The organism is Veillonella sp. T11011-6, from assembly GCF_002959755.1.
GTDB lineage: Bacteria > Bacillota > Negativicutes > Veillonellales > Veillonellaceae > Veillonella.
This window is the reverse complement of sequence record NZ_PPCW01000004.1, coordinates 1-57,671: the sequence shown is the minus strand read 5'-3', so window position 1 is coordinate 57,671 and position 57,671 is coordinate 1. Positions and strand designations below refer to the sequence as shown.

At 39.2% G+C, this 57,671-nt stretch carries 41 protein-coding genes, 3 tRNA genes and 1 rRNA gene (1 of these 45 running past the window's edge); 41 read left to right on the top strand and 4 right to left on the bottom strand.

Translation table 11 applies throughout. The annotated features are described in order from the left end of the window. The 15 genes from VRHSUH10_RS04790 to VRHSUH10_RS04720 form a co-directional block, all read left to right on the top strand. Positions 1-6,295, top strand: partial view of a hemagglutinin repeat-containing protein gene (locus VRHSUH10_RS04790; RefSeq protein ID WP_233187079.1) — the 3' portion only. Its footprint begins 185 nt before the window's first position; only the last 6,295 of its 6,480 coding nucleotides appear in the window; the start codon falls outside the window, past its left edge; the stop codon is at positions 6,293-6,295. Between the two features lie 22 nt (positions 6,296-6,317). Continuing rightward, positions 6,318-7,082 carry a DUF3969 family protein gene (locus tag VRHSUH10_RS04785; protein WP_105089662.1) on the top strand — a complete coding sequence of 255 codons (765 nt, stop codon included), beginning with the start codon at positions 6,318-6,320 and terminating at the stop codon, positions 7,080-7,082. A 245-nt stretch (positions 7,083-7,327) separates the two neighbouring features. Continuing rightward, positions 7,328-8,095 (top strand): M48 family metallopeptidase, encoded by a 768-nt coding sequence (locus tag VRHSUH10_RS04780; RefSeq protein WP_105089661.1) that lies wholly within the window; start codon positions 7,328-7,330, stop codon positions 8,093-8,095. A 12-nt stretch (positions 8,096-8,107) separates the two neighbouring features. Continuing rightward, complete coding sequence (locus tag VRHSUH10_RS04775) at positions 8,108-11,515, top strand: DNA polymerase III subunit alpha (protein WP_105089660.1); 3,408 nt, start codon at positions 8,108-8,110, stop codon at positions 11,513-11,515. Between the two features lie 140 nt (positions 11,516-11,655). After that, positions 11,656-13,404, top strand: a complete 1,749-nt coding sequence (gene pyk, locus VRHSUH10_RS04770) for a pyruvate kinase (RefSeq protein ID WP_105089659.1) — start codon at positions 11,656-11,658, stop codon at positions 13,402-13,404. A 36-nt stretch (positions 13,405-13,440) separates the two neighbouring features. Continuing rightward, positions 13,441-14,184: a Bax inhibitor-1/YccA family protein gene (locus tag VRHSUH10_RS04765; protein ID WP_105089658.1), complete on the top strand. Its 744-nt coding sequence runs from the start codon at positions 13,441-13,443 to the stop codon at positions 14,182-14,184. Between the two features lie 11 nt (positions 14,185-14,195). Then, positions 14,196-15,107, top strand: coding sequence for a LysR family transcriptional regulator (locus VRHSUH10_RS04760; protein WP_105089657.1), 912 nt, complete (start codon positions 14,196-14,198; stop codon positions 15,105-15,107). A 368-nt stretch (positions 15,108-15,475) separates the two neighbouring features. Then, a complete protein-coding gene (locus VRHSUH10_RS04755; protein WP_105089656.1) occupies positions 15,476-16,897 on the top strand; it encodes a DASS family sodium-coupled anion symporter in 1,422 nt (473 codons plus the stop codon). 106 nt (positions 16,898-17,003) lie between these two features. Continuing rightward, positions 17,004-17,273, top strand: a complete 270-nt coding sequence (citD, locus tag VRHSUH10_RS04750) for a citrate lyase acyl carrier protein (protein ID WP_005385629.1) — start codon at positions 17,004-17,006, stop codon at positions 17,271-17,273. Continuing rightward, positions 17,273-18,238 (top strand): CoA ester lyase, encoded by a 966-nt coding sequence (locus tag VRHSUH10_RS04745; RefSeq protein ID WP_105089655.1) that lies wholly within the window; start codon positions 17,273-17,275, stop codon positions 18,236-18,238. The genes citD and VRHSUH10_RS04745 overlap by 1 nt, the downstream gene beginning before the upstream one ends. Further along, entirely contained in the window at positions 18,228-19,775 is a 1,548-nt protein-coding gene (gene citF, locus VRHSUH10_RS04740) for a citrate lyase subunit alpha (protein WP_105089654.1), read from the top strand. The genes VRHSUH10_RS04745 and citF overlap by 11 nt, the downstream gene beginning before the upstream one ends. A gap of 227 nt (positions 19,776-20,002) precedes the next feature. Then, complete coding sequence (locus tag VRHSUH10_RS04735) at positions 20,003-20,878, top strand: DUF4261 domain-containing protein (protein WP_105089653.1); 876 nt, start codon at positions 20,003-20,005, stop codon at positions 20,876-20,878. Positions 20,879-20,906: 28 nt separating this feature from the next. Further along, complete coding sequence (locus tag VRHSUH10_RS04730; RefSeq protein ID WP_105090031.1) at positions 20,907-21,263, top strand: cupin domain-containing protein; 357 nt, start codon at positions 20,907-20,909, stop codon at positions 21,261-21,263. Positions 21,264-21,504: 241 nt separating this feature from the next. Further along, positions 21,505-22,818: an MFS transporter gene (locus VRHSUH10_RS04725; RefSeq protein ID WP_105089652.1), complete on the top strand. Its 1,314-nt coding sequence runs from the start codon at positions 21,505-21,507 to the stop codon at positions 22,816-22,818. Positions 22,819-22,963: 145 nt separating this feature from the next. Further along, positions 22,964-23,581 (top strand): SAP domain-containing protein, encoded by a 618-nt coding sequence (locus VRHSUH10_RS04720; RefSeq protein ID WP_105089651.1) that lies wholly within the window; start codon positions 22,964-22,966, stop codon positions 23,579-23,581. A gap of 149 nt (positions 23,582-23,730) precedes the next feature. Here VRHSUH10_RS04720 and VRHSUH10_RS04715 read toward each other — a convergent pair whose 3' ends face one another. After that, a complete protein-coding gene (locus VRHSUH10_RS04715) occupies positions 23,731-24,159 on the bottom strand; it encodes a hypothetical protein (protein WP_105089650.1) in 429 nt (142 codons plus the stop codon). Further along, positions 24,159-25,082, bottom strand: coding sequence for a LysR family transcriptional regulator (locus VRHSUH10_RS04710; protein ID WP_105089649.1), 924 nt, complete (start codon positions 25,080-25,082; stop codon positions 24,159-24,161). Before VRHSUH10_RS04710 ends, VRHSUH10_RS04715 begins: the two co-directional genes overlap by 1 nt. Before the next feature lie 385 nt (positions 25,083-25,467). Here VRHSUH10_RS04710 and nifJ point away from each other — a divergent pair, with 385 nt between their 5' ends. From nifJ to VRHSUH10_RS04695, 3 genes are all read left to right on the top strand, one after another. Then, positions 25,468-29,004: a pyruvate:ferredoxin (flavodoxin) oxidoreductase gene (gene nifJ, locus VRHSUH10_RS04705; protein ID WP_105089648.1), complete on the top strand. Its 3,537-nt coding sequence runs from the start codon at positions 25,468-25,470 to the stop codon at positions 29,002-29,004. 272 nt (positions 29,005-29,276) lie between these two features. Beyond that, positions 29,277-30,893 (top strand): methyltransferase regulatory domain-containing protein, encoded by a 1,617-nt coding sequence (locus VRHSUH10_RS04700; protein ID WP_105089647.1) that lies wholly within the window; start codon positions 29,277-29,279, stop codon positions 30,891-30,893. Positions 30,894-31,242: 349 nt separating this feature from the next. Continuing rightward, positions 31,243-32,271 (top strand): YafY family protein, encoded by a 1,029-nt coding sequence (locus VRHSUH10_RS04695; RefSeq protein ID WP_060924517.1) that lies wholly within the window; start codon positions 31,243-31,245, stop codon positions 32,269-32,271. Positions 32,272-32,370: 99 nt separating this feature from the next. Here VRHSUH10_RS04695 and putP read toward each other — a convergent pair whose 3' ends face one another. Then, positions 32,371-33,858: a sodium/proline symporter PutP gene (putP, locus tag VRHSUH10_RS04690; RefSeq protein ID WP_105089646.1), complete on the bottom strand. Its 1,488-nt coding sequence runs from the start codon at positions 33,856-33,858 to the stop codon at positions 32,371-32,373. A gap of 358 nt (positions 33,859-34,216) precedes the next feature. Between putP and recQ the strand changes: the two genes are divergently transcribed. The 8 genes from recQ to VRHSUH10_RS04650 all read left to right on the top strand — a co-directional run bounded on the left by recQ (position 34,217) and on the right by VRHSUH10_RS04650 (position 44,238). Continuing rightward, positions 34,217-36,010: a DNA helicase RecQ gene (gene recQ / locus VRHSUH10_RS04685; protein ID WP_233187096.1), complete on the top strand. Its 1,794-nt coding sequence runs from the start codon at positions 34,217-34,219 to the stop codon at positions 36,008-36,010. Between the two features lie 114 nt (positions 36,011-36,124). After that, the gene (locus VRHSUH10_RS04680) at positions 36,125-36,916 is read left to right on the top strand and encodes a thymidylate synthase (protein ID WP_105089645.1); all 792 of its coding nucleotides are present in this window, start codon (positions 36,125-36,127) and stop codon (positions 36,914-36,916) included. A 131-nt stretch (positions 36,917-37,047) separates the two neighbouring features. Further along, positions 37,048-37,542 (top strand): dihydrofolate reductase, encoded by a 495-nt coding sequence (locus tag VRHSUH10_RS04675; RefSeq protein WP_105089644.1) that lies wholly within the window; start codon positions 37,048-37,050, stop codon positions 37,540-37,542. Further along, on the top strand, positions 37,539-39,818 hold the full coding sequence (locus tag VRHSUH10_RS04670; RefSeq protein ID WP_233187078.1) for a Tex family protein: 2,280 nt from the start codon (positions 37,539-37,541) through the stop codon (positions 39,816-39,818). The genes VRHSUH10_RS04675 and VRHSUH10_RS04670 overlap by 4 nt, the downstream gene beginning before the upstream one ends. A 238-nt stretch (positions 39,819-40,056) precedes the next feature. Continuing rightward, on the top strand, positions 40,057-41,541 hold the full coding sequence (locus VRHSUH10_RS04665) for an aldehyde dehydrogenase family protein (protein ID WP_105089642.1): 1,485 nt from the start codon (positions 40,057-40,059) through the stop codon (positions 41,539-41,541). A 158-nt stretch (positions 41,542-41,699) separates the two neighbouring features. Beyond that, entirely contained in the window at positions 41,700-42,092 is a 393-nt protein-coding gene (locus VRHSUH10_RS04660; RefSeq protein WP_105089641.1) for a hypothetical protein, read from the top strand. Positions 42,093-42,157: 65 nt separating this feature from the next. Further along, entirely contained in the window at positions 42,158-43,111 is a 954-nt protein-coding gene (locus tag VRHSUH10_RS04655) for a hypothetical protein (RefSeq protein WP_105089640.1), read from the top strand. Positions 43,112-43,167: 56 nt separating this feature from the next. Next, positions 43,168-44,238, top strand: coding sequence for a hypothetical protein (locus VRHSUH10_RS04650; protein WP_105089639.1), 1,071 nt, complete (start codon positions 43,168-43,170; stop codon positions 44,236-44,238). Positions 44,239-44,322: 84 nt separating this feature from the next. Here VRHSUH10_RS04650 and VRHSUH10_RS04645 read toward each other — a convergent pair whose 3' ends face one another. Then, positions 44,323-44,898 (bottom strand): hypothetical protein, encoded by a 576-nt coding sequence (locus tag VRHSUH10_RS04645; protein ID WP_105089638.1) that lies wholly within the window; start codon positions 44,896-44,898, stop codon positions 44,323-44,325. A gap of 288 nt (positions 44,899-45,186) precedes the next feature. On the opposite strand from VRHSUH10_RS04645, the gene VRHSUH10_RS04640 reads away from it, so the two are divergent. The 15 genes from VRHSUH10_RS04640 to VRHSUH10_RS04570 form a co-directional block, all read left to right on the top strand. Then, positions 45,187-45,582 (top strand): hypothetical protein, encoded by a 396-nt coding sequence (locus VRHSUH10_RS04640; RefSeq protein WP_105089637.1) that lies wholly within the window; start codon positions 45,187-45,189, stop codon positions 45,580-45,582. A gap of 108 nt (positions 45,583-45,690) precedes the next feature. Continuing rightward, on the top strand, positions 45,691-47,256 hold the full coding sequence (locus VRHSUH10_RS04635; RefSeq protein WP_105089636.1) for a DEAD/DEAH box helicase: 1,566 nt from the start codon (positions 45,691-45,693) through the stop codon (positions 47,254-47,256). Positions 47,257-47,432: 176 nt separating this feature from the next. Further along, complete coding sequence (locus tag VRHSUH10_RS04630; RefSeq protein WP_005385669.1) at positions 47,433-47,852, top strand: Fur family transcriptional regulator; 420 nt, start codon at positions 47,433-47,435, stop codon at positions 47,850-47,852. 143 nt (positions 47,853-47,995) lie between these two features. Further along, complete coding sequence (locus VRHSUH10_RS04625) at positions 47,996-48,832, top strand: deoxyribonuclease IV (protein ID WP_105089635.1); 837 nt, start codon at positions 47,996-47,998, stop codon at positions 48,830-48,832. A gap of 119 nt (positions 48,833-48,951) precedes the next feature. Further along, positions 48,952-50,322, top strand: a complete 1,371-nt coding sequence (locus VRHSUH10_RS04620; protein ID WP_105089634.1) for an exonuclease SbcCD subunit D — start codon at positions 48,952-48,954, stop codon at positions 50,320-50,322. Next, the gene (locus tag VRHSUH10_RS04615; protein WP_105089633.1) at positions 50,323-53,406 is read left to right on the top strand and encodes an AAA family ATPase; all 3,084 of its coding nucleotides are present in this window, start codon (positions 50,323-50,325) and stop codon (positions 53,404-53,406) included. It abuts the gene before it with no gap. A gap of 79 nt (positions 53,407-53,485) precedes the next feature. Next, positions 53,486-53,860 (top strand): VOC family protein, encoded by a 375-nt coding sequence (locus VRHSUH10_RS04610; protein WP_105089632.1) that lies wholly within the window; start codon positions 53,486-53,488, stop codon positions 53,858-53,860. Further along, positions 53,860-54,567 (top strand): ThiF family adenylyltransferase, encoded by a 708-nt coding sequence (locus tag VRHSUH10_RS04605; protein WP_105089631.1) that lies wholly within the window; start codon positions 53,860-53,862, stop codon positions 54,565-54,567. The genes VRHSUH10_RS04610 and VRHSUH10_RS04605 overlap by 1 nt, the downstream gene beginning before the upstream one ends. Then, positions 54,564-54,998 (top strand): peptidylprolyl isomerase, encoded by a 435-nt coding sequence (locus VRHSUH10_RS04600; RefSeq protein WP_005385683.1) that lies wholly within the window; start codon positions 54,564-54,566, stop codon positions 54,996-54,998. Before VRHSUH10_RS04605 ends, VRHSUH10_RS04600 begins: the two co-directional genes overlap by 4 nt. A gap of 4 nt (positions 54,999-55,002) precedes the next feature. Then, positions 55,003-55,632, top strand: coding sequence for a hypothetical protein (locus tag VRHSUH10_RS04595; protein WP_105089630.1), 630 nt, complete (start codon positions 55,003-55,005; stop codon positions 55,630-55,632). Between the two features lie 83 nt (positions 55,633-55,715). After that, a complete protein-coding gene (speE, locus tag VRHSUH10_RS04590; protein ID WP_024065843.1) occupies positions 55,716-56,555 on the top strand; it encodes a polyamine aminopropyltransferase in 840 nt (279 codons plus the stop codon). Between the two features lie 217 nt (positions 56,556-56,772). Beyond that, positions 56,773-56,848 (top strand) — tRNA-His (locus VRHSUH10_RS04585). A 24-nt stretch (positions 56,849-56,872) separates the two neighbouring features. Continuing rightward, positions 56,873-56,947: transfer RNA gene (locus tag VRHSUH10_RS04580), tRNA-Gln, on the top strand. Positions 56,948-56,951: 4 nt separating this feature from the next. Continuing rightward, positions 56,952-57,027: transfer RNA gene (locus tag VRHSUH10_RS04575), tRNA-Lys, on the top strand. A 333-nt stretch (positions 57,028-57,360) separates the two neighbouring features. Then, a 16S ribosomal RNA gene (locus tag VRHSUH10_RS04570) occupies positions 57,361-57,671 on the top strand; the annotation flags it as partial.

Genomic DNA, 57,671 nt, shown 5'->3' with positions numbered 1-57,671 from the left:
GTTATCACATAACCAATATAATGCTTTTAATGTAGACGAAAAGGGGCTTATTTTAAATAATGCGAATCGACCTGTAAATACAGAGCTTGCAGGCTATATTATGGGGAACCCTAATTTAGTAGGCCCAACGGCTAATACAATTTTAAATGAAGTAACTGGTACAGGCTCTACTTCTATGAATGGTGCTCTTGAAGTAGCCGGTAATAAGGCACATGTTATCGTTGCCAACCCTAATGGTATTTCTGTTAATAATGGCACATTTATTAATGCAAGTAGCGCTACACTCACAACAGGTAATCCAATAATTAATAATGGTAGTGTTACAGGCTATAATGTACAAAAAGGTGTTATTACAGTTGGTGAAAAAGGTCTTAATGCCTCTAAAACAGCACGTACAGATATGCTTGCTGAGGCTGTAAAGCTCAATGGTAAAGTTTGGGCTCAAGATGCTCAAGTTGTAACGGGTAAGAATGATATTTCCGTAGATGCTACTGGTAAAGTTACAAATACTCACAAAACTGGTGAATCGAGTCAAGTCGGCCTTGATGTAGCTGCTATTGGTGGTATGTATGCTAATAGTATGTACTTGGTGGGTACCAACGAAGGCTTTGGTGTTAATAACCAAGGTGTAGTGTCTGCACAAAATAAACTAACCATAGATAGCACTGGTAAGTTGCAAAATACAGGTACGATAGCTACTACAGATGCCAATATTACAACCAAAAGTCTAGAGCAGATGAATAAGGGTAAACTTTATGTAGATACAGCAAAGATTACTACTGACTCTGTAATACAAACTGGTAATGCTACGACTAAAGAAGCACCTGTTATGATAGCTCAAAAAGATTTGTCTATAGCAACAAAATCTATTGTTAATACAGATGGTAGTGTAATCAAAGCAGAAGGTAAATTACAGCTTGGTAAAACGATGGATGAGAAAGGTACAGTATCCGGTAAAATGGATAGTGTAGTGAATACTGCATCTACCATTGAGTTTGGTCAAGGTGGAGCTTTACTTGCGAAATCTGTAGATAATAAAAATGGTGGTATTACCCTTAAGCGTGTAGCTGTAGAGGGTAAAGAGCATGTCAAAAACGAAGTAGCTCCATCCGGCAGCATTAAGCGTTATCAATTGTCTGAAGAACGAATTTATGGACATGATGATGAAATTCCAAAAGATAAAGTAGTAGTACACTCTTCTGAGAATCTACAACTTTCTATAAATGGTAAACATCATGATAGTTGGACTAAATATGAATATGATCGTACTCGCGAAGTAGATGCAGTAGATACATCTAATCCTGGTCGAATTATTTCTGGCGGTAATTTACATGTGGATGTAGATCATATGGTGAATGAAGCTAGTCAAATTAGTGCTGCTGGCGATATTACTGGTACTGTAGGTCATTATGAGCAAAGTAATCCTAAAGGTAATGAATATATTACTGAAGAGGGCACAGCTACAAGTTATAGCCGTCATCATAAAAAAGGGTGGGATACTACCAATATTCGTGAAGCGAAGTATAAGAATACTAAGGTGAATCCTAAAGATGTACCTGTTGCCGTATATGGCGGTCATGTAGAAAATAGTAAAAGTGATACCACAGTAGATGCATCTCTATTAAATAGTATGAGTCAGTTATCGACGAACCCTAATACATCGTATGTGATTGAAACAGATCCTAACTTCACAAATCGTCGCAACTTCTTATCTTCTGATTACGTATTATCTCGCCTTAAATTAGACCCTATGAATATACAAAAACGATTGGGTGATGGGTATTACGAGCAGCAACTCGTTATGCAAGAGATTATGCGTCAAACTGGTAAAAGTAGACTTCAATCTGGTCTTTCCGCAGAAGAACAATATCGCCAATTGATGGATGCAGGGATTAGTGTAACTAAATCTCAATCTATTGTATTAGGTCGAGGTTTAACCGAGGCTGAGCAAAAAAATCTTAAAGAAGATGTAGTGCTCCTAGTGAGTAAGTCTGTTGTATTACCAGATGGCAAAACTGAAACTGTGCTAGTACCTACTCTATATTTAGCACCAAACACAAAACGAGTAGAAGGTGGCGCTAATTTGCAGGCCCAATCTATTAACCTTTCTGTTGACACTATGCATAATAGTGGTAGCATTGTAGCGGATAAGGATGTGACTCTTACTGGTAATTCCATTCACAATGATAATGGTCTTATTAAAGGTAACACGGCTACGGTTACAGCAAATGACGAAGTTCGTAATACACAAGGCACTATTATGGGCAACGATACAGTCTCTGTGTATGCTAAGAAAGACGTTGTTAATGAAGGTGGCACAATTACACAAACTAATACAGCAGGCTCCACAAAGGTTGTTGCGGGGCGCGATGTAATTAATAAAGGCTTACAGTATGAGGCCGGTAATAGCAAGGTTGAGTGGAACAGTAGCAACAATCGTCGTGAAACGATTACTGGTGTAGATCAAGGCCGTATTGGTGGTGCTGGTCAAACAATAGTAGTTGCAGGCCGAGATGTATCTATGGAGGCAGGTATTGTCTCCTCTGATGTGAATACAACTGTTACGGCAGGTCGCAATGTAACGATGAAAGCAATGAATGCTACACATGAGCTTGAAGAACATCGTTTTGATAAAGGTAAATCTGGTGGTGGACACTCTCAAACGACTCAGTCTCATGATCTGGTTAAAGCTCAATCATCTATTGGTAGTAGCGTTGAAGGTAAGAACGTTTCCATTGTAGCCTCTGATGCCGTACAACTGGAAGGTAGTCAAGTATTAGCGGCAGACAAAGTACACGTATCTGGTAATACGGTTGCATTAAATACAGCGAAGGCAAATAGTACTGTTAATCATGTATACCTAGATAAAAAGAAAAGTTTAGTCAAACGTGAAAGTACAAATGCTGTTGATGACGTAACAAGTACATCTGTAACAGGTTCTACATTAAGTGGTAAAACTGTAACGATTACTAGTGCTCAAGATGTAACTGGTCAATCTGCTCAAATTATGGGTGAGAATGCCGTATCTATTACCGCTGGTGGTAAAGTAGAATTGGGTGCAGATAAATCTATTACTGATGGCTCTAGTGTGTATCGTCATAAAAAATCTGGCTTGCTAGGTGGTGCAGGTATAGGTTTCTCTATTGGTAAAGAAAAACACAATATTGATGAAGCAAACCATGAAGAAGATACTGTACGAAGCACAATTGCTAGTACGAAAGGGACTGTAAATATTAAGGCTAATGATACTGTTCATCTTACAAGTGCAGATATTGTTGCTAAAGAAGGTGCAGTATTAGATGGCTCTGCTGTTACATTAGATGGTAACGTAGACCGTAACCACATGACACATGATGAACGTTACAAGAAAAGTGGCCTTACTGTATCTTTAGGTGGTGCAATAGCAAATACACTTACAAATACTACGCGCACTATAAAACAAGCTGGTGGCCGTGATGACAAACGGTTAGCCGCTCTTGAACTCAATGAAGCGCGTAAACAATTGCAAGATGGATATGAAGCAGTAGATGCAGCTTTACATGGAGAAAAAATACGCGATGCCGTAACAGGTAAAGTTGATAAAGTAGACGGTAAAGCTAAACGAGGCGCTAAAAATATTGATGATGCTATTAACTTATCTGTAAGCATTGGTAGCACTTCTAGAAAACAAGGGCAAGTAGTAGATACAAATACATATCAAGGTGGTACTCTTGTTAGTGATAGTGAAGTACAAATCAAGGCTCGAGATGCTCAGAAATCTGGTATTGGGTTAACTGGTGAAACAGTAGAGGCTACAAATTTAGTATTAGATAGCGCTAGTGATATTAATCTTGAGGCTGGTAAGAATACTGTAGATGTTAATAATACTTATAAAAGTTCTGGATGGAGTGTTGGGGCAGGTATTAGCTTAACTGGTGGAGGACTTCTCGACATTAATGCGAGTGGTCATATGGCTCGTCAAAATGGGGATACTCATCAAGAAAGTTATGTGCCTACTAAGATTAAAGCAGTTGAATTAGCACAACTTAAAGCAAAACGAGATACAAATATTATTGGTTCTACCGTATCTGGCAAGAAGGTAGAAGTAGACACAGGCCGTGATTTACATATTAAAAGCTTACAAGATGTAGATAACTTTAAAGAACATAGTAAATCTGCGGGGTTCTCCGTTTCTTCTAAACCTAACTTCAAAAATCCAACTGGTAGTATCAATGCTAGCGTAGGACGAATTGATAGCAAGTGGAAAAGCGTAACAGAACAAGCCGGTCTTTATGCTGGAGAAGAGGGCTACGATGTTAATGTAGGTAATAATACTACATTAGAGGGTGCTGTAATTAAAAGTGATGCTCCAAAAGCTAAGAATAAATTGACTACCAAATCTCTAGAGATGAAGGACATCAAAAACGAAGCTGAGTATACATATAGCAACAATGGTATCGGCTATAACTACTATGGCAGTAAAAAGAAACTAGAAGAGATGAAGACCAAGGATAAAAAAGGCTATGATAAGATCTATAATAATATCGGTCTAGTTCCAAACTTAGGTGTAGGATCTAAAGGTAAAGCAAGCTCTACTACTCAATCTGCTATCTCTGATGGTATACTTACAGTAGATGGTAAAGAAATTGATACTAAAACCATTAATACTAATACCGAGAATACATTATATCAATTAGATAAAATTTTTGATAAAAAGAAAATTGAAGAACGTCAGGAATTAGCACGTCTATTCTCTAAAAATGCATTTGAACAACTACATAACTGGCAACCAACAACCAAAGATGGCAAAATCGCTAAATCTATTGCACATGGCATTATAGGTGAAGTAGCAGCGCGCATGGCTGGTAATACACCGGGTAGCGGATTTAAAGCTACTATGACTAATGAGTTGCTAATTGACGAAATAAAGAAAGTAGCTAAATATGATCCAGCATTAGCACAATGGTTGAGTGCTACCGTTGGTGGTGTGGTTAATAAGGCTAGTGGGGAAAATGCAAATGCTGGCTCGGCAGTCGCATCTTATGCTACAAAGTGGAATGAAGACCTTGTTTGGAATTCAGGAGTCTCAAATACTATATCCTCTTTAGCTTCAGTTGGTAAAGGTGCTTATGGTCTAGCAAAGAATGCATCACCAGCTTTAATTGCTGGAAATTTAGTAAGTACTCCACTTGTAACTGGTGCGGGCGAGCCTACTACTTTTGATGAAAATATAATGGCTAATATTCCTGGCACTGCATTTTATAGAGGTAAAATAACTTCTGGTGTTGAAGCAGGCGGGACATTGATGGAGCGTGTTGACGATAGCTCCATTGAAACTGGAGAGGCTCCTGTATATAGTGGTCCATGGGCTATAACAGTATCTTATCCTGGTACCTCATTACGGGTTCAAGAAAATTATAATTTAGATAGTGGATTTCAGCCTATTAATGTATATCATGCAGCAGATGGAAATACATATAAAGATACCGGTGAATATGATAGTCTTGGTCGCCGATATTTTAGAGGCATAAGCACATCGGGGGCAACTATATTCACAGGACGTGTTATTGGTCCTGATGGTACAGATAATTGGGTAGATATTGGTTCTGATGGCAATTCTCCGTTTTCTAGATTGCAAAACATATCAACAGGCCAGGTTGTACATTCAACACATACTGAAGGTGATGCAATATTTGTAGATAATCCAAATGATAATTTGGTATTTAATACTCATACTAATTCTTTTCAATCAACGTTAACTGGGAAAACGATTTCTACAACAGTTGCACTACACTATGCAGACGAACGATTGAGTCCGGAATCGTCATTTACAATAGATGAAATTAGAGCTGGGAGTCCATTACCTGATGGGATTCATTTTGCAAATAAATATCAGGATAAGAGTAAGGCTAAATCTATATCGGAAGAAAATTCTAAGAAAAATTTAGATAATCTTAATAGAAACTCTAATAATAAAAATAAGAATGATAATAAGTCTAATACTAATTTATCTAGTGGATTATATTCTGTAAATGATCGAATTAAGAAGGTTTATAACTCTTTGAAGGAGTTAAAGTCATTACCTAAAGGTTTTAAGAGTTACCAAAAAGATAAATTAAATATAAAAAATGAGGATGGTCTCGGTAAACAATTAAAAGAAGATGTAGGGGGCGATTGGAAAAAAATATATGACCATGGGAAAGATATTAATGGAAATGATATAGAAATCCATTATTTCCAAAATAGAAATGGACAAATATTTAATCCAAAGATAAAAAGAATTAATGGTGAATCGGTAAATCGAAAGCTAGAATAAATTAGTGGACAGAGGTATAACTATGGTTTATTTTAAAAATAAAAAAAGTTTAGATACATTTTTAATGGTCTTTATATTGGGTGCTGTTAAGGCATATAGACGAAATTATATTGATTTGACCATTCTAGAATATTACATATTTAGTATGTTAATTCGATTAATGTGTAGAAAAGCACATCTGTCCGATAAATTGTTAAATATTATTGGAGATGGGATGAGTTTAGAGGATGTTGATGAGTGGATGGCTCGTAGGATTCCTATACCAGCATTAAATGATACGTTAGATGATATTGAATGCAGTAGTTGGATTGCTTTAATAGAACGGGAGTTAGAGGGTAATAGTTTATCTGAAGCGTTAAAGATTTCTACACATGATGAAGATAAGTTCGGTATCTATTTCTTTACCGATTATGTAGAGGAGATATTTTGGGCGTTGTTTTTGTTAGGATTGTATGAAGTCTTACAAAAACCTGAATTCATTTCTGAATCAATCTTAAGTTGTATTAAACAGATCTATTTGTCTGAAATATATACGTGTGAACGTATTCAGAATGAAGATCTTCAAGCATGTATTTCCAATTTACAGGAGATAGCTGATACTAATATATCGGGGCAATTAAGTAAAGATTTAATTACTATGAAAGCAAAATTAGCATCATTACAGGTATTATTACCATTTTATGATGTGAGTTCTGACAAGTTAGAAATAGGCATTGATTTAAAAGCCACTAAAGGGATGTTCTGGCAGATTAAAGTTTCAGGGAAGTTCATAGACTTGGGATTATAGATTCTAAAAGATTATTGAGTTGATTCTATACTTATGATTACTTTTAATTTTGGGATTAACCTTTATTAACTTCTATCCTTAAATAATATTTAGTGTTAAATGTTATAAGCTTATTTTAATGACATCTATACCTTTCATAAGGGACTGGTATAGATGTCATTTTTATATTGAAAACTAATAAAAATCAGTATTGATTAAAATCTAAGTAGTTCTATTAAAATCACTAGATTTTTACGATTTTATGAGTGTTTTATGATAAAATAAAAGGTATGAATACTTCAACAACTAGGTCTATTACCTATAATGGCGACACAATTGAATATGAGTTAACCATCAAGCGTGTGAAGAACATGAACATGCGCATTACAAAGGATGGTGTGATCCATGTGTCGGCAAATGCCTATGTGCCGGATTATAGGGTGGACAAGTTTGTCATCGAGAATATGCCCTTCATTGAGCGAGCTCGTTACAAGATTGATGCATTGAATGCCAAGCGTGTTGAGGCGTTGCAGTATGTGAATGGTGAAAGCTTATCAATCCTGGGAATTCCCGTTACGTTGCGCCTAGTTGAGCAGGACGGAAAGCCTCATATTGGCTTTGACGGAAAAGCCATTCTTACTATGGTGGTACCTCGTGGTACGACCTTTGAAGCGAAGCATAAATTAATGCAAAGTTATTGGCGTAATTTAGGGGAGAAGGTCTTTGTCCATTGGGCGAAGGTCGTGTATCAACGCTTTCACAAGCAAGGTATTGATGTACCTATGCCAACCATAAAACAGCAGCGTATGAAGAGCCGTTGGGGTTCTTGTACGCCAGCAAAGCAGCTCATCAAGATGAATACCCGACTATTAGAGGGGCCACAGGCGTATATTGAGTACGTTATGGTTCATGAGTTTGCTCATTTTAAATATTTAGACCATTCCAAGAACTTTCACAATCTAGTGGCACAGTTTTTACCAGACTGGAAGGTTCGTAAGAAGTCATTGAACGTGTATTTTGCTCATCGCCCTTAAAGGAGGTGTACCATGCAGCCATTTGTACATTTACATAGTCATACAGAGTTTAGTTTGCTAGACGGCATCAGTCGTTTGCCTGACATGGTACGTCGTGCGAAGGAGTTAAATCAGCCAGCCCTTGCCATTACAGACCACGGCAATATGTACGCAGCCATTTATTTCTATAAAGAGTGTATAGCACAAGGTGTTAAGCCTATCATAGGTTGTGAAGTATATGTAACGGAACATAGCCGCCTTGATAAGCCGGAAGGTCGTAGCCGTGAACGTTTGAAACATCTTATTCTGTTGGCTGAGACTATGGAAGGGTATCGAAATCTAGTTAAAATCGTGTCGAAAGCCTCTACTGAAGGGTTTAATTATAAGCCTCGTGCAGACCGCGATTTATTGCGCCAATACAGCAAGGGCATTATTGCCCTCAGTGCTTGTATTCAAGGGGAGATTCCTCAGTATATTTTGCAAGATAATATGGAAGGCGCTAAGCGTTCTATTGAATGGTATATCGAGACGTACGGCAAGGATAATTTCTTCTTAGAAATTCAAAATCATGGCTTGCCAGAGGAGGCGAAAGCCCAAGAGGAGCTCATTAAACTCAGTAAAGAATATGGTCTTGGCATCGTAGCATCTAATGACTTCCACTATGTTTTAAAAGAGGACGCAGACGCGCAAGATATTAAGGTATGTATTTCTACAGGCCGACGTCGTGCTGAGGTGGATCGCTTAAAATTCCCTAATGATGAGTTTTATCTCAAGTCTGGGGATGAGATGGCTGAGCTATTTGGACATATTCCAGGAGCCATCGAAAATACTTTAAAAATTGCAGAGCGCTGCAATGTAGAGTTTAATTTTGACGAACATCACTTGCCGCACTTTGATGTGCCAGAAGGGGAAACGTCTAAGACCTATTTACGTAAGGTTTGTGAACGAGAAATTCCTCGCCTCTATGGTGAAACATCTGAAGAATTACAAAAACGTTTAGACTACGAGTTAGATGTAATTGGAACCATGGGCTTTGAGGATTACTTCCTCATCGTATGGGACTATGTACGCTATGCCCGTGAGCATGACATTTTAGTAGGACCTGGTCGTGGTTCGGCGGCAGGTTCTGTAGTTGCCTATTTACTTGGCATTACAGGCCTTGATCCATTGAAATACGACTTACTCTTTGAACGGTTCTTAAATCCAGAGCGGGTAAGCATGCCTGATATCGATATTGACTTCTGCTACGAAAAGCGTGGTCAAGCCATCGAATATGTAACGCGGAAATACGGCCAAGCTCGTGTGTCTCAGATTATTACCTTCGGTACAGAGGCGGCTCGTGCCGTTATCCGAGACGTAGGTCGCGTGCTCGACTTACCTTTGGCAGAAGTAAACCGCATTGCTAAGATGATTCCTAACGAACTGGGGATTACCTTAGATAAGGCTCTACAAGGCAAAGAGTTAAAAGCTTTATACGAAGCCGATCCAAATGTTAAAGAGTTATTTGATTTTGGTAAAAAGCTAGAAGGGATTGCGCGTAATTCGTCCACTCATGCAGCGGGCGTCGTAATTTCTGCAGACCCTCTAGATGACCATGTACCAGTACAAAATGCCAACGAAGAAGGCTTTGTAACGCAGTACGATAAGGATAACATCGAGGAATTAGGCCTCTTAAAGATGGACTTCTTGGGTCTCCGTACCTTAACGGTTATGGGGGATGCCTTAAAGCTTATCAAGGCAAACCGTGGTATCGACCTCGATTTAGATGCTATTCCACTAGACGACAAGGCGGCTTGTGATATCCTCACTAAGGGCGATACCTCTGGTGTATTCCAGCTCGAATCGGAAGGTATTACAAAGCTCGTTATGGACCTTAAGCCTGAACATTTCGAAGACTTAATTCCATTGGTTGCCTTGTACCGTCCAGGCCCATTGGGCTCTGGCATGGTAGCGGACTTTATCGACCGCCGTCACGGTAAAAAAGAGGTTACCTATTTACATCCTATCTTGGAACCGATTTTAAAAGATACCTTTGGTGTAATCTTGTACCAAGAACAGGTTATGCAGATTGCATCCGCCATGGGCGGGTTCTCCCTTGGTCAGGCGGACTTAATGCGCCGTGCCATGGGTAAGAAAAAGGAATCCGTTCTAAAGGCTCAACGTGAATCCTTTATTCAAGGTTCCATTAACAATGGTATAGAAGAGTCCATTGCGAACGAAGTATTTGACTTGCTCGTATACTTTGCGGGCTATGGCTTTAATAAATCGCATAGTGCGGCTTATGCGTACATTGCGTACCAAACAGCGTACTTGAAAGCTCACTATTTCCCTGAATTCATGGCTGCTACCATGACTAGCTTTATGCAGAACATGCAAAAATTGACGTATTATATCAATGCCTGCAAGAAGCATAATGTTAAGGTGCTAGGCCCAGATATTAACTATTCTGAGCGCAGCTTTGCCGTGCAAGGCGATGCTATTCGCTTCGGCCTTGGGGGCATTAAGAACGTAGGGGACAATGCTATCGATCGCTTGATTACTGAGCGTAATGAGCACGGTCTTTACACGGATATTGTGGACTTCTGCAAACGTGTTGATAATAAGGTTGTTAATAAACGACTTCTTGAAAGTCTCATTCGCTGCGGTGCCATGGATGGTTTCAAGGAAAACCGAAACCAATTGTTGCATATGTATGAAAGCGCCCAAGCTGTTGGTGCTAAAGAGCAAAAGGATGCCGCTATGGGCACCGTGAGTCTCTTTGGCGATATAGAGGAATCTGTAGATTTCATCCCTGTACCTAATGTAGAGGATTTATCGGAAGACGATAAATTGAAGGATGAAAAGGAATATACCGGCTTTTACATCACAGGCCATCCATTGCAAGGCTATGCTAAGGAATTAGAGGGGCTCTTTGAACTGGGGGCTCTCGTAGAAAATCCAGAGCAGTATGACGGTCAAACCATTACCTTTGGCGGTTTGATTGAAAATAAGACGGACCGTATGACAAGACGAAACGAGGTTATGTCTATTCTTCGTATCGAAGATTACTCTGGTGCGGCCAATGTAGTGGCATTCCCGAAGGTCTTTAGTCAAAGCCAACAGTTCCTTGCGGTCGATATGATCGTTAAGGTAAAAGGCCGTGTTGATGCGGATGAAAAGGGTGTGCAAATTATTGCAGACCGCATTATGCCATTAAAGGTAAACTATAGTCAGGCTAAGCATGTGGCCATTCATATTTATAGCCAATATGATACGCCAGAAAATAGTGAAGCCTTAAAACGAGTGTTAATGAACACCGCAGGCTCTGTGCCAACATCGTTATACTTGCACCGCCAACGGAAACGCATTAACTTGCCACCGAATATGTGCTTTGACCCTAGCGATGAATCCATCAAGGCTATTGAAGCTATTCTAGGTGATGGCTCCGTAGAGGTGCAATAATATATGCATAAGTAGATATTATTGCACGAATAAATATATTTACTACTTAATAATATATGTTGCGTAGAGCACAGCTAGCTTTTACCAACATTGATATAATATATGAACATCCAGAAGGGATGGTTTTCATAGGAGGAACAATGAAACGTACAAAAATCGTATGTACTGTAGGTCCGGGAACGGATAAATTTGGTATCTTAGAAGATATGATGCGAGCTGGCATGAACGTGGCTCGTTTCAACTTCTCTCACGGATCTCATGAAGAGCAAGCAGAGCGCATGCAAATGGTGCGTGATGCGGCGATGATTGTAAATAAACCAATTGCTTTATTGCTCGATACAAAAGGCCCAGAGGTGCGCCTTGGTCTATTTAAAGAAGGGAAAGTATTCCTCGAAGCAGGTCAACAATTCACATTGACTACAGATGATGTGGAAGGCACAAAAGAGCTTAGCTCTGTTAACCACAAAGGTCTTGTAGGGGATGTGTCCGTAGGGGACAAAATTTTATTGGCCGATGGCCTTGTAACCCTTACTATCGATGCTATCGAAGGCAATAATATCATTACCACAGTTCAAAACAGCGGTGAAATCGGTAATCGTAAACGCGTGGCTGTGCCAGGCGTAGCGCTTAGCTTGCCACCTGTATCTGAACAGGATGAAGCGGACTTGCGCTTTGGCTGCCAACAAGGTGTAGACTTTGTAGCAGCATCCTTTATGCAACGCGGTAAAGATATCGTAGCCATCCGTCGTATTCTTGAATCCGAACAAAAAGATATCAAGATTATCGCAAAAATTGAAAACGCTGAAGGCGTTAAAAACATTGATGAAATCTTGGAAGTAGCGGACGGCCTCATGGTGGCTCGTGGTGACCTCGGTGTAGAAATCCCTGCCGAAGAGGTGCCAGTACTTCAAAAAATGATGATCGAAAAATGTAATGACTTGGGTAAACCAGTTATTACGGCAACCCAAATGCTAGAGTCCATGATTCAAAATCCACGTCCTACACGGGCGGAAGCAAGTGACGTAGCCAATGCCATCTTAGATGGTACTGATGCAATCATGTTGTCTGGTGAAACTGCAAACGGCGCATACCCAGTAGAGGCGGTTACGACTATGACACGCATTGCTGAGGTAACAGAACAAGCTGCTATTTACGATAGTAAGAGTCGTGCTCGTCAAGATGTGGATATGACGACTACCAGTGCTGTATGTTTAGCAAGCGTGCGCATCGCTCAAAACCTTGGGGCCGCTGCTATTTTGACATGTACTGAATCTGGTCATACGGCAATTAGCACTGCTCGACATCGTCCGGCTTGCAAAATTATTGCTGTAACACCGCATGAAGAAACAATTCGCCGCATGCAATTATGCTGGGGTGTAGAGGCTATTAAAGGTCATGAAATCGTTAACTCTGATGAAATGGTTAAACAAGCCATTACAGGTGCTCTTGGCACAGGTGCCATTGAGTCTGGTGACTTAGTTGTGGTAACGGCTGGCGTACCATCTGGTGCGACAGGTACTACAAATATGATTCGCGTTCATATTGCAGGCCAAGTACTATTGTCTGGTAATGGTATTTTGCGTAAATCCGTTACAGGTACTGTATTTATTGCTGCTAATCATAAGGGCAATTATGAAAGTTTCAAAGACGGCGACATCCTCGTTGTAGGTACAATGGAGCCTGAATTGATGGCAATTGCTAAACGTGCAGGTGGCATTATCGCTGTTGAAGACGGTTATACCTCTGACAGTGCTATTGCAGGCATTACCTATGGTATTCCTGTAATTTTAGGTGCTAAAAACGCTCATGACGTACTCCTTGAAGGCCAAGAAGTAACTATCGATGGCGAACGTGGTAAGGTGTTTGCAGGTATTGCAAATGCTCGATAATCTTTATTGAGTGATAATTAAATAAGGAGGGATAGTATGAATCCATATAATGTAACAGGTCCTACTGCAACTGAGGTTGCACAGGTTGAAAGTATCGTATCACAACGATTAAAAGGCTCTTTCTTGTGGATGGTTGTAGGTTTACTTACTACTATCGGTGTTGGAGTCGCTGCGTTGGCAAATCCAAACTGGCTACGCTTTGCGTACCAAAACTTTAATATTATTCTATTAGTTGAATTAGGCGTAGTATTCCTATTTAGTGCTCGTGCGTATACTGCCAATGTTATGACTTTAAAAGGCATGTTCTTCCTCTACAGTGCATTGAATGGTCTTACATTGACACTTATATCCTTGAGATATAATGTATTTGAAGTAGTTATTCCAGCGTTAATCGGCACGTTAGCGTTCTTCATCGGCTTTGCCGTGGTAGGGGCTACTACGAAACGTAATTTGTCATCCCTAACACCATATGTAATGGCTGCCTTACTTGGTATGATCATCGTATCTTTTGTGATGATAGGGGCTCGCTACTTTAACTGGGCTGTACTTAGTGGCTTTAGCGATACTGTTAGCTTAGTTCTAGGTTATGTAGGGGTTGTAGTATTCTCCATTTTTACAGCTATCGATGTAAACCGCATTAAAAATAATGTGACACAAGTAGCGCTCTTGGAGGATGAAACCATTTTAGACCGCATTGAAATCACAGGTGCTTTGAGCCTATACTTAGATTTCATTAACTTATTCTTATCCTTATTGCGCATCTTTGGGAATAAGCGATAAAAGGAGATTGTATGGACGATAGAGAATGGCAAACCTTTGTGACTGTTGTGGATGAAGGCAACATTTCAAGGGCTGCAGAAAAATTATTTTTATCACAACCGGCATTGAGCTATCGGTTGCGTCATATGGAAAAAGCTTTGGGCCATTCTCTGTTGTTACGGACTGCTGAAGGAATTGCCCTCACGGCACAAGGCGAAATTTTCTATGATTACTGTAAAAGAATGATGCAAGACCAAGAGGCGTTGGAGCATGCTATGAACTCAGCGTCTGGCAAGATTCAAGGGACCTTAAAAATAGCATCATCTATCAACTTTGCAGATTATGAATTGCCTTCCTTATTACAATCTTTTCGGGAACAGTATCCGGACGTGCATATTCAAGTTAAGACTGCTTTCAGCCATCAAGTAGTAAAAATGTTTAATACTGGTGACTGTATGGTTGCCTTTGCTCGTGGTGGTTATGATGTGTCTGGTAAGTCTGAACTACTATTGGAGGAACCATATTGCTTGGTTTATAAAGAATTAGTACCCCCTGAATCCCTTGAGAAGGTACCATTTATCAAGTATCAGACGGATGCATCTGTGGCTAATATTATCGAAACTTGGTGTGCTGAACATTTTGAAGAACCACCTAGTGTTGCGATGGATGTAAACTCTATGAGTACATGCCGTCACTTTGTGCGCGCAGGACTCGGTTGGTCTATCTTGACATATATGGGACTTGGATCTTGCAAGGATAGAGATATTTACGTAAGTCCATTGCGTAGCAAAGATGGTACGTATATTTCCCGTGATACTAATATGGTGTATACAAAGGATGCAGAAAACCTTGTAGTAGTTAAGACCTTTATCGAGTATGTTCGGGATTACTATAAAAAACATACCGTAGTAGATAATAGTATTTTTAGAGAATATAAAGCATAGGTCGTTACTTATCCATGCTATTTCAGTATTAGACTTTTTCGATATAATAGGTCATAATAAAGATGTCTCGAAAGAGCAAGGCAGTACCATGTAAGTGCATGTATACCCCCTTTGGGGACGTATACATGCATTTTTTTCATTTGGGGCTGTAAATCTATGCTCAAAATGCATAAAAAGTATGAATGATAGATATAAAAGTTTTTATAACCCCTATAAAGGTAATCTATTATTCATAATTCTTTTAAGCATATATAATGAGTGTAGACAAAAACTCCTAGAGTTCAATAGTTGATAGTCGCGTATCACGAATTTCTGGGGTAGTGTTAGGATGAACAGTATATGCCTATGTTTATAAGAAAGGAAAAAACATGGAAAGACTAGTAAAATTAGCCGTTATTGTGCTAATTCCAATTATCCTCTGGTTTACAACTCCACCAGCAGGGCTCTCTGCGGAAGCGTGGCGCCTCTTAGGCTTCTACATTGCAGGTATCGTAGGTTTGATTTTAAAACCATACCCAATTCAAATTATTTTATTAGCTGTATTATCTGCTTCTGCATTATTCTTAGACAATGCAAAAGATATCTTGGTAGGTTATGGCTCCACGGCATTGTGGATGATCATCGCTGCGTTCTCTTTGAGCGTTGCGTTTGGTAAAACTGGCCTTGGTCATCGCGTTGCATACCATTTGATTAATGCATTCGGTTCTACTGTATTACGTCTTGGTTATGTAACAGCACTTCTTGATTTAGTATTATCTCCAGCTACACCTTCTAACACAGCACGTGCGGCTGGTATCGTATATCCAATCAACTTATCCATTGCTGAATCCATCGGTTCTTATCCTGGTGACACTGCTAAACGCGGTGGTTCCTTCATCTTGATGAATGGTTATTTCGTAACAAAAATTACATCCTTCATGTTCTTAACAGCAATGGCTCCTAACGTGTTGGCGTTGGACTTTGTTACTAAAATTACTGGTCTTACTATGAACTGGGTTGAATGGGCATTAGCATTGGCCTTACCTGGTCTTATTATGTTGATTTTTGTACCACTTGTAGGTTACTGGATTGATCGCCCTGAAGCAGTAAAAATTGACAATAAGAAATTAGCTGCTGATGGCCTTGCCAAATTAGGACCTATGAAAATGTCTGAAAAAATCTTGGCTGTTGTATTCATTCTTGCTCTTCTTGGTTGGGCATGGCCTTCTATTGGATATTTTTTCCCAGCTATTGCTTTTGATTTGAGTCCTACAGCAGTAGCATTAGTTGCTATGACTATTGTGTTCTTTTCTGGTATCATCACTTGGGATGACATGGTTCAAACTAAAGCTGTTTGGAATACATTCATCTGGTTCGGTGCTATCCTTGGTTTATCCACTGCTTTAACAAAAGCTAAATTCTTTGCTTGGCTTGCAGCATTTATGCAAGCAAACTTGGCACTCGATGTATCTCCACTCGTAGTTGTATTGATTCTTTCTGCTATTAGCGTAGTCATTCGTTACTTATTTGCTTCCAGTACTGCATATATTGCATCTATGCTTCCAGTATTCTTAACTGTAGGTATGGCGGCAGGTGCAAATCCTGTTATGTTCGGCCTTGTGTTGCTTGCAACAAATGCGTTTGGTGGTCTCGTAACTCACTACGGTGCATCTCCTGGTCCAATCATCTACTCTGCAGGTTACAATAACTTGAAAGATTGGTGGACTGCTGGTGCAATCTTAGCAGTATTGAGTTGGATTCTACTCTTTGTAGTAGGTATCCCTTGGTGGACTTTCATCGGTATGATTTAATCACCATATGATTTTATAATCAATATTGTTTTAACGGCACGGACCAGACATTCGCGACACGTCTGGTCTTTGCCATTTGATATATTTTTTAGTGAAAGGATGCAACATGGCACAATTAGTAAAAGCTGCACAAGCTGGCTTCGACGAAAAAAATGATGCATTAGTAACGGTTGAACCGATTGCTAGCGGTATCGAAATTGAATTAACATCCAAAGTTATCCGTCAATACGGCGACCAAATTAAATCCGTTATCTTGAACACAGTAAAAGAAGCTGGTTTTGATGGCGTAAAAGTAATTGTACAAGATAAAAATGCTTGGGATTACACAATTAAAGCTCGCGTATTAGGCGCATTGGAAAGGGGGAGCAAAGCATAATGGCTAACGATAAAACATTCCCAGAAGTTAAAACAAATCCATTAACAGAGGCTGCTAAAAAACGTTTGTCTCGTTCCATGATGTTCGTACCTGGTAATACACCTAAAATGATTAACAGTGCTGATATTCACGGCGCTGATTCCATCATGATCGATATCGAAGACTCCGTTCCTGTAACAGAAAAAGATACAGCTCGTCTTTTAACTGCAGAAGCTTTGAAATCTCGTAAATTCCGTGCAGAAACAGTTGTTCGTATCAACCATCCTACACAAACTCCTTACGGCTATGACGACCTTGATGTAATCGTTCCAGCTAAACCTGATATGATTCGTTTACCTAAAACTGAAGATGTATCTGAAGTTGAAATCGTAGCGAAGAAAATTGAAGAAGTAGAAAAAGCTAATGGCTGGCCAGAAGGCACAATCAACATTATTGTAGCTATTGAATCTGTTCGTGGCTTGTACAATGTTCGTGAAATTTGCCATGGTCCTCGAGTAGTAGCTATTGCTCTTGGCGCTGAAGACTATCGTGCTGACCTTCGTACAGGTAAACATAAACCAGCTGTTGAATTGTTATTCGCTCGTCAAACAATTCTTCACGCAGCACGTGAAGCAGGTATCCGCGTAATTGACACTGTATTCTCCGACGTGAAAGACCCTCAAGGTTTCCGCGAAGAAGTTGAATTCATTAAAGCTTTGGGTTACGATGGCAAATCTTGTATCCACCCAAGCCAAATTAAAATTATCCACGAAGTATTCACTCCTGACGAAAAAGAAATCGCTCACTCCGTTAAGGTATTGAACAGCTATGCAGATGCATTACGCAACAATAAAGGCGTAATCTCTGTAGATGGTAAAATGATCGATGGTCCTATCGTAGTTCGTGCACAACGCGTTGTTGATAAAGCACGTGCAGCAGGCATTAAAGTTGAATTAGAGGAAGGAGCAGAATACGATGTTAAATAAAGTAGGTCGCGATATCCCAACAAATATCCCAGCACTAGAAGGTCGCGAAGTATATCAAGGTGAATTCGCCATTGAACCTAAAGCTCATCGCGCAGGTAAACCTGTACACATGAGCCGTGTGGGTACTAATAAAGTACTTGCTTCTATTGACGAAGCAATCGAAAAAGCTGGCGTAAAAGATGGTATGACATTGTCCTTCCATCATCATTTGCGCAATGGCGACTATGTAATGAAAATGGTTATGGAACGCGTTCAAGCAAAAGGTATTAAAGACATTACAATTGCGTCTTCTTCCTTGTCTCCATGCCATGAGTTCTTGGTAGAAATGATTCAAGACGGTACTGTAACAGCTATTGAAACATCTGGCTTGCGCGATCGTCTTGGTAAATTCTTAACTCAAAACCCAGGTGTATTGAAACGCCCTGTAGTGATTCGTTCTCACGGTGGTCGTGCTCGTGCTATCGAATCTGGCGAAGTTCATATCGACGTAGCTTTCATGGGTGCTCCTACAGCTGACCCACGTGGTAATGCTACTGGTCGTATGGGTAAATCCGCATGTGGTGCTCTTGGTTATGCTAAAGTTGACTCCCATTATGCAGATACAACAGTTATCATCACAGATAACTTAGTTGACTACGTACACAACTATGCAATCCCTCAAACTGACGTAGATTATGTTGTTGAGGTTGAAAGCATTGGTGATCCAGAAGGTATCGCTTCTGGTGCAGTAGGTTTCACTAAAAACCCTATCCAAATCAAAATCGCCGAATTAGCTGGTGAATTCCTTGACCAAGCTGGCATTATTAAAGACGGTTTCGTATTCCAATTGGGTGCTGGTGGTGCTCCATTGACTGTAGCAAAATTCATTGCTGAAAAACTTCGCAAACGCGGAGAAGTAGGTGGCTTCGCTATCGGTGGTGCTACTGGTATCTTGACTGGCATGCTGGAAGAAGGTTTGATCCGTGCTATTTACGATACTCAAACTTTCGATACTACTGCAGCTGCATCTTTGGATAAAAACCCTGCACACATCGAAATGTCCGCTTCCATGTACGCTAACCCATGGACTGACTGCACTACAAACTACCTAGACGTAGTATTCCTTGGTGCTACTGAAATCGACCTTGATTTCAACGTAAATGTAATGACTGACTCCAACGGTGTATTGATGGGCGCTTCCGGCGGTCACTCCGATACAGCAGCAGGTGCTAAATGCACAGTTATTACTTGTCCATTGATCCGCGGCCGCTTACCAATGATCCGTGATAAAGTAGCTACTGTAATTACACCAGGCTCCTCCGTTGACGTACTTGTTACTGAATACGGTATCGCAATCAATCCAGCTCGTACTGATTTAATTGAACGCTTCAAAGATAGCAACTTGCCTATCTTCACAATTGAAGAATTACAACAATTAGCATTTGATTTAGTAGGTAAACCACAAGATATTCCTGTATCTGATAAAGACGAAGACATCATCGCAATCGTAGAATATCGCGATGGCTCTATCATCGACGTGGTTCGCAAACCTCTATAATTGAGTAGTGATGAGAGTCCGGTAGAAACTGTAACGGTTTCGCTGCTGTCTCATATCCCATGCTGATTAGATAATATAAAGACCCTCTCTATAGTCTTTGGACTCATAGAGAGGGTCTTTTATGTATATAAAATGTTGCTTGAGTAATTGTAGTATAGATGAATATACGATATACTATAAGGTAAAGGAGGTGTTTTATATTACGTTTTATCTATAGGAGAGAGCATATGAGCCAAGTATTTAAACAGGATTTAACAGATAATTCAGTTCGTCCTGGCGGTTTGTTTTTCGTTGAGTTATTAATGCCAAAGCAGTGTGATATGCCTAATCGAGATACAATGGTAGAGGTATTCACAAAGCATTTAGGTCCTGTTGATTGCTTTAGTTATGGCGTTGAATCTGCTGGTTTTGCACCTCAGAATTATAAGGTTCATTACGAGGATAACGATGCAGATATTTCACCAACCTTGATGGTGACGAATTGTGAAAAAATCGACAAACCTGTACTAGATGATTTTACACGTAGTCAGGTTTGGGATTGTCCAAATGTAGTTGACTTGCTAGATGAGTGCCAATATAGAGTATTTGCTACAGACATGTTAGCTTCGGGTTTAGAACCTAAAGAACGAGCTGATATGCTCGTGAAATATGTAGATGCGTTGTTAGAGTTATATCCATCCTGTAAGGCCGTTGTCTTTGGTCCATCTCGTAAGTTCTTAAGTCGAGAAACCATTGAAAATCATCCTGATAAAGCTGTAACACGTTTTATTTATTATGCCGTAAATGTGCGATATTTTAGCATTCAAGGCACAGATGACATGATGGTTGATACGATAGGTATGAACACCTTATTCTACCCTGATTTGCAGTATCACTTTCACGGTATGAACCCCGATGAAATTGTAAATCATGCGTATAGTGTATTGTATTATATCTTTGAGCACGATAATCCTATTGATGACGGGCAAACGATTGCAGGCTTAGAAAATGGAGATATGAATCCAGATATTAAATGGGCGGTTCAGTATGAGGACTCCTTAATTCAACCTGTTCGAACTGTTATAGATATTAATATGGGAGAATATGCATCGGGTACTCGTTAGTTGTTAATCGATGAAAGGTGTGAGCATTATGAGTAATCAACGTATTTTTGACATGGAACTTGTGAAAGTTGAAAGTTTGGAGAACGCTGTTAGGACGCCATTTTATCAAACTGATTCCACAGGTGGTTCAGTATGGGTTATTAAACCTGGTCAAATCTTACCAAAACATTATCATCATCACTCTGATGATATATGGGTTATATTGCAAGGCAAGGGTGTATTTTATCCAACGCCTAATACAGAGGTGCCTTTTACAAAGGGGCAAGTTATAGTATCTAAAAAGGGTGAATGTCATGGTGCAAAAAATACTGGAACGGAAGATATTGTCTTTGTGAGTATCGTTGCTCCAGTGCCTGCTGATTATGATCCTGTTAAGACTAATTAATATGAAAGCACTTTATAGTATTTTCTTCTCTTGTGATAGAGATATATTCATACTATAAAGTGCTTTTTTATTTTATACAGTCATTTCTAGCGAATATACCTTTTCTATTTTATATGTCATTATTTTGGTTTTACTATTCCTATTTGTTATTTCTATATTCTATATAATTCCATTGACAGAGGACTTTTGTTTACTTAAGATAATAAGGTATGTAATATCTTAAGTAGTAGAAAGGAATTATATGAACTCATCTACAGCAGAGCCTCAAAGTGGGGTTATTGATTTTAAAGACTTTACGAAGCGTCGTATGCTACACGTAGTCTTGCCATTATTTATTGTTTCTATTATTGCCTTTTTGGACCGTGTAAATATTGCCTATGCGGGCTTAACCATGAAGGAGAATTTACCATGGTTGACACCAGAGGTATTTGGTATGGGGGCCGGTATCTTCTTTATTGGCTATGTATTATTTGAAGTCCCTGCATCCCTAATCGCTGCTCGCTGTAATGCTATGCATTGGGTAGCACGTATTATGTTTAGTTGGGGCCTAGTATGTATTCTTATGACAACGATGACCACAGAGTTGGAGTTTTATATTTATCGATTCCTTCTTGGTCTATGTGAAGCCTCTTTATATCCTGTAATTTATTCGTTACTCATTCCAAATTGGTTCTTGCCAAAGGAGCGTGCAAAGGCAATCTCCTTGATGTTAACATCTTTATTGTTCTCTAATATCATCGGTGGTCCATTGGCAGGTATCTTACTTGATACAACATTCTTTGGTCTTCATGGCTGGCGCACACTCTTTATCGTTGAAGCTATTCCTGCTGTGATCTTTGCGTTCATTTTCGCATTCTGGATGAAAGAGCGTCCTGAACATGCATCTTGGGTAACTGATGTAGAAAAGGTATATATTAAAGCCGAGCTTGAAAAAGAAGAGCAACAAAAGCAAGCCGCAAAGAAATATACTATTTGGCAAGCGTTAAAAGACCCAAAAGTATTGCGTTTAGCGTTAATCTATTTCTTGTGGGTTATTGGTTTCTGGGGCTTTAGTTTTTGGATGCCTCAAGTTCTTAAAAGCTTATCTGGATGGCCACCAAGCGTGGTAGCGTGGTCTATTGCTATTCCAATGACAGCAGCCTTACTTGTACAAATATACTGTGGTTACTCTTCTGAAAAGCGCAATGAAAAACGTTGGCACGTTGCTACTACATTGTTCATTGGTACTATTGGTTTCTTAGCAACACCACACAGTCCATCTCCAGAAGTTAGCTTATTCTTTATATGCTTAACTGCAGTAGGTGTTTACGGTGGTATGGGTGTATGGTGGACCATGCCAACAACCTTCTTATCTGGCGCTGCTGCAGCGGGGGCGATGGGACTCATTAACTCTTCAGGTAATATGGGGGGCTGGGTAGGTCCTTATATGCTTGGATTCATCAATGGTCACACTGGTAGCTTTGCTTATGGTTACTATGTAATGGGGGCTTGTATGTTCCTTGCTGGTCTATTAATTTTGACACTTCCAAAATCTATGGAACATAAAGAGGATTAAGTAGAGCTATATTATAGATAACTAGATTATAGACAACTTAATAGGAAAATATTTAACGAATGCTTCAATGGTGTGATTTTGGATACTATTCAATTTTATGTTACAATTTACAAAATAGTATTATTTAAACTTGAGGAGACAAATATTGAAAGAGTGTAGACCTAAGTTTGATGAAATTACATCATTTGATGAATTTAATAAATATTATTGGTATCGTGATGAACTTTCACAAATATGTAAATCATTAGGATTAGAATATAGGGGAACAAAACAAGAACTCAATTATATTATTGAGCAGTACTTTAAAGGCGATTTAATTAAAAAATCATCAATAAAAAATAGAAGAAGGCAAGTGGAAAGTATTACTTTAGATACACCATTACTTGAATGTAATTTTTCCTTTAATACGAAGTTTAGAGAATATTTCTCTGCTTTAATAGGTGTTTCACGATTTAAATTTAATGCTGATATGGCTACTGCCTGGAGAAAAGTAAAAAGTGAAAAAAATACAAGCTTTACAATTGGAGATTTGCTGAAAGTATATTATGGTGAATCAGATTATGCAAAGTATGATAATTCGGTTTGTCAATGGAATCAATTTTATAAGGATTTTTGTGCAGATGAATGTAGTTGCAATTATTCGAATAAATTAAAAGTAGCATCTATTATTTGGAAAGAAGTTAGAGATTCAGAAAATGAAAAAATTTATTCAAATAATCTTTTAACTGAATATGCATATAAATTAGAAGCGTATCGCAAGTAGAAGCAATTCGTCATTGCAGAGACGTATGGGAAAACTAGCAATTAAATCTATCAAATAATAACGATAAAAGCACCTTATATCCTATGAGAAGTGTCATTTGTGATGACTTTTGTAGGTATATAAGGTGCTTTTATTTATTCCTGATTTCTTTATTGATTTTGTTTTGTTACATCAGGCACTTTCCCAGGGTTCATATCGAGGTTTAAATCCGTCGATTTGAATGGGGAAGGATTAGCTTCTGGTGGTCGCACTTTAAGCTCTGGGTGCAACCATTGTAGTTGTTTCAGTTCCCAGTCGTACTTGGCACCGTCGTTTTGTAATTGGCGAATGTCTTTAAAGATACCATCCAGTTGGTCACTATGTTTATTAGCCATCCCTTCTAGGATGTAAAGGCGACCAGCTACACTATCAACGGAAGAACCATCGTGGTCTTCATCGACACGCCATTGTAGTTCTGAAATTTGTATTTGCTGGAAGATTATAACAATTACCAGCACGATAATAACGCCCCACATGGGTGTTTCTTTAGCTTTCAAAAGGGCCCGCAATTTAGATGCGAGCCCAGATGGTTTATTCATTATTGACGATCCTCGAGTTGTAATCCAGGTAATGGTAATTTGGAATTTACAAAGTCTAACCACAAGCGAGAAGCATGGGAGAGGTAATGACCTTTTTTCCAAATAACATAAAGTGTATGAATGATTTCTGGTACAAGTGGACGTACAACGACCTTGGAACCAACCTCTGTATTTTCACCTACCTCAGGGCAGAGGCGAGATGGTAACAATGCGATGGCAAGGTCTGCACTAACTGTTTGCAACATAAGATCACGTTGGCTTGTTTCAAATACGATATGAGGTTGGAAACCTGTATGTTTACAAGCCTTGATGATTTCGTCATGCAAATTAAAGTCGTCTTTGTGCAATACGAAAGACTCATCAGCTAGCATTTCTAAACGAATTTCTTTTTCTTTCGCAAGAGGGCTAGATTTTGGAACGATAACGGAAAGAGGATCACTAGTGAGGTAGAAGGACTCAAATTCTTTTGGATTTGGTTTCGTACAAATGATACCAATATCAATCAAGCCTTCTTGAACACTAATCTCAACTTTTTTAGAACCTTGTTCATAAAGTTCTAATTCAATTTGTGGATATACTTTTTTGAACTCCCCTAAAAGCTGAGCGAAGATAGGTGCATCGGTAATTGGTGGAATACCAATTCTAATGGAACCTTGTTCCAAACGAAACTCGTTTTCAAAATCAGTTTTTAGATGTTCAAACATGAATACTACGCGTTTTGCGTGGGTTAAGAAGATGGTACCCCCATCAGTAAGTTCTACAGATTTAGCATTACGCATGAAGAGAACAACACCAAGTTCGTCTTCTAAAGCTTTAATAGTACGGCTGATAGCGGATTGGGAGATGTGCAAATTCCGCGCAGCTTTACTAAAGCTTTTTTGATCAGCTACTTCAACGAAGTATTTCAAATGATGAAAATCCATAATTAACCCCCTAAAAATAAAATCTGGTTATGGGAAGTGACCTGTACTAAATGAGAATAGTTATTACTATAACGCAATTAGCTATTACTTTATGTAAAGCATGGATAGCAATATTGGCAAAGCGACAGTCACTGTATGTGTTGCGTTGATAGGGCCCAGCACGTTATAATGAGCATATAGGGCTATATCAAGTTATGATATTAGGAATTATGGTTGTGCCCAATACAAAAGTATGTTCACACATAATGCCATATTATATATAACATATATATTATTGCATTATTTTTTCATGTGCGCAAGTTTGTAATGGTTGTTATTCCTAAACATAATGATAGATTAAGCAAGTGTTCTATTTTTGCTAAATGCTTAAGGAGGCAATAATCACATGAGTCGTAAATTTAAAACTATGGACGGCAACCAAGCGGCTGCTCACGTTTCTTATGGTTTTACAGAAGTTGCTGCGATTTACCCAATCACTCCATCTTCCCCAATGCCAGAACACATTGACGAATGGGCTGCGTCTGGTCGTAAAAACATCTTCGGCAACACTGTTCAAGTTGTAGAAATGCAATCTGAAGCAGGTGCTGCTGCCGCAACTCACGGTTCTTTACAAGCTGGTGCATTAACAACAACTTTCACATCTTCCCAAGGTTTGTTATTGATGCTTCCTAACTTATACAAAGTAGCAGGCGAATTACTTCCAGGTGTATTCCAAGTAGCTGCTCGTGCATTGGCTGCACACGCTTTGGCTATCTTCGGTGACCATCAAGACGTAATGGCTGCTCGTGCAGCTGGCTGCGCTATGCTTGCTGAATCCTCCGTACAAGAAGTAATGGACTTGTCCGCTGTAGCTCACTTGACAGCTATTAAAACTCGTGTACCATTCATCAACTTCTTCGACGGTTTCCGTACATCCCATGAAATTCAAAAAATTGAAATCTGGGACTATGAAGATTTGAAACCATTAGTAGACATGGACGCTGTTAAAGCTTTCCGTAAAAATGCTTTGAACCCAGATGCTCCTGTAACTCGTGGTACTGCAGAAAACCCTGACGTTTACTTCCAACATCGCGAAGCATCCAACAAATTCTACTTGAACGTTCCTGACGTTGTAGAACATTACATGAACGAAGTTAACAAATTGGCTGGTACTAACTACCAATTGTTCAACTACCATGGTGCTCCTGATGCAACTGACGTAGTCGTTACTATGGGTTCTTCCGCTCAAGTAGTTCAATCCACTGTTGACTACTTAAACAAATTGGGCCGTAAAGTTGGTTTCATCAACGTTCACTTGTTCCGTCCATTCGCAACAGATCGTTTGTTGAAAGCTCTTCCTCAAACAGTAGAACGCATTGCAGTTCTTGACCGTACTAAAGAACCAGGCGCTTTGGCTGAACCATTGTTCTTGGACGTACAAGCTGCTGTAATCGACGGTGGCCGTAACGTAAAAGTTATCGCTGGTCGTTATGGTTTGAGCTCCAAAGACGTTATCCCTGCAGACATCGTAGCTGTATTCGATAACTTGGCTGCTGAAAACGGCAAGAAATTCTTTACATTAGGTATCAATGATGATGTTACATTCTTGTCCTTGGATCGTGCTGAAGGCGTAGAAATTGAAACTCCTGGTTTGACTGAATGTAAATTCTGGGGCTTCGGTTCTGACGGTACTGTAGGTGCGAATAAATCTGCTATCAAAATCATCGGTGACCACACTGATATGTATGCTCAAGCATACTTCGACTACGACTCCAAAAAATCTGGTGGCGTAACAATGTCTCACCTTCGTTTTGGTAAAAACCCAATCAACTTGCCATACTTGATTACTGAACCTCAATTCGTAGCATGTCACCGTCAATCTTACGTACATGAATACGACTTGATCCGCGGTATCAAAAAAGGCGGTACATTCTTATTGAACTGTACTTGGTCTCCTGAAGAATTAAACGAACATTTACCTGCTAAATTGCGTCGTCAAATCGCAGAAAAAGAATTGAACTTCTACATCATCAACGCTGCGAAAATCGCTTCTGAAATCGGTTTGGGCGGCCGTATCAACATGGTAACTCAAGCTGCATTCTTCAAATTGACTGAAATCATCCCTGTAGATGATGCTGTTAAATACCTTAAAGAATCCGTAGTAACTTCTTACGGTAAAAAAGGTCAAAATATCGTTGACATGAACAACGCTGCTATCGATCAAGGCGTTAACGCTTTGGTAAAAGTAGATGTTCCTGCTGACTGGAAAAACGCTGTCGATGAAGGTGGTCACAAAGCTAAACCAGGTTGCGAATCCTGCCCATCCTTCGTTCAAAATATTGCACAACCAATCAATGCACAAGCTGGTTATGATCTTCCTGTATCCACATTCGCTGGTTATGAAGATGGTACATTACCTGCTGGTACTGCTAAATTCGAAAAACGCGGTCCTGCATTGTTCGTTCCAAAATGGTTACCAGAAAACTGTATCCAATGTAACCAATGTTCCTTCGTATGTCCACATGCTACAATTCGTCCAATCTTGGCAACTGAAGCAGAAGTGGCTGCGGCTCCAGAACATTTCGATACAATCCCTGCATTGGGCGCTAAAGACCTTCAATTCCGTATCGCAGTATCCCCATTAGATTGCTTGGGTTGCGGTAACTGTGTTGATATCTGTCCAGCTCCTAAAGGCAAAGCTATCGTAATGACTTCCATCGATTCCGAAATCGAACAAGCTGAAGCATGGAGCTACGGTGTTAGCCTTCCTGTAAAAGAAAACCCTATGAAGAAGGAAACTGTTAAAGGTTCCCAATTCGAACAACCATTGTTCGAGTTCTCTGGTGCTTGCGCAGGTTGTGGTGAAACTCCTTACGCTAAATTGTTAACTCAATTGTTCGGCGACCGCATGATGATTGCCAATGCAACTGGTTGTTCCTCCATCTGGGGTGCTTCCATGCCTGCATCTCCATACACAACTAACCAACAAGGTCAAGGTCCTTCCTGGGCAAACTCCTTGTTCGAAGACAATGCTGAGTATGGTTACGGTATGTTCATCGGCGTTAAGAAAATCCGTCAACAATTAGTTGAAGTGGCTTCTAAAGCTGTTGAAACTGCTACAGGCGAATTGAAAGAAGCTTTAGAACATTGGCTTGAATTCGCTAACCTTGGTGCGGCTACTCGTCAACGTTCCGAACGTTTAGTAGCAGCTATCGAAGCTGAAGGCGCTACAACTCCTGAGTTGAAAGAACTTCTTGAGAAAAAACAATTCTTGATCAAACGTTCTCACTGGATCTTCGGTGGTGACGGCTGGGCATACGATATCGGCTTCGGTGGTGTTGACCATGTATTAGCTTCTGGCGAAGACATCAACATCTTCGTATTCGATACTGAAGTATACTCCAATACTGGTGGTCAAGCTTCTAAATCCACTAATATCGCAGCAGTTGCTCAATTCGCAGCTTCTGGTAAACGTACTAAGAAAAAAGACCTTGGCATGATGGCTATGTCTTATGGTTATGTATACGTAGCACAAGTAGCTATGGGTGCGGACAAAAACCAATTGATGAAAGCTATTACAGAAGCTGAAGCATATCCAGGTCCTTCCTTGATCATCGCTTACAGCCCATGTATCAACCATGGTATCAAAGCTGGTATGGGTAAAGCTCAAGAAGAACAACGTAAAGCAGTTGCAGCTGGTTACTGGGATCTTTACAGATACAACCCTCAACTTAAAGAAGAAGGTAAAAATCCATTCTCCTTGGATTCCAAAGAACCAACTGAAAGCTTCCAAGACTTCCTTAAAGGTGAAGTTCGTTACGCTTCCTTGGCTAAAGCAGCTCCAGATGTTGCAGAAGAATTGTTCGCTAAAACTGAACAAGATGCAAAAGATCGTCGCTTAAGCTACGTTCGCTTACAAAAAGGTTTCGAAGACGTAAAATAATTCGTTATTTAACGACTAAGAACTAATAAGAGGCACCCTTTCGAGGGTGCCTCTTTTGTATATAATATAGTTAACTATATGTGGAATTTATTTTATTGTACCTTAAATTAATGCGGTCATTTCCTGAATAGCTAGTTCCTGAATTACTAATGCTTTTACAATAGGTAATATACTAGGAATTTGGTATAATATTAAATAGTTGTGCATATACTAATAGGTATATTGTACTGATATATGATTTGATAACATTAATAGTAAACATAGAGGTGCTTATGGCTAAGGATAATCAACAGATTGCAACAGACGATATGCAACAAACAATATATAAAGAGTTAGGCTATAAATCCTATCCATTTCCTTTTACTACACCTGCCTATTTGGAAGCGTATGGTACACTTGTAGGTCTTAAGCCACCAACGGCTAAAACAGCACGTGTACTTGAATTAGGTGCTACGTATGGGGGAAATATTATTTCTCAAGCTGTGCATAATCCAGAAGCAACATTTGTAGGTATTGAGCTTTCCCAAGATCAAGTGGAGAAGGGCAACAAAATTATTAGTGATGCCAAGTTAGATAATGTATCTCTATTGCAAGGGGATATTTTGAACTTTGACGAATCCTTAGGAAACTTTGATTACATTATTGCCCATGGTTTTTACTCTTGGATTAGCGATGAAATGAAGGATAAGTTGCTTGATATTATATCCCATCATTTGGCTGATAATGGCATTGCATATGTATCCTATAATACATACCCAGGTTGGCATACGATGGAAGAGGTTCGTCAACTTATGCTATTTGCTAATCGTGGTTATGATGAGTTGACTCATAAGGAAAAGGTATTACGTGGTAAAACTGTAGGTAGCCTAGTAGGTGCTCAAATTCTTAATTATGATAACCTTAAAGAGCGTAATAGTAAATTCTTAGGTGCCTTGCGTTCCGTTATGCAAAAGGATGATTATTATGTAGGTCATGACCATTTAGAACCTCATAATGATCCATGTTACTTCTATCAATTCAATGATCATTTGAAAGCTCACAATCTTACATATGTATGTGATGCTGATTTAACATTATCCATGGTTCGTACCTATGATGACAGCATCGCCGATAAACTTGAAAAATTGGCTCCTAATAGCCAAGCGGATCAAGAACAATATTTAGACTTTATGCTTGATACAACATTCCGCAAGTCTATTATTTGCAAAGAAAGTGCTGCAAAGGATATTAGCTATGATGTAGCTAATCCAGATAAGGTGAATACAGTACCTGTACGGTCTATCGTAAATAGTTTTGTATTCCAAATTCTCTTTGATGAAGAAGCATTAGAAATGTTTGAAAATGAGCTTGTGCGAGATACATTCCAAGCGCTCATTAAAGATGGTGGCACTTTCAATATGATCGAAGCCCTTGCCATTTTAAAAGCTGCTCATGATACTGCTAATGCATCTGAAGATGACTTAGAACCAGCTGTATGTGGTTTATATAAAGCTATCGTTGAACATATGGTACGCGGTGGTATTCGATTCTATAAAACATTCCCTGATAAACAGGAATATATGGAGGGCTCATCCTATGTACCAGCTCGTTTTACAAACTTTGTAAAAGCTATTGCTGATGGTGGTAGTGAATATATTTATGGTGCAAATATGTTCAATGACGCTATTGGTGATATTTCTGAAGAAGATTTATTGTTCATGGAATTATTGAATAAGCCTAAAGCCAAGTCTACTATGCTTAAGAAGATTAAAGATTCTCTCTTTAGTGCTGATAAGGCGCAAACTGGTAAACACCAAAATGCCATGGCGGAAGCATTCTATAATGAATTGACGAAGCGTATGGAACAATTAGGCTTTATTAGAAGTAAGAAAAACAATGGTCTTTCGTAATTCTTTTAAAATTTATAAGATAATATTTGGGCGATTCATATAATCTTCAGAATAAACATAAAACCCATTATACTTATAACATTTATGTGTATTAAGTAGTAATGGGTTTTTGTTTTATATAATTTAATTTAATCTTTTTTAATAATTATTACATTTAGTTATTTAATATTGCTGAAAAAGTATAGTAAATCGATAAAATTAATGAGAAATAAATGAACCATATATGAAAAGTGTGGTATACTATGTATGGGTATTTTTGTGAACATCATCCGATGTGTTGTGGATGATATTATAAATTGTATTAGTTACAATGTTGTTTTTATTGTATTATTTGTAAAAGGAGTCTTATATGGCATCTAAGAAGGCCGTTCTAGTATATATACTAGAGATCCTGAAAAGTGAAACGGATGCTAATCATACTTTATCTCAAGAGGAGATTCGCAGTATATTAGCCGAGCGGTACGAGGTATCCGTCGATCGGAAGACCTTAGGCCGTCATTTAAATGATTTATATGAATCTGGTGATTTTGGTATTCAATGTGAAGAGTCTGCCGTAGGAGCAGATGGCACTATTCGCCGTACTGATTTCTATATGATTCATACCTTTGAAGATTCAGAATTGAGATTATTAATTGACGGTATTTTGGCGTCTCGTCATATTACCGCATCTCAACGTAAGGATTTAATTAGTCGTGTAGCTAAATTGGGTAGCTCTCATTTCAAGCCACATGGTATTGATATTGAAAGTGCTACGGGTTACCTTCATAGAAGTCAGGACTTATTCCTTAACATTGATCTCATAGAAGAAGCGATACAAAAGGGGAGAAAAATTTCCTTGGCTTATTGCCAACCTGACGTGGATAAACGATTACATATCAATCTCGGTCCAGATAATAAGGAGCGAAAGTATGTCTTCAATCCATTCCAACTAGTTATGAATCGGGGACACTATTACCTAGTTGGGAACCATGAAAATTATGATGACATGTCTACATTGCGTGTCGATCGAATTGCACACATTACGGTGCTGAGCGAACGTAGAAAACCTTTGCGGGAGATAAAGGGCTATAACCAGCAACGCACCTTTAATGTATCACAATATGTAAAAGAACATATTTACATGTTCGGTGGTGAATCCGTTACCGTAAGTTTTAAGGCGAAGCGTTCTATTGTAAACCAAATTTTAGATTGGTTCGATGGCAATGTGGAATTCACCAACGTCACATCTGATGATGTTGTATGCCGTGTACGTGTAAATCATGATGCCTTTAAGTATTGGGCACTTCAATATATGCAAAGTGTGAAAGTACTTTCACCAGCATCCTTGGTAGCTGAAGTAAAAGAAGCTATTAAGGAAGGCCTAGAGCAATACTCATAATTAAAGCTTAGCTTTATACTTATAATAAAAGAGCTAGTTGATCGTTGAATCAACTAGCTCTATTTTTATGTATGCTATTTTAAACGTCCGATTTCTAATTTATAGAACATGCATTTTTTCTGCTTCTCGATAGTCCTTAAGAACTGGACGAGGAGGTAATTTACCCATGATACTCACTACATAGATAGCGATGGAAGAGAAGAGGAAGCCTGGCACGATTTCGTATAGACCGAGGAATTCAAATTGTTTCCAAATTAGTACTGTTAAACCACCAACTACGATACCAGCGATACAGCCATGACGTGTCATGCGTTTCCAGAACAAGGAGAACAAGATGGCTGGACCAAAGGCAGCACCAAAGCCTGCCCATGCATAGGCAACCATTGTTAAGATGTAGCTATCTGGATCCATAGCCATATAGATGGCAATCAATGCTACGATAAGTACTACGATACGACTTACGAGTACTAATTCTTTATCACTCGCTTTTGGATGAATGATATTTGCATAGAAGTCATTAGCAATAGCAGAGGCTGTTACTAATAACTGTGCAGAGGCGGTACTCATGATAGCAGCTAATACAGCAGACCAGATGAGACCTGCAATAAATGGTGTAAAGAGACGTTCTGTCATGATAAGGAATACAGTTTCTGCATCAGTGCCTACTAATACATCCGGCAACATGAATACGTGACCAATGAGGCCAACTGCAATGGCCGCCATAAGGGATAAGATAACCCAAACCATGGCGATGTTTGTAGATTTTTTTAGCTCTTTTGCATCAGAGATAGCCATGAATCTTACGAGAATATGAGGTTGACCAAAGTAGCCAAGACCCCAACCAAGAGAAGAAATCAAGCCAATAATCCAAGTGAACCAATCAGATGGATCACCGAATAGGCTAAGTCCTTGAGGAAACTCGTGTTGAATGAGTTGGAACGTTTCAATAGGACCACCCATAAACATGGCAGCTGTAATTGGTACTGCTAAGATAGCGAAGAACATCAATGCCCCTTGGATACAGTCCGTCCAAGATACGGCGAGGAAACCACCGAGGAATGTATAGAATACGACGATGCCTGCTGTAATAAAGAGGGATACCGTGTAATCAAGACCAAAGATGGTATTGAATAATTTGCCACCCGCTACGAACCCTGATGATGTATAAATCAAGAAGAAAATCAAGATAAATAAGGCAGAGATGACTGCTACCGAATGAGACTGATCGTGGAAACGATTTTTCAGATAATCCGGTAACGTTAAACTGTCACTAGCTACCTCTGTATGATTTCGTAAGCGTCTGGAAACAAACTTCCAGTTTGCCCATGTACCTAATGTGAGGCCTACGGCGATCCATACTCCTGAAATCCCCGTTGTATACGCGAGGCCAGGCACACCCATAAGCATCCAACCACTCATATCTGATGCTTCCGCACTAAGTGCTGTGATCCATGGTCCTAGTTGTCGGCCACCGAGGATGTAATCACCAATGCTATTTGATTTCCTGTAGTAATAGACCCCGATATACATCATGAGTCCTAGGTATAAGGCAAAGGCGATAATAATCATTAAGTTGTCTTGTGTCATGCCTATATAAGACCTCCTTAGGTTGTAGTTCCATTCTATAGTATTATAAATAATTCCTATTGTACCATATATTAGCACTTTAGAGTGTAAAAATTTGGTGAGATTCTATTGATTTCTATACGAATTTTAAGTATATACTTTCGCCTTGGGCATTAGACGGTTAACCTATAAATTGTATATACTAATAAACCGAAAATACTCGAAATATGATAAAATAATAGAATGGAAAAATGACACGTGAAAGGAGGTACCCATGAATCAACGGGGAACAACAAAACAAGACGATCTAAAACAACCAGTTGCGATAAAACAAGAAACCGTTAAACAACCAGTTGTGACAAAGCAACAAGCGTTACGCATGTTAGAAACTTACTTTGGGTATACCTCCTTTAGACCAGCTCAAGAGGCTCCTATTGCCTCTTTATTGCGCAATGAAGATGTAATCGGTATCATGCCGACGGGGGCTGGTAAGTCTATCTGTTTTCAGATACCAGCACTTTGCAAGGCGGGCCTTACTATTGTGTTTTCACCGCTAATTTCTCTCATGAAAGACCAAGTAGATGGCTTGTTAGTGCAGAATATACCAGCGGCGCTCATCAATAGTACGCTTACTCAAGGGGAGTTTAATAAAACGATGTACGAAGTGCGTAGCGGTAAGATTAAACTCTTATATATCGCTCCAGAACGACTAGGTTCTAATTTCTTCTGTAATGTGTTGCGAGCGCTACCTATAGCTCAAGTCATTGTGGATGAGGCCCATTGTATTTCGGAGTGGGGCCATGACTTTAGACCGTCCTATCGTCTCATCGGTGAGTGGCTCAATTCATTACCGAAGCGTCCTATCGTAGGGGCTTTCACCGCGACGGCTACGAAATATGTAGAAAATGATATCAAGAAATTATTAGGTCTGGATAAGGCAAATGTGTATGTAACAGGCTTTGATCGGCCTAATTTATCCTTCTCTGTCATCCGTACACCAAAGCGCATGGATTATGTAGTTCACTATGTGCGCCAACATGCCAATGAAAATGGCATTATTTATTGTGCGACGCGTAAGGATGTAGATCGAGTATATGAGAATTTAACCCGTGCAGGCATTAAGGTGGGCCATTATCATGGGGGGCTCAGCGATGAGGTGCGCCGTGAGATGCAAAACGCTTATGCAGATGATAAACTGCAGGTTATGGTGGCTACCAATGCGTTTGGTATGGGCATCGACAAGAGTAATGTGCGCTATGTGTTGCATTACCAAATGCCGCGCAACATGGAGTCTTACTATCAAGAGGCGGGGCGCGCAGGTCGCGATGGTGCTTCTGCAGAATGTATCTTGCTCTACAGTGGGCAGGATGTACAGGTTCACAAATATTTGATTGAACAGTCCATCGAGACGCCTGAGCGACAAGAGGTGGAGCTCCGTAAATTACAGTCTATGATTGACTACTGTTTCTGTAGTAATTGTTTACGTAAATATATGCTTAACTATTTTGGTGAAAGCACCGTTTGGACTACTTGCGATAATTGTAGCTCTTGTAAAGGCTCCGCTGATAAGGTAAATGTAACAAAAGAGGCGAAGGCTATCTTCCGTGCTATTATGGGCACTGATGAGCGCTATGGTGCCTCTATGATTACCTCTATCGTGCGCGGTGAGCGAACTGACCGTATTATGCGAGCAGGCCACGATGCACTCCCTGTATTTGGGTTGCTAAGCGATGTAGACGAGAAATCTATTAAAGGGCTCATCCAACAATTTGTGGCCTCTGGTTACTTACGTAGCTCTACAGGTAAGTATCCGGTATTATCTTTAACTGCTGGTGCTGAGGAAGTCTTAGCAGGCCATAAAGAGGTAGAGGAAATTAGACAACATGTGTCGGTACCATCTCGAACTAGTAGGTCTACATCCACTACATTGCGAGGAAAATCTAGTTCTGGGTCAGGTGGTTTATTTGAACATTTACGACAACATCGCAAGCGCTTAGCCGAAAAGGCAGGGCTTCGACCATATCTTATCTTCCCTGATACAGTACTTATTGACTTAGCTAATTTACGACCTACTACATTGGGTGAGTTTGGCAATGTTAAGGGTGTAGGGGAAGCAAAATTGAAAAAATATGGCCTCAGTTTTTTACAGGCTATTGCAGAATATAAGGGATAATAAATTTTACTGTATATATGGTAGTACTATGTATTTTTTAGTATGATAGTACTATATATTGTAAGATATAGGTTAGTATTACTCGACGTAGTATACATAGATTTAGGGGGACATATGAGTCTAGCAGATACACAATACCTCGGTATTATTGAAAATATTTTAGAACATGGCACGTATGGTCAAAACCGTACAGGTATTGCAACTTATAAATTGCCACATCAAATTATGCAATTCGACTTACAAGAGGAATTTCCCATTTTGACTACAAAATTTGTAGCTTTCAAAACGGCGGTAAAAGAATTGTTATGGATTTGGCAAATGCAATCTAACGATGTACGCAAATTACAAGAAATGAACGTGCGCGTATGGGACGAGTGGATGCGTGAAGATGGCACTATTGGTAAGGCCTATGGTTACCAAATTGCAAAGTACAAGCAACTTGATAATCTCATCAAGACTATCAAGGAAGATCCTGATAGCCGTCGTATGATTGTTACATTGTGGAATATTGAAGATTTAGATGATATGGCATTGCAACCATGTGCGTATGAAACATTATGGGATGTAGCTGATGGCAAGTTGAACTGCATGCTCATTCAACGCAGTGGCGATATGGGCCTTGGCGTTCCATTTAATACAGCTCAATATGCAGCATTACAATGCATGATTGCCCAAGTAACAGGTCTTAAACCTGGCAAATTTACTCATGTTATCAACAATGCTCATGTCTATGAAAACCATGTAGAAGCATTGCGCGAGCAGTTAGCACGTCGTGATCAAGCGTTGCCAGCTCCGAAAATTATTGTGAATCCTGAAGTAAAAGACTTCTATGACTTCACACCAGAGGACGTTACATTAGACGGGTATGAACATCTAGGTAAATTGTCCATGACTGTTGCTGTATAGCACTAAATTCATGATAATTGTTAAATAGCATGATATGTATGGCTGTAGATAGAGTATTATGTTCATGACCATTGCGAATTGGAATCCTATGTATGACTATTGCCATATACCATTAATTGAAAGAGGCTAGTATGTTAGCATTAATCGTAGCTGTAGCACATAATCGTGTGATTGGTAAAGATAATACCTTGATTTGGCACTTGCCAAATGATTTGAAATTCTTTAAAGAGAAAACTATAGGTCATGTCATCATTATGGGCCGTAAGACCTTTGAAAGTTTGCCGTTCTTGTTGCCAAATCGTGAGCACTGGGTGATTACCCGTGATAAGGGCTTTGATGCACCAGAAGGTGTTAAGATTTTCCATAGTCCTGAGGCGGCTGCAGAAGCGGCACGCGCTCTTGATGAGGCCTATGTTATCGGCGGTGCTCAAGTATACGAGGCTTTCTTGCCGTACGTGGATACGATGTACATTACAGAAGTAGACCACGAATTTGAAGGGGATGCATTTTTCCCAGAGTTCCCAGAGGAGGCTTTCACCATTGAATCCGTTGTAGACGGCGCGGTGGATGAGAAGAACAAATATCCTCATCGTTTTGTAACCTATTGCAGAAAGGCATCTAAATGAGTGAAAGAATGTTTGCCATTATTGGCAGTGAATTAAATGTTAAGCCAAAGCAGGTGCAAGCTGCCGTAGAATTATTGGACGAAGGCAATACGGTGCCATTTATTGCGCGTTACCGTAAAGAAGTAACCGGTGAATTGCAAGATGAGCAATTGCGCACCATTGAAGAACGCATTAAATATCTGCGCAATTTGGAAACACGTCGCCAAGAAATCATTGCATCTATTACAGAGCAAGAAAAGATGACCGACGAGTTGATGAAGTCCTTAGAGGCCGCAACAAAGCTTCAAGAATTAGAGGATCTCTATTTACCGTACCGTCCTAAGAAACGTACTCGTGCGATGATTGCCCGTGAACGAGGCTTAGAGCCGTTGGCGGACATGATCCTTAACGATACGGTTACCGCTGGGGATCCTTTAGAGATTGCTAAAGACTTTGTAACGGAAGAGGTGCCCACACCAGAGGACGCTATTCAAGGTGCTTCTGATATCGTAGCGGAAATTGTTAGCGATAGTGCAGACTTCCGTGCGTATTTGCGTAAAAAGATGTGGAACGAAGGCTTTATTCAAGCTGAGTTGACTGGTGATGAAGAGGTACAACAACAGTTCTTGCAATATGCAGAATATGCCGAACCAGTTCGCCAAATGCCATCTCACCGTATCTTGGCGGTTAATCGCGGTGAAAAATTAGGGGCTTTGAAATTAGCCCTTACAGTACCAGGTGATACGTATGTTACTTACATGGTGCAAAAGTTAGAGAAAAATCCAAAGTCCATCTTCGGAGACTATAAAGCGACTGCAGTAGCCGATGCGTATAAACGTCTAATTTTCCCTGCTCTAGAGCGCGATATCCGCAATGAGTTGACGGAAAATGCGGACGAACAAGCTATCAAGGTATTCGGTGTAAACCTTAAGAACCTATTGTTACAACCGCCTTTGGCAGGTCATGTTATCATGGGCCTTGACCCTGGTTACCGTACAGGTTGTAAGATGGCTATCATCGATCAACAAGGTAATGTGCTAGATTATGGTGCCTACTATTTAACTAATAGTGAAAAGCTTCGCAAAGAAGCGCAAAAGGTATTGGCTGATAAAATCCGTAAGTTTAAGGTTACTCTCTTATCTATTGGTAATGGTACTGCATCCTATGAAACAGAGCAGTTTGCTTCCACCATGATTGAAGAGGAAAAATTAGACTGCCACTATATCATCACTAATGAAGCAGGCGCATCTGTATATTCTGCTTCTAAATTGGCTATCGATGAATTGCCAGATTTAGATGTAACCATACGCGGTGCTGTATCGATTGCGCGCCGTGTACAAGATCCATTGGCTGAATCTGTTAAGATTGATCCTAAATCTATCGGTGTAGGTCAATACCAACATGACGTAAACCAAAAGCAATTGACTCATACCTTAGATCAAGTCGTTGAAACTGTAGTTAACCACGTTGGGGTAGAGCTCAATACGGCATCTCCTGCTATTTTGCAACATATTGCAGGCATCTCTAGCACGGTGGCTAAAAATATCGTTGCATACCGTCAAGAGAATGGCGTTTTTAAAAGCCGTAAAGAATTGTTGAAAGTACCTCGCTTAGGTCCTGCGGCGTTCACACAATGTGCTGGTTTCCTTCGCTTACAACAGTGTAAAAATCCATTAGATAATACATCTGTCCATCCTGAGTCCTATGAATTGGCAGAACGCATTATTGGTGAATTAGGTTTTACCTTAAAAGATTTGCAAGACAAAGCACAACTGGAAGCGCTACAAGTGAAATTACCACTTGTTGATGCCGGAAAAATGGCCGCAAAACTTGATGCGGGTGTACCGACTGTACGAGATATCTTAGGGGCTTTAGCAAAACCAGGTCGTGACCCTCGTGAAGATTTGCCAGCACCACTTACTAGAAAACATGTAGTAAGCCTTGAAGATATTCAAGTTGGTACTGTTGTAAAAGGTACTGTTCACAACGTCGTTGATTTTGGTGCTTTCGTAGACTTTGGTCTTAAAACTAATGGTCTTTTACATCGTAGTGAACTCTGTAACAGTCGCCAACATCCATCTGATGTGCTGGCTGTAGGCGATATCATTGAAGCTCAAATTATTTCTGTTGATGTAAAACGCAATCGTATCGGTTTATCTGTAAAAGCATTACAACCAGAAAAGCCAAAGAATAACGATAATAACCGAAACAGAAATAACAACGGACAACGTCGAAACATCGGTCGTAACAATAACCGTAATAATGGCCGCAACAATGGTGGTCGACAAAACAATTAGTATCAATTGAATTATATTATTGAGAAATACACTTGACTAAAAGTCATTGTACACAAAACCGCACTCTCTATGGATTTTGAGGGTGCGGTTTTTCTATATAACTTAAAACTATGTATAATAATGCAGAACAGATATATCGAAAATGATATATCTGATTGAAATATTTAGATATAAGGCGTATGATGAAATCACAGAGGAAATCTTCCTCAATCTATATTCCTACATAGGAGGTAATGCTATGAGCTTGAACCTTAAAGAAAGATATGGACTTTTAATTAATAATGAATGGGTAGCTGCATCTGACGGCGCTGAATTTAATGTATATAACCCTGCTAATGGCGAACAACTCGCTATCTGTGCAGAGGCTACGAAAGACGATGTTGATAAAGCGGTAGACGCTGCAACAGAAGCTTTTAAAACTTGGAAAACTGTTTCTCAAGTAGATCGCGCTGATTACTTGTTAAAAATTGCTGATGCTATTGATGCTCACAAAGAGTACTTGGCACAAGTTGAAACATACGACAATGGTAAACCAATCCGTGAAACTTTGAATGTAGATATTCCACTTGGTGCTGACCATTTCCGTTACTTCGCAGGCGTACTTCGTTCCGAAGAAGGCTCCGCACAAGTATTTGACGAAAATACATTGAGCCTCATTGTTCGTGAACCGATTGGCGTTGTAGGTCAAGTAGTACCTTGGAACTTCCCATTCCTAATGGCTGCTTGGAAATTGGCACCAGCTCTTGCAGCAGGTTGTACAGTTGTTATCAAACCTTCTAGCCATACATCCCTTAGCCTTTTAGTATTAGGCGATATTTTAAAAGAAATCTTGCCTCCAGGGGTTGTGAATATCGTAACTGGTAAAGGCTCTAAATCTGGTCAATATATCCTTGATCATCCTGGCTTCAGCAAACTTGCTTTCACAGGCTCTACAGAAGTAGGTCTTGATGTATATAAAGCAGCATCTGAACGCTTGATTCCAGCTACATTGGAATTAGGTGGTAAATCTGCGAATATCTTCTTTGAAGATGCAAACTGGAAACAAGCTCTTGATGGAGCAATGCTCGGCATCCTCTTCAACCAAGGTCAAGTATGTTGCGCAGGTTCCCGTATCTTCGTACAAGATACAATTTATGATAAATTTGTAGCTGAACTTTCCGCTTTATTTGATAAAGTAAAAGTTGGCTTACCTTGGGACGAATCTACACAACTTGGTTCCTTGATTTACGAAGATCAAGTTAAGAAAGTACTTAGCTATGTAGAACTTGCTAAAGAAGAAGGTGCTCGCGTTGCAGCTGGTGGTGTACGCGTTACTGACGGCGAACTTGGTAAAGGTTGCTTCATTAGACCTACACTCATCGTAGACGCTACAAACGATATGCGCGTAGCTCGTGAAGAAATCTTCGGCCCTGTAGCTGTTGTTATCAAATTCCACAGCGAAGAAGAAGTTATTGAACAAGCTAACGACAGCTTATACGGTCTTGGCGGTGGCGTATTTACACAAAACCTTAACCGTGCAATCCGCGTAGCTCGAGCAATCGAAACAGGTCGTATGTGGGTAAATACATATAACTCCATCCCAGCAGGCGCACCATTTGGTGGTTACAAACAATCTGGTATTGGCCGTGAAACTCACAAAGTTATCCTTGAACACTACACTCAAATGAAAAATATCATTATTAACTTGAGCGATAAACCTTCTGGTTTCTACGATTTAGATTAATAAACTTCAACTCTCCTATAAACTATAACAATGAGGCACCTCCTTGGAGGTGCCTTTTTTGCGCATAATATAGGAAATCAGTATCTTATAAGTGTGGATCTGCCGTGTGCTATAATTAAGAACATCTAAGTATGTATTGTAAAAGAGACTGGTGAAGAATGAGTAAATTAGATATATTAGGGATAAAGTTCATTATTGTATCTATAGTGTTGATTGTAATGCTTTATAAACTTGAAATAAGTAAGCATATCATTGACGAAGACTATGAATATATAAAAAAACATAGAATTTTTGGTAACTTAACAAAGTATCTTGCTATAATCAGTATTATAAGTATAGTTTTAATAGATCTTAGGTTTATAATCTATAAAGATTATGAATTCATTATGACTTATGGGGGTGGATGGGTCGTTTGGGGGCTTTTTACCATCTGTACAGGATTTTTACAAAAGAAAAATAGTGTATATTTTAAACGGGGGCTTATTGCTATATTGTCGATATTGATATTTATTGCTGTATATATGTATGCATTTCGTGATGTATTTTTTTAGTAGTAAACCAAAAATAGAAAACTATTAGGTAATATCAATATAGATATTGTTTTGAGAGGGTGCCTATGAATTCAAAGCGAGTATTGAAATGGATTGGTTGTGTTGTTGCTGCCATATTATTAATTTATATTACTTTAATGGTAATAATAATTTTATTGTTAGCTGGTAGTAGTGATTTTAAAAATAGCTCCATTCATTTAACTGAATTTCGTAATAGTGCATTATTTTACGACGATGAAGAACATAAGATTGCTGATAATGTAGTTGCCGTTCATGAGGTAGATAATAAACTTTATTACATAACGTTAGACGGTATTGGTATTTTTGATGAAAATATAAGTTTGTTAGATGCTTGGAATAAAGATCTTAATAAATATAATACTTTCATTCCTCGAATAGATGCTAAAGAAACACATTTTAATGTGAGCCTTGATGAGTTATACCCTAATATTTCTAGTCTTGATGAAAATGATAGAGATATATGGCATGAGATCTTTTTTGATAGTGAGAAACGATATACAGGCCCACACGCTGGATATACTATAAAGCTACCTTTCTATGTATCGTATAGAAAGGAAGATATGGTTAAGCATAATGATATAGTTGATCTTTCTACAGGAACTATTATTGGTAAGTATGGTAGTGAACATATTTATAGAAACAACGCTTATTATAATTTTGAATTTGGAAAATTGACTAAACTTGATTTCTCTGAGAAAGCTATATATAGCTATTATTCTAATAATCTTGATATAGGGCGGTTTAGCAAGAATAATTTAGGTGATGAGAGATATGAATCTTATGCACGAAATGAGCTAGATACAGTAAGAACGAAAGACTTAGAGGTATTACCTAACTTATTGAATCAACAATTTATAGTGTTTAATTCCTTTAATGAATTTTCTAATTTTGATAAAGATACCTTTGAAGCATTAGCTATTAATGCAATTAAAAATAGGAAGGCGCTACAATTAGGACCATTAGAAAATCAAACCCTAAGGCAATACTTAAGTAAATAGAGTAAATGCATAGTAAAGAATATTTGTACTAGATAAAAATAAGGAGTATCAAATTAATGAATCCTATTCCCATCAAAAAATTGTATAATCCCCAATATGATTTGTTATCTATTAGTGATAAGGAAGAATTGTTATATCAGATTGGAGAAATATATAATTTAGAATTAATATCCTTTAAAGACTTTGCTGCATTTAGACAATCCACATATACGGCAGTATATCGTTCACATGATGGTATAGAATTTGTATTTGTTCCTGGAGATACTGTTACGTTAGGGTTTGATTTTAAAAATAAACCATTTCAGGATATTTTTAATGATGAAAATTTAGCGGAGCTTGCCTATCCATTTGTCGAGGGATATGAAGAGGAAATCTTTAGTGAAGACGATGTTCAAACTAAGATTAGCGAAACACTAGAAGATGAAGGAGTACTATCCAACATAGAAACGTATTTTAAACATAATTTTACTCAAGAAGATGAGTTTGTAATCCATCCATTGTTAGTACAAAAAGAGTATAGTGAAACTTGTTGGATACCTATTTCAGATGAGACACTCAGACAAAATAAAGAGTGGCAACAGATGATAAAAAAAGCCGAGGAAAAAGGTATTTCTGAAGTGATGGTGCACAACACTGTTTGTTTATATAAAACAGACGATAGCAATTGGTGTGGCAAACTTTATGAAGAAACCACATTTAAGAAACTTTTACAGGATATAAAAGATAATAGATATTCTCTGCCTACACAAAGAGAGTGGGAGTATTTAGCTGGCAAGGGGTGTAGAACTATCTTTCCATGGGGAAACAATATAGATTTCTCTATGAATTTAAAGCATATGGAATGGATGGATAATGATGGAGATTATACGTTAGAAAAAGAAAACTTTTTTGGCCTTGTTATAGGTGACGATCCGTATTGTAGAGAAATTGTATATGATAATGATGTGTTTTCCTATAAAGGTGGAGATGGTGGCCGCAATATATGTGGCGGATTAGGTGTTGTGTGGGGATATCTTCCTATTTCACCATATTTTCAAGATAGGGAAGTGGGAATGGGTGATTATATAAATGGTGGATATGATTTCTTTAGGAGGATTATAAGGATTGTTGATGATAGTGTGAAATGATGTTACATATAATATTTCTAGAATATCAAATGGCAATATCGTTTCATAAATAAAAGAGGTGCTCCTTAGGAGGCACCTCTTTTATCAATATTGAGATAAACGGAATATTCTTCTATACTCTTCAGGTGAATCAGAACCATCAGATGGTTTTATAATGACTCTAATAAATATCCTTTCTTTGAAGTCTGGATATGTTTTAGCATATTCTTTACAGAACTGATCCATACGATTATAAAAGTTTGTTACATCTTGATTTTGTATGGCTGAATAGGGGATAGGCATTTCAATATACAAGGTAGATGTGTCATATGTAGCATAAGATAATTCCTCTGCTGTTAAATGGTTTTTCATTAATGGAAATACAGTTATCAACGGAATGTTGGTTATTAGTATTCGCTCAACTTGTGGTACAACTGGTGCTGAGGTGTGCATGGCTTCAGATATTTCAATGGGCATTTGTGGATATTTATCAAAGGTGACTTGCCATGTATGATTCCGTTGTGATTCTAGGTGATAGGTCAGATTAGTATAATTCTTATTTATATATTGTTGTACCTCATCCTCACTATAATGTGATAGAAGATGACAACCTGTTGTCATTATGAGGGATAATATAATCAACGGTAGTAATACAAATCTTTTAAGAGTAAATGGTTTCATTGGTATTCCTTTTATAGTACTTTAGAAAGTTCATTAAATCGTAATTGCTTAACAGGCATTGCTTAATTATTGGCGGTATTTTGAAGTACGTTCTTTTAATTATATTATACCTAAAACATATTTTTACTTATATAGTTGATTAATACCATACAAGTCTCCAATAAACTATAACAACTAGGCACCTCGAACGAGGTGCCTTTTTGTGTATCAGTATCTTATAAGTGTGGATCTGCCGTATGTTATAATTAAGGATATCTAAGAGTGTATTATAAAAGAGACTAGTAAAAAATGAAAAAAATTGAGATGTTAGGATATTTTTGGGTTTTCACATCTATATCGTTATGTATAGGGCTATATAAACTTGAACTTAGTAAACGTGTCTTTGATGAAGAGTATGAATACATCAAAAAGCATAGAGCTTTTGGCAATTTAACTAAGTATTTAATAATAATTGCAATTGTAAGTGTAGTCCTATTAAATTGTAAATTTTTAATTGATAAAGATTATTTATTTATTGCGAGATATGGTGTTGCTTGGAGCATTTTCGTGCTTTTGATAATGTGTACAGGTTTTTATCAAAAGCGAAATAGTTTATATTATAAACGCGGCCTTTTGGCTATTTTTTCTATATTAATTGGTATTGCAGGTTCAGGATATGCATTAAAGAGTATGTTCTTTAAGTAGTAAATACATATCATAAAATGGTTATTAATTTAATAGCGCTCATCCTCGAAATATGATATACTATTCTAACGCGCATAATTCGTGTGCGATAGGAGGAAACACATTTAGATGTTAGAAAAATTTGAACAATTAATGATTAGCGAACCTGTTCTAAGAGCGTTAAACGATATGGGCTTTGAAGAGCCTACGCCAATTCAACAGGAAGCTATCCCAGTAGCCATGAGCGGTAAAGACATGATTGGTCAAGCTCAAACAGGTACTGGTAAGACAGCAGCATTTGGCTTGCCTGTATTGGAACGCGTAGACGGGAATGAGCGTCACGTTCAAGTAGTTATTTTATCCCCTACACGAGAATTAGCTATCCAAGTAGCTGAAGAGCTTAACAAAATGGCTCAATACACGAATATCACAGCACTACCTATCTATGGTGGTCAAGATATTAATCGTCAGTTCCGTGCCTTGAAAAAGAACCCACAAATCATCGTTGCCACTCCAGGCCGATTGATGGACCATATGGACCGTGGTTCTATTAAATTTGACAATGTGAAAGTTGTCGTATTGGACGAAGCCGACGAAATGTTAAACATGGGCTTTGTTGATGATATCAATAAAATCTTGGGTGCTATCCCAGAAGACCATCAAACATTGTTGTTCTCCGCAACTATGCCTAAAGCTATCCAACAATTAGCTGAAACATATTTGACAGAGCCAACATTGATTCGTATGAAACCGACTCAAGTTACGATGGACTTAATTGAACAATATTATATCGAAGTGCAAGACCGTCAAAAATTCGATGTTCTTTGCCGCTTGTTCGATATTCAAACACCTGAACTTGCTATTATCTTCACACGTACAAAACGTCGTGTTGATGAAGTAACTGAAGGTCTTAAAAAACGTGGTTACATGGCGGAAGGTATTCATGGCGATTTGTCTCAACAAAAACGGGACAGCGTAATTCGTCAATTCCGCGAAGGTACCATCGATATTCTCGTGGCTACTGATGTGGCAGCTCGTGGTCTTGATATTTCTGGCGTATCTCACGTATATAACTATGATATGCCTCAAGATCCTGAAAGCTACACGCACCGCGTAGGTCGTACAGGCCGTGCCGGTAAAGCTGGTCAAGCTTTCACGTTTGTTATCCCTCGTGAAATGGAGCATTTACATGCTATCGAGCGTTTAACAAAACGTAAAATTGCACGCCGACGTGCACCTTCCTTAGGTGAAGTTCTTGAAGGTCAACAACGTTTGGCAATTGAAAGCCTCGTTGAAATGACAGATAATTTAGAAGCATTAGCGCCATTCAAATCTAGTGCAGAGGAATTGTTGAATGATACAGATTCCGTAACACTTTTGGCAGCAGCTCTTAAGTTGTTAACAAAAGAACCAGATACAACTCCTGTAAATATTACAGAAGAAAAACCATTGCGTGTACGCCGTCGCCGCGAAGGTGGCCGTAGTGACCGTCGCCGTGGTGACCGTCGTAGAGATGGTGATCGCCGCCGTGACGGAGATCGTCGTCGTGATGATCGCCCTCGTCGCAGCCGCGATGACCGCAGAGGTGAACGTCGTGATGACCGCCGCAGAGATGATCGTAGATCTGATCGTCCACGTGGTGATAGAAAACCTCGTCATCAAGGTGAAGGTTTCAAACCTTACTTTAAAGACTAATAGAATGTGGATTGCTTTTGGGCAATCCACATTTTTTATTACTTAATAGTTAATACTATCTATCTTGATAAGTGTTGAGAATTCTGGTATAATAGATAATAATTATTTCTTGTGAATGGCCGATAATGGTCGATGCCTTATAGATTTCCAAGTGGAGAAAGGTAGAGTAGAGTATTATGGATATCGCACAAATTCTGCGTAGCCAAGGGTTTAAAGTGACCCCACAACGTATTGCGATTTATGATGCATTGCGTGGTCATCATGATCATCCAACAGCAGAAATGTTGTATCATACGTTGCGTCCAGAACATCCAAGCATGAGCTTGGCAACTGTGTACAAGACAATGGAGATTTTTGAAAAAATCGGTCTTGTAAAAATTTTAGAAGTTGGTGATGAGCGCGCTCATTACGATTGGGACACACAAGCTCATTCCCATATCCGTTGCATCCGTTGCAACAAGGTAGAGGATATGATGGGCATTGATTTACAAGCTATCAAAACAATTGCTGATCAAGGTAGTGAGTATCAAATCACAGGTCAACATATTACCTTTGAAGGTGTATGCCCTGAGTGTGCTAAAAAAGAAAGCCATTAATACATAACCCCTGTCGCGAAGGGCTCCTTCACGGTAGGGGTTATATTAGTTATTTTTATTGGTCATCGTTTTAGTGAGTATTTAATTAGTATTTCATAAGTATTTAGCAATAAGATTTTTAGAATCATATATAAAGGAGTATTATGTTTGTCATCGGCAGTCATTTATCAATTAGTAAAGGTTATTTAAACATGGGGAAGGAAGCTACCAAAATTGGGGGCAATACATTCCAATACTTCACGCGCAATCCTCGTGGGGGTAGTATGCGTGCCCTCGATGTAGAGGATATGAATAGCTTGAGTGCGTATATGAAAGAACATAACTTTGGCACCTTATTAGCTCATGCACCTTACACGTATAATCCATGTGCAGCAAAAGAAGATTTGCGCGCCTTTGCAAAACAAGCTATGGCAGAAGACTTAGAGCGTATGGAATATTTACCAGGCCAAATGTATAACTTTCACCCTGGTAGCCATGTAAAGCAAGGTGTAGATCAAGGTATCGAATATATCGTGGAATGCTTGAATGAAATCTTATTCCCTGGCATGAAAACAACAGTTCTCTTAGAAGTCATGGCAGGTAAGGGCACAGAAATTGGTTCTCGCTTTGAAGAAATTGCTCGCATTATCGACGGTGTGAAATTAAAAGAATACATGGGCGTATGTGTTGATACATGCCATATTCACGAAGGTGGTTATGATATCGTCAATAATCTTGATGGCGTTATCGATGAATTTGACCGCATTGTAGGTCTGGACCGTTTGAAAGCTATTCACTTGAATGACTCTAAAAATCCTATGGGTGCTCATAAAGATCGGCATGAAAAAATTGGTGAAGGTCACATCGGTATCGATGCCATTGCTCGTATTGTGACACATCCTAAATTGACGAACTTGCCGTTCTATTTAGAAACGCCAAACGAATTAGATGGTTATGCAAAAGAAATTGCTATGCTTCGTTCTATCGTGGAGAATCAATAATTAAGTGATTAAGGATTTAGTTATATAATAGTTTATATAACTACTCGTATTACGAGTATGAAATAACCATCTAAATAGTATAAGTGTAAGGAATAGGAGAACTGGAAAGGGGGTACAAAATGCGTTTTTTACATACTGCTGATTGGCATTTAGGACGTATTTTTTATGGTCAGTACTTAACAGATGACCAAGCTCATGTGTTTGAGAATCAGTTCTTTTCTATTTTGAAAGATGAAAAAATCGACGGCATATTGCTCGCAGGGGATATATTTGATCGTGCAGTGCCGCCTATTGAAGCTATTGAGTTATGGGATTCCATCATTACCCGTCTCGCTATAGATTATAAGGTACCACTCTTCGTTGTAAGTGGTAATCATGACGGAGCTGAACGACTTGAGGTGGGCCGCTCTATGTTAAGTCGTTCTGGCATCCATATTTGGGGATCCCCTCATCATGCATTACAACCCTTTGAATTTGAAGGCCCTGATGGCAAAGTGGCCATTTGCCCTATGCCATTTAGCGAGCCTCGTCGCATTGGGGATGCATTAGGCTTTGGCTCTACTAATATCTCCTTAGAGACTATTCAAAATATAGAAAATGTAGAAATACAAGCGGCGAAGGCTAAAACAAAAACTAAGGGTTCTAAATCTAAAAAAGCATCTGTAGATGTTGTTGAAGACTCTTTATTTGCTAGTAGTGACATGGCAGATACATGTTCTGCTGATACCGAAATAACTGACGAAGTCGCACGAAATTTAGGCTCAAATAATGAAATTGGTCTAAATCTACACAACTATGACCAAATGTATCAGGCTTGGAGCAACCATTTACGCAATCAAGTGCCAAAGGGGATGCGCAGCATTGCTATTAGTCATGCCTTTGTAATGGGCGGTGATGTAGGTGGCTCTGAACGTACCTTGTCTATCGGTGGTAGTGAACAAGTAAGTCCACAAGTCTTTAAAGACTTTCACTATACAGCCCTTGGCCATTTGCATGGGCCTCAACGAATGGGGGCAGACTATATTCGTTATAGCGGATCGCCTTTAAAATATTCCTTTGATGAGCATACGCAGAAGAAGTCTTTTACTATCATTGATATGAATGTAAAAGGTAACGTAGATATTAGCACCATTCCTGTAGAGGCGAAGCGTGACGTTGTAATATTGGAAGGCTATTTTGAAGATTTGCTAAACAATAAGGAATTACAGGATAAGCATAAAGAGGATTATGTGCAGGCCCGATTGCTCGATACGATGCCTATTATGGATGGGATGGCTAAGTTGCGCCAAGTCTATCATCGATGCATGACTATTGATTTAGTAGGTCGCTTGGCAGCACCTATAGCTGACATGGGAGATGCAGTCTTTAAAGAGTTAAACGAGCGCGAATTATTTAATCAGTTTGCTGAAAGCGTGTGGAAAGAACCGTTAACAGAGCGTGAGCAACAATACATTAACTCTGTATGGGATCGAATTCTAAAGGAGGACTAAATGAAGCCTATATCTTTAACTATAGAAGCCTTTGGTCCGTACCGCGATTCGGTTACTTTGGACTTTAATGAGCTCCAAAACCATTCCATGTTCCTCATCTCTGGTCCTACAGGAGCGGGGAAAACATCCATACTAGATGCGATGGTGTATGCCTTATATGGCGAACCTAGTGGGGAAGTGCGAAAAACAGATGCTATCCGCAGTGATTTTGCAGAACCTGAACGTATGACCCGTGTTGACTTTTCCTTTGCTATCGGTGAGGCTCAGTATCGTGTTGAAAGATTGCCAAAACAATTGGTAGCTAAAAAACGTGGTACAGGTATGCGTGAGCAGAATGCTAGTGCCACTGTATACGAAATGAAAGATGGCGAGTGGAAAGTTATCGCTACCTCTGCCGCTGCTATTCGGGATACGATTCAACGAATCATAGGTTTTCGTAAAGATCAGTTTTTACAAGTAGTACTTTTGCCGCAAGGGGAGTTTAGAAAATTATTAGTAGCCTCCACCAGTGAACGGGAGGAGTTATTACATACACTCTTTAGAACTGAGTTATATCGAAGATTACAGGATGCCCTAAAATCTGCTTATGATGAAGCAAAATCCGGTATTGCAGAAAATATAACAAAACAATCTGCATTACTGCAATCCATTCCGCATGATGAAGAAATCTCTGTACTAACTATTGAGCATGTACGAGAACTTTTGAAAGATAGAGAACCTCATCGTGATACGCTTGTTGTTGAACGTGATAAAGCTGTAGATGTAGTGGACCAGTTCAATACATTGCGCAATGAGTGGGCCTTATATAATCAGGTACAACAATCTCTTATTGAGGCTACGAACAAATTAGACTTGGTAAAAAAAAGAGAAAAGGAGCGGTCTAGTTTAAATGAAAAGGTTCAGTTCCTCACCGGGTTAACACCAAGCTATGAATTGTATAAACAACTTGGTGATAAACAGGCTGTATTAAAAACCTTGAAAACGGCACTTTCAGATGCAAAAAAAAGTGTAGAGGCCGCAACTCAACATGAGTCTAAATGTACAGAGGTTTATGAAACGTTAGAATCTCAAGCTGAAACTATGCAAGCTAAGCGGACTACGTTGGCTCAATTACAACAGCAGGCCGAACAGTTTAATGAGTTAGTAGTGCTAAATAAGGAATTGAGCACATTAAATAGCCAGTTAGAAACACAAGACCGCGAGAAAAGTGAAGCTAAGTTGCAGGTACAGCACAAGCTAGTTGCTGATTTAGAGGCTGCGTTAGTTGAAGCGAGAAAACAGTTTCAAGCTAATAGTAAAGCGTTAGAATCTATTTCTCATATCCAAGAACAGTTGGGGTATTTGCAACGATATTCTGAATTGTTGGTAGAGAAAGATAAGGTTCAAAACGATATCGATGCTAAAGAGAGGTCGTTAGCAACTCTAGATAAAACAGTAAATAACTCAAAGATACAGCTTGAACGTTTAGAACATTTGATGGCAGAGGGGCGAGCTTTTGAACTCGTCCATTTAGTAGTAGATAATGAGCCATGTCCTGTATGTGGCTCTATAGAGCATCCACAGTTAGCATCTAAGCCTGAGTTATATCCTACAAAAGAGGAAATAGAAGCGGCTCGTGCAGTGCGTGATGGGGTGTTGCAAAAGCAGGCTAGCGAAATTGGTCAGAAAGAAACGTTATCTGTTCGTCTGCATGAGTTAGATGAGCAAGTTAAAGACCAAGTTTCTAAACTCAAATCATCCATTCATAATTTTTCAGAAGATGCATTTGATTCAATTCAACAAGGCTTGGCGTCTCAAATGGAGCAGCTTACAGCTTTACGTAGAGACACTGAACAGTTGACCAAAATTATAACTAAAAATGAGCATGACTTGGTTGAGGCTAAAGGTATATTATCAAAGTTGGAAATCGGTCATAATGAATTGCTTAATAATTTGCATGATGTAGCGGTTCAGATTAGCTCTGTACAGGCTAAGATAGATGGGTTATCTAAGATATTGCCAACTACAGATCTTGATGCATGGCATAAACAGATTGAATCATTAGAGACTGAAATTAAAGAATACGATGAGCAGGTGAAGGTTTGTAAATCAAATCTAGATGCGGCTAAAGAACAGCTCAATGCTAAACGGGGTCGTCTAGAAATCTTATTTGCACAAGTGCAGGAAGAAACAAAAAATTTTGATGGACTTTATCAAGAATATGTAAAATCATTACAATCAATTTCTGTATCTGAAGATGACTTTATAGATGCGTTAGGCGATTATAAGGACTTAGATGCGTTTAGAACTGAGCTACATGCATTGGATGAGGCTTTTAGTACAGCTCAAGCTGTATATGATGCGGCTTTGAAACAAGCCCAGTCTGTAATAGAACCAAGTGATACGGTTTCTGACGAAGTATATGATACGGCCGTAGAGAAACGTGATAATTTGGTAGGTTCTCTTGCGGCTTGGGATAAAGAAACAAAACATATTGAAACCACATTAGCATCATTAGAAGAACTCGAAAAGGCTATGGGCGAAGCTCGTAATGAAGTAGAGTTCTTGAGTCGTCTAAATGACCTCGCTAATGGTGGGGAACAAGGGTTTAAAAATGTAACCTTTGAACGATATGTACTAGGTGCTATTTTAGATGAAGTTGTGTATGCCGCCAATTTACGACTTCAAAAGATGAGTCGTAGTCGTTATTCCTTGGAGCGGTCTGATTATACTGGCGGTGGTCGTGGTAAACAAGGCCTTGATTTGGCCGTTATGGATGCTTTCACAGGTCAATCAAGACCAGCGAACACATTGTCTGGAGGGGAAACCTTCTTGGCCTCTATGGCCCTTGCCTTGGGCCTAGCTGATGTCATTCAAAGTTATGCAGGTGGTATTCATATGGATACGATGTTCATCGACGAAGGTTTTGGTACTCTTGACCCAGATACATTAGAACTTGCCATGGAAACATTGGTACAATTACAATCTTCTGGACGCCTCATCGGTATGATTTCTCACGTGCCGGAATTGAAAACTCGTATACCTGCCCACTTAGAGGTCACACGTGGTGATGATGGTAGTACAGCAAAATTTGTGATTAACTAGCTATAGAATTATAAAATGTGATACTATTAAAAGAGGAGAATTCCTACAAAAATATACTGGAATTAATTAAGGAGGTCCTATGAAATTTTCATTTGCGCACAATAATATAAATGTTAAGGATCTTGATAAAAGTTTAGCTTTCTATAAAGAGGCTTTATTACTTGAGGAATCTCGCCGCTTGGAAGATCCAAGTGGTGCTTTCATCCTTGTATATTTAAAAAGTCCATATACAGCGCATGAATTAGAACTTACTTGGTTGCGTGACTGGGATCGCCCTTATAATTTGGGAGACAATGAATTCCACTTGGCATTTTATGTAGATGACTATGAAGCAGCTCTTAAAAAACACAAAGAGATGGATGTTGTAGCCTACGAAAATGCTGATATGGGGATTTACTTCATTGCCGATCCAGACGGTTATTGGACAGAAATCATTCCGACGGGTAAATATTAATGGAATATATGTTAACTCGTTTAGAATGGTTAGTTGGACCAGATAAAATTCAAACCTTAAAGAATACCTCTGTAGCCCTCTTTGGTGTCGGTGGTGTAGGTGGTGGAGCTCTTGAGGCTCTGGTACGTGCAGGGGTTGGGCGAATCGTTCTTATCGACGGAGACTCTATAGCACCTAGTAATTTGAACCGCCAAATGATTACAACTCACGACACGATTGGTGAGCGTAAGGTAGAGGTAGCAAAGGCGCGAGCTCTTTCTATTAATCCGGATGTGGTGATAGAAACTCATGATATTATGTATACTGAGGAAAGTTACCCTGGATTCATTCAAAGCTTGCACGTTGATTATGTTATCGATGCTATCGATATGGTAACGGCAAAACTGAATATTATTGAGGTTTGTCAACGTGAAAGTATCCCTGTTATTTCTTGTATGGGCGGGGGTAATCGCTTTTACCCAGAAAAACTTATGATTGCTGATATCAATAAGTCTCATACATGTCCTCTTGCGCGCGTTATGCGCCGGGAGTTAAAAAAACGGGGCATAAAAAAACAATTAGTTTTATTTTCTACAGAAAAACCAACAAAGCCACAGTTCCGTGGGGAAGCAACAAGCCCTGGTACATGTAGTTTTGTGCCACCAGTGGCAGGTTTTATATTAGCAGCACATGTGTTGCGTACAATTTTGGAGGTACCTGAACAATGAAAAAAGCAAAAATCCATATGGCTGACGGCGGCGATATTGTAATTGAATTATTTGATAAAGAAGCTCCTGGCACAGTACAAAACTTCATTGATTTGATTAACAAAGGTTTCTATAATGGCCTTCGTTTCCACCGTGTAATCCCTGGCTTCGTAGCTCAAGGCGGTTGTCCTAATGGCAATGGTACAGGTGGCCCTGGTTACACAATTAAAGATGAATTGATTGGCAACCCACATAAACATGAACGTGGTGCATTGTCTATGGCTCACCGTGGTCCTAATACTGGTGGTAGCCAATTCTTTATCGTATACGAACCACAACCTCACTTGGATGGTGTACACACTGTATTCGGTAAAGTAATCGAAGGTATGGACGTAGTTGATGGTATTCACCAAGGTGCCATCATGGAAACTGTTGAAGTAATCGAAGGTTAATCTCATGAATGATGTATCTATTAAACATCCAGAATGGCTATATATTGATGTAAATGGTAAAACATCATATGGGTATGACCAAGAATGGTTCACTGATGAGTGGCAACGCTTGTCTGGTTGTGGTCCCACATCGGCATCACAAGTATTGGGTTATTCGCTATTTAGGGATGGCTTATTAGATCTGGAAACCACATCCGATCAAACGCTTGCTTTAGAACGGATGAACTTAGTTTGGAAATATGTAAAGCCACGCTTTGGTGGTGGTGTTTATAAGACTCAATGGATGGAACGTGGTCTTACTCGTTTACTGGAGGATAAAGGCCTATCTTATGATGTGCATATGTTGAATGTATCTCCGTTCTGCGCATCTCGTGTAGAGGTGGAGGCTGCAGCTCAGTTTATTCATGATGCATTGGCACAAGATGTGCCTGTAGCATTTTTGAATCGTCATAAGGGTAAAGAAAAAGCTCTTTATACATGGCATTGGGTTCCAATTCACAAGATATTTATGGATGGCGATGATATTCGCTGTGGCATCTTTGATGAAGGTGAAATCCGTGATTTCTCGTTAGCAAATTGGATGAAAGACACTATTTTGGGTGGCGGTTTCTGTTATATTAGTCGTAAAGATTAAAAAAACAGAGTAATTAACGTAATATACATACGCATCGCAATCATCTGCGGTGCGTATTGTAGTATAAAAGTAGGAGGTACTACATGAGTCAATGGATTACAGAGGAACAAACTCCTCATTTACGTCTTAGCGCTGAAGCGGAAGAAGTATTATACTCTGGTGAATCTGAGTTCCAAAAAATTGAAGTATTTAAATCAAAAGAGTACGGTACGATGCTCGCATTAGATGGTGTATTCCAAACGTCTGAGCGTGAAGAGTTTATATACCATGAAATGATGAGTCATGTTCCATTGTTTTTACATCCAAATCCTGAACGTGTATTGATCATCGGTGGCGGTGATGGTGGCGTAGCTAGAGAATGTGTACGCCATGATTGTGTAAAAGAAGTTACTATGGTTGAAATCGATGGTAAAGTTGTGGAGCTTGCTAAACAATATTTACCAACTATTGCTAAAGCTATGATTGAAAACCACCCTAAATTGACTGTAAAAATTGGTGATGGCATTGGTTTCATGGCAGAAGCAGAAGATTACTATGATGTAATTATCGTAGACTGCTCTGATCCAATCGGTCCTGGTGAAGGTTTGTTTACTGAAGAGTTCTATAAGAATACATTAAAAGCTCTTAAAAAAGATGGCTTATTTGTACAACAAACAGAATCTCCTATGTTGCATCAACCGCTTGTTGAAAAAGTGTTTGGTTACGTAAATAATCACTTCCCAATTGCACGTTTGTATACTGCATTTATTCCAATTTATCCTGCAGGTATGCATTGCTTCACATTGGGTTCCAAGACATTTGACCCATTAACATGGACACCAAATCGTGAACAAAACTTTGAAACTAAGTACTATAATGCTGAAATTCAAAAGGCTGCATTTGCATTGCCAAATTTTGTAAAAAACTATTTGCCAACTAAGTAAATAATATGTATAATAGGGGAGCACCATTCGTAAGGTATAACTTATGAATGTGCTTCCTTATTTTTATGAGGAGAAAGAGTTTATATTAGGGATAACGCACTTTTTTATTTTATTTGTAAAAGTTAAATGAAATTGAGAAAAAGGTGTTGACACAAATCTCTAGAACAGATATAATTCTCTTTGTTACGAAGACAACGTCTTCGATACCTACAAGGTGGTGGGTATGGTGAAGCGGTTAACACGGCGGATTGTGGCTCCGTTACGCGTGGGTTCGATCCCCACTACTCACCCCATAACCTACACATCATAATCATTGTAGGGGTGTCGCCAAGTGGTAAGGCAACGGACTTTGACTCCGTTATGCGCTGGTTCGATCCCAGCCACCCCTGCCAACATGACTCACTAGCTCAGTTGGCAGAGCACCTGACTTTTAATCAGGGTGTCCCGCGTTCGAGTCGCGGGTGAGTCACCAAATTAAAACTCACAAACTTCGGTTTGTGAGTTTTCTATCTCTATTCATAGAGTATTTGGTTATGATTGTATGTATAAAATCAATCAAAAATAAGTTGAAAAAATCTTTGAAAAAGAGGTTGACGATTTAAGATTAGATTGATATACTATACAAGTCGTTAGGGCAACAACCTAACGTAACAGATCTTTGAAAACTGAACAATGATAGGTAATCAATCAATACGATTGAACATATGCCAGAGTGCGGGTTTTGACATAGTCAAAACCAACCATAATTCAAAGTTACTTAAATGTAACGACAACAAATAATGAGCTATTCAAATAGCTTCAAGATATCTTGGAGAGTTTGATCCTGGCTCAGGACGAACGCTGGCGGCGTGCTTAACACATGCAAGTCGAACGAAGAGCGATGGAAGCTTGCTTCTATCAATCTTAGTGGCGAACGGGTGAGTAACGCGTAATCAACCTGCCCTTCAGAGGGGGACAACAGTTGGAAACGACTGCTAATACCGCATACGATCTAATCTCGGCATCGAGGATAGATGAAAGGTGGCCTCTATTTATAAGCTATCACTGAAGGAGGGGATTGCGTCTGATTAGCTAGTTGGAGGGGTAACGGCCCACCAAGGCGATGATCAGTAGCCG

What these genes read in the sequence shown, in the direction of transcription:
- recQ (WP_233187096.1), top strand. Translation starts at nt 34,217, where the DNA reads ATGTTAGAAACTTACTTTGGGTATACCTCCTTTAGACCAGCTCAAGAG.
- VRHSUH10_RS04630 (WP_005385669.1), top strand. Translation starts at nt 47,433, where the DNA reads ATGGATATCGCACAAATTCTGCGTAGCCAAGGGTTTAAAGTGACCCCA.
- VRHSUH10_RS04760 (WP_105089657.1), top strand. Translation starts at nt 14,196, where the DNA reads ATGGACGATAGAGAATGGCAAACCTTTGTGACTGTTGTGGATGAAGGC.
- VRHSUH10_RS04730 (WP_105090031.1), top strand. Translation starts at nt 20,907, where the DNA reads ATGAGTAATCAACGTATTTTTGACATGGAACTTGTGAAAGTTGAAAGT.
- VRHSUH10_RS04715 (WP_105089650.1), bottom strand. Translation starts at nt 24,159, where the DNA reads ATGAATAAACCATCTGGGCTCGCATCTAAATTGCGGGCCCTTTTGAAA.
- VRHSUH10_RS04595 (WP_105089630.1), top strand. Translation starts at nt 55,003, where the DNA reads ATGAATGATGTATCTATTAAACATCCAGAATGGCTATATATTGATGTA.
- citD (WP_005385629.1), top strand. Translation starts at nt 17,004, where the DNA reads ATGGCACAATTAGTAAAAGCTGCACAAGCTGGCTTCGACGAAAAAAAT.
- VRHSUH10_RS04710 (WP_105089649.1), bottom strand. Translation starts at nt 25,082, where the DNA reads ATGGATTTTCATCATTTGAAATACTTCGTTGAAGTAGCTGATCAAAAA.
- VRHSUH10_RS04725 (WP_105089652.1), top strand. Translation starts at nt 21,505, where the DNA reads ATGAACTCATCTACAGCAGAGCCTCAAAGTGGGGTTATTGATTTTAAA.
- VRHSUH10_RS04615 (WP_105089633.1), top strand. Translation starts at nt 50,323, where the DNA reads ATGAAGCCTATATCTTTAACTATAGAAGCCTTTGGTCCGTACCGCGAT.
- VRHSUH10_RS04645 (WP_105089638.1), bottom strand. Translation starts at nt 44,898, where the DNA reads ATGAAACCATTTACTCTTAAAAGATTTGTATTACTACCGTTGATTATA.
- VRHSUH10_RS04755 (WP_105089656.1), top strand. Translation starts at nt 15,476, where the DNA reads ATGGAAAGACTAGTAAAATTAGCCGTTATTGTGCTAATTCCAATTATC.
- VRHSUH10_RS04665 (WP_105089642.1), top strand. Translation starts at nt 40,057, where the DNA reads ATGAGCTTGAACCTTAAAGAAAGATATGGACTTTTAATTAATAATGAA.
- VRHSUH10_RS04650 (WP_105089639.1), top strand. Translation starts at nt 43,168, where the DNA reads ATGAATCCTATTCCCATCAAAAAATTGTATAATCCCCAATATGATTTG.
- VRHSUH10_RS04635 (WP_105089636.1), top strand. Translation starts at nt 45,691, where the DNA reads ATGTTAGAAAAATTTGAACAATTAATGATTAGCGAACCTGTTCTAAGA.
- VRHSUH10_RS04765 (WP_105089658.1), top strand. Translation starts at nt 13,441, where the DNA reads ATGAATCCATATAATGTAACAGGTCCTACTGCAACTGAGGTTGCACAG.
- VRHSUH10_RS04700 (WP_105089647.1), top strand. Translation starts at nt 29,277, where the DNA reads ATGGCTAAGGATAATCAACAGATTGCAACAGACGATATGCAACAAACA.
- VRHSUH10_RS04610 (WP_105089632.1), top strand. Translation starts at nt 53,486, where the DNA reads ATGAAATTTTCATTTGCGCACAATAATATAAATGTTAAGGATCTTGAT.
- VRHSUH10_RS04745 (WP_105089655.1), top strand. Translation starts at nt 17,273, where the DNA reads ATGGCTAACGATAAAACATTCCCAGAAGTTAAAACAAATCCATTAACA.
- VRHSUH10_RS04785 (WP_105089662.1), top strand. Translation starts at nt 6,318, where the DNA reads ATGGTTTATTTTAAAAATAAAAAAAGTTTAGATACATTTTTAATGGTC.
- VRHSUH10_RS04680 (WP_105089645.1), top strand. Translation starts at nt 36,125, where the DNA reads ATGAGTCTAGCAGATACACAATACCTCGGTATTATTGAAAATATTTTA.
- VRHSUH10_RS04670 (WP_233187078.1), top strand. Translation starts at nt 37,539, where the DNA reads ATGAGTGAAAGAATGTTTGCCATTATTGGCAGTGAATTAAATGTTAAG.
- putP (WP_105089646.1), bottom strand. Translation starts at nt 33,858, where the DNA reads ATGACACAAGACAACTTAATGATTATTATCGCCTTTGCCTTATACCTA.
- VRHSUH10_RS04660 (WP_105089641.1), top strand. Translation starts at nt 41,700, where the DNA reads ATGAGTAAATTAGATATATTAGGGATAAAGTTCATTATTGTATCTATA.
- VRHSUH10_RS04655 (WP_105089640.1), top strand. Translation starts at nt 42,158, where the DNA reads ATGAATTCAAAGCGAGTATTGAAATGGATTGGTTGTGTTGTTGCTGCC.
- VRHSUH10_RS04675 (WP_105089644.1), top strand. Translation starts at nt 37,048, where the DNA reads ATGTTAGCATTAATCGTAGCTGTAGCACATAATCGTGTGATTGGTAAA.
- VRHSUH10_RS04775 (WP_105089660.1), top strand. Translation starts at nt 8,108, where the DNA reads ATGCAGCCATTTGTACATTTACATAGTCATACAGAGTTTAGTTTGCTA.
- VRHSUH10_RS04735 (WP_105089653.1), top strand. Translation starts at nt 20,003, where the DNA reads ATGAGCCAAGTATTTAAACAGGATTTAACAGATAATTCAGTTCGTCCT.
- VRHSUH10_RS04640 (WP_105089637.1), top strand. Translation starts at nt 45,187, where the DNA reads ATGAAAAAAATTGAGATGTTAGGATATTTTTGGGTTTTCACATCTATA.
- VRHSUH10_RS04625 (WP_105089635.1), top strand. Translation starts at nt 47,996, where the DNA reads ATGTTTGTCATCGGCAGTCATTTATCAATTAGTAAAGGTTATTTAAAC.
- citF (WP_105089654.1), top strand. Translation starts at nt 18,228, where the DNA reads ATGTTAAATAAAGTAGGTCGCGATATCCCAACAAATATCCCAGCACTA.
- VRHSUH10_RS04605 (WP_105089631.1), top strand. Translation starts at nt 53,860, where the DNA reads ATGGAATATATGTTAACTCGTTTAGAATGGTTAGTTGGACCAGATAAA.
- speE (WP_024065843.1), top strand. Translation starts at nt 55,716, where the DNA reads ATGAGTCAATGGATTACAGAGGAACAAACTCCTCATTTACGTCTTAGC.
- pyk (WP_105089659.1), top strand. Translation starts at nt 11,656, where the DNA reads ATGAAACGTACAAAAATCGTATGTACTGTAGGTCCGGGAACGGATAAA.
- VRHSUH10_RS04600 (WP_005385683.1), top strand. Translation starts at nt 54,564, where the DNA reads ATGAAAAAAGCAAAAATCCATATGGCTGACGGCGGCGATATTGTAATT.
- VRHSUH10_RS04620 (WP_105089634.1), top strand. Translation starts at nt 48,952, where the DNA reads ATGCGTTTTTTACATACTGCTGATTGGCATTTAGGACGTATTTTTTAT.
- nifJ (WP_105089648.1), top strand. Translation starts at nt 25,468, where the DNA reads ATGAGTCGTAAATTTAAAACTATGGACGGCAACCAAGCGGCTGCTCAC.
- VRHSUH10_RS04695 (WP_060924517.1), top strand. Translation starts at nt 31,243, where the DNA reads ATGGCATCTAAGAAGGCCGTTCTAGTATATATACTAGAGATCCTGAAA.